Source organism: Pseudocitrobacter sp. 2023LY-00077, assembly GCF_055796175.1.
In genome coordinates, this window is the sequence record NZ_JBSPEI010000016.1 from 57,672 (window position 1) to 111,122 (window position 53,451).

Below are 53,451 nucleotides of genomic sequence, written 5' to 3' on the forward strand. Positions count from 1 at the left end.
GTCTTCATTCATTACCACGTCCAGGCGCCAGTGCAGCTTATTCTCCACGTGCCAGTGATTTCGTATCGCTGTCGCAAACCTCTCAGCGGTTAAATCAGCAGAACTGATATAATATCTGACTGCCATTTCGGGTTCTTTCTTTTTATCTGCTATTATTGAGCGAAAGGAGACTGCTATGCATAATTTTTTCAGTCCTTTCCATTCAAACGTGAAATCAACAAGTTCGTCAGGGACATCGCAAACAATATGAAGACGGGTTTCTTCTCTGCCGTGACTCTTTTCACTTATTTCGTAACTGTAATGTCTTTCTGGCAACCCATCGCATCAGTTGTGATAATTTTTCCTTTAATATCCATCATGTTAAGAAGTTCAGGGATAGCTGTAATCTCATTGGATTTCTCATCCGTCTTGATCTGCCCGAGGACCAGACTGTGCATAGTTGAGAACGCACTAATGACATGAATCGCTCCCCTGCGGCGACTCTTGTCATAAGAGTGCCGGAGCGTTTTTCCATCAATTGCAATAACGTCTTTATCATTTGAGGAATGGCAGTCACGCATCCAGTTAATAAAGCACTCGTGAAATTTTGTAGGACTGATACAGGATACAACTCTGGCAATGGTATCGTGAACAGGAATACCATTTTCAAAATCACCATATTGCTTCAAAAAAATCGAGATGTGTTTCACCAAAATCCTCTATATCTTCCCAGCCTTCTGCACCAGAAATGACGGCACAAATAGTCAACAATAGAATATCTGTCAATTTATGTTCTACTTTCCAGGCTTGTCTGTAATCGGGGATAATAGAAATATGTTCCATCAACTTTTTAAGTTCCATTTTGTTCTCCTTATTTATACAAGGAGTATTTGATCATATATAAGCTACGAAAAACAGTTTTAGATAATAAGGAATATCTCAATTATTGAACATTTAGTGCGAATTATTTAGTACAAAAAACCGACGTTACATGATCTTTCCCTGCGGGTCTTTGCTGTTCTGGAGTGTCTGTTTCGCCAGCTCAAACTCTGTCTTTTCAGACACGCTCAGATAGTTATTCTCAACAACACTATTTGCGTATATATTTTCGTATCTGGAGGTAGAATAACAACCAAATTCCAGCGCCTCCCCATAGGCCAACAACTGCACCAATTATTCCATATTTTACATATACCTCAGAAGGTATTGGCTCCCGAGCGATGAGCCAGATACTAACCACTATTCCAATAGAGCAGGTAGCTACAGATATAAGTAACAACTTAATAAGAAGTAGTAGATGGTTTTTCATTTTCTATCCCCATTAGCTTCTTTTTGAGTTGCGCTGCTTGCACCTTCTGATACGAATGAACCAATAAATCCACCAAATGTTCCTGGTATGGAGCTCATTTGGCCGCCTTGATATATACCGTATCCGATAGATTTTTCCGAATACTTCAACGAATTCTTACTGACATCCATACCCAGCTGATTCTTAATATACTGAGATTCAAGTTTATTAGTAATTGAAGCACCAACCTTATAACCAATTCCTGTACCGGCCATACTGCCCACTACTGATGCTGTACTGTCCTGGCCTTCAATCTGGCTGCTCATGTAAGCACTACCGGCCCCCAACAATTGGTTAGCGTAATATCCTTTCCCGGCTGTCCCTATCCCGGTTAAGCCTGACATCATGAAACTGAGATAATCGAACTTCTCACCAGTATTGCCGGTTGCAACCTGGACTGCCCCATTTGCCCCGTAACTCAGCCCGGCACTAACAAATTTTTCAGTCAGCGTGGCTGATGACGTTAACAACGAACCCGCTCCCGCTACCGTACCCCAGTAATTTTCTGGCTCCCCAAAGAAAGCCAGAGCCTTATCACCCTTCGACGTATTACTGTTCAGATAGTCCATGTCGTAGCTGTTACCTTCAATAACGTAATCTTTCACATCCTGGTTTTCCAGCGAACCATAGAGCCAGCCAGGTCGGCCCGCCGCACTGAGCCCGCCTTCAATATTCCATTTATCTTCCCCGGACAGAGCTGTCAGAGGGGCGGCAGCTACATCAATATGCAGTTTCAGTCGGTTATCAGCGCTAATTACAGCATATTTATTCTGGATACTGCCACAATCCCCCCCGGATTTTCGACAGGCGGTCATTTCTTTATCGAAAGCATGTGCCTCGTCATAGCTGAGGTAATTATTCTCAACAACAACTCTTCCGGCCTGTTTGGTAATTACTCATCCAGTAGCTTTTTCCGGGCTTCTGACAATGCATTTTGAAGCCAGTCATAATCAATCGCACCAATGTTCGGGGATAATTCAACCTTAATATTGTCTTCGCCATCCTCTTGTTGTAAAAGTGCAATAAACCTTTCATCACAATAGATTTCAGCTATTAAATTTTCATAATCAACATCGCTAGCTATCACAACTTTTAATTGATGTTTATCACTCATTTCTAAGGTTCCAAAAATCCACGGAAATTACCCTGAGGATCGAAGCGAGCACCTCGCCCATCAGGAGCTACAACATCAAAACCGCCAAAGCGGTTGCCATCTTTGACTGTTGCACCAGGAGCTTTAACGATCCCATCTAATATTTTTTGCCCTTGTTCATTCATTTGAGCAGGTGTGCCCTTAGCAATAGGGAACGCGCTTCCTTCACGACTTCCATGTTTTTGCAACGCTCTTCCAGCAATAGTTAGATTCCCTGCTTTAACTGCCGGGTCAATCTTAGCGCCTGTTTGCGAAAGTACCCCCAATTCAAGTTGGCCAAATTTGCCAGCATCAATTTTTGATCCTGATCTGGACGAAATATTCTTCGCCGCATTAGCCGCTATAGCTTCAGCTTTCGCCGCTGTCGCTTCCACTGCTGTTTTACCAACTCCAATAGCTCCGGCAGCACCAACTCCGCCAGGCGTCACTGCTTCAGCTACCTGTAACCCTGCGTTATTCAGACAGATTGCCGGTGCGGCCTTACATCCTTCCAGTGCGGCTTTAGCAAGGGCTGCTATTTCCGGTGTAGCTGCCACTATCATTGCGCCTCCAGCCACCGCACCTACACCAGCAGATACAACCAGGTTTCCTTCTGCGATACCTTTAGCCATACCAGTCTTACACGCCGTATCACAGTCAGGGGTGTTACCCAACCAGAATCCAATATCTCCGGCTCCCGGACTCAGCCCATTATTCTCAACAACAACTCTTTCCGGTGCACATTCCCGTAAAGACGACAGTTTTTCCCTGTCCTTTCCGTGACTTATAACCTATTTTTCCTGCCCGCCAACTTTTTGCCCCGACGTGCCTTTTTCACTTCTCAATTTTAAGTTGTCTTCAAAAACGAGCAAAATAATCTAAACTAGAGCTATCTTCAACAAGCAATCACAGGATAATCCCCCAAACTAGTTGTAATTACATAAGATTCAAAACCATTTTTTTCAGGAATAATACGTATATGATTTTCATTGCTAAAACATAGGATTAATATTTCACCATTAATCATGGAACATGACTCAACCTTTTGATTAAGCGTAGGGAATAGAAGAATACTTGTTGTTAGATCCTCTCCATGCCCGTTCTTAAGATAACTTTTTTTGCCGCACTGAAAAGGACATTGAATCATAATTCTGCTTCCTGATGAAAATAGCAAAACTAAAGAGCCAACTCCCACAATAATTCCAGTAAGTATCGACTGGTCAAACTCTTTAAGCTCATCGATTGTAATCATTTAAAACTTACCTTTTTGGTGGCATCGTATCTACTGGCAGCGGTATATGAGTTTCCCCACGAGTACCGGTACCGCCTGTAGAAGGATTTATTGGCTGTCCATTTTTGACAGATATCCAGTAACCATTTTCAAGCCCAGGGACTGGTGTTGAGCCAGCAGGCATGACCCTTATGTAAGTGCTCCCAGAACTACTAGGATCAGTATTTTGCGGATAGTAAATGGTACTTCCAGGTGTTCGCCCTGGTTTACTTACCCATCCCTTCGGGATAACAGGTCCCTGAGCAGGATTTGCGAATGGTTGCAAGTTTGATGGGACTTTAGGGGCGCCTTTAGCAACCCCACCGCCACCTTTGAGCGGCTCGCCATTCTCATCTACAATACCCGGATTAAACGGATTTACAGGGAAAACTTTTACCGGGCGGTCACCAGTTTCCTTATCGTGTTCATCTTCATCGATACTGAGCGCATTATTCTCAACAACAATCCCAGCCTAAATGGCTGGGATTCGCCTGCTTACTGATTTAGCTTTTTAGCGCTCTTACGTTCTTGTATCCTCGCTTTTATCCATAGCCCTAGACCAAGAGCTGAGCCGACAACTCCCCCTTTTTTCAGCGAGAGCAGGATAGTTTCTTTCCAGTTGAGTTCAAAATAACCGATTTTGAAATAAACCAGCAACGCGCCCAAAGCACTTGCCATAAAACAAATTACAAAAAACACAAAAATGCAGCGGTAAATTAGGGTAACAAGCTCATATACTTTATTTCTTTTCATCTTTATACTCCGCTTTATCAAGAGCATTTTTTGCAGCATCGCTGACCATTTCACTTGCAGTGGAACCACCAACAGCTCCAACCGCCTCAGCCGTCCCCTCTTTAACTGCTGTCGATAACCCTCCTGTAATATATTTTTCCGCTTTACTCCCAACAACGGAACCTAGTCCAGCCCCAATAACCGAATTAGTTGGATTTTCCCCTTTGATTCCACTGCCTATAGCAGCTCCTGCCATATTTATTGCAGCAGATGCCCCAATACTTTTTCCTGTTGTCGCTGCTGATGTTAGCCCAGCCATTATTGCATCGACATAACTGAAAGGTTCTTTTCCAGACAACTGAGAGACTGTATTAACGCCCACCCCGATTGCCGCATTAGCCGCCATACCTTTCACAGTAAGGCCCAGTACATTACCACCAAACATCAGTGGCGCATCGCCAATACTGGCATTCGACTTATGATAGCCCCAGGTATTCATGATGCTCTGGGCCTTGGACATAGCTTCGGAGTCAGGAGCTCGTTTCATGTAATCCTGGCCAGAGAGCAGACCTGTAACCAGTTGCTGTGCTACCGCTGGCCCGTAGGCATTTTCCATTTCAGAAGCATAAACACGCAGATACCCGGCCAGTTCAGCTCGTTCCGTACTGGTCATCTGTGAAGGGTCTTTGGTGAATTTGGATACCAGCGCATCGCCACGTTTATCGGCATTTTCCAGCTTAATAAGCTCATTGGCTGTCGCTAATGACTTATCGCCGTTCTTAATTTTCTCAACAGCTTTATCAAGCTTGTCTGAAGATGTCGCTCCGAGGAAATTATTCTCAACCGCATTCTTCCCTGCTTTCGCTGCCGTCGTGGTTCCCGCCTGATTGTCAGCCACCACTCCGCCCGCTATACCTGCCGCTATCGTTCCCAGCATGCTCAGCATCTGGCGGTCTGATTCAGTCAGCGCATCTACTTTTTCCTGTGTATCCGCACCGTAGTAGTTCTTCGCGATATAGCGGGCCGCCAGTTCACCACTTGCCGCGCCTGCTGCACCCGCCGCTGCATTACCACCTGCAACCTCTGCGGCAATCCCGCCCCACAGCGCGTGTGCCAGCGTATTAGCGGCTTCATTGACCTTGCCATTTGCATCCGTGGTGCCCGCTTTTATAAGCTGCGCCATCGCCGGAGACATGCCGTCCGCTATCGCCTGTTTCAGATTTCCAACCGCCAGCCCTGCAACCACGCCAGAGACCGACTGCGCCGCCATCTGTAAGGTGCTTCCGGTACCGTACAGCTTCATCGTTTCCTGATATTTGTCACTGGTACGCAAAGCTTTAAGCCAGTCCTGGCGTTGCTGCTCTGTCGCATTTTCAGGAAGTGGATTGTCTTTTTCTGCGGCTTTCAGCCCTTTGATATCCCCCTCAGTGCGAACTATCTCCGCAATCTGACCACTGAGTTCCCCGGCCAGTTGTGCGGCCTGCAGGCGTTTCTGCTCTTTCTCCTTATCGAATATCGGGCTGATGCTGTCGTTGGCATGCTCCGTATCACGGCTGAGCGCTGCGATGGCCTGCTGTTGTTTCTCTCCGTCACGGACAGTGATATTCCCTTCGCTGACCGCCGCCTGGGTGGTACCTGCGGCATGTCCTTTACCGTTCAACCCGGCAAGCAGGGTCGAAGTGGCATTACTGATACCATTCATCGCAGCCTGCTGGCTGAACGTCCCGGCCCCCACGCCATTCCCGCCGCTAACGCTTATTCCGCTGTGGCTGACCTTATAATCGGCTTCATTGTGAATATCACTAAAGCCCAGTGTGCCTGTATCCAGGCTGTTTTTATCCGCTGTCGCAGTGGACGCAATCACCGCCCCGTCAAGCTGGGTATGATTGCCCACCGTGACGTCATAGCCGCCTTTACCCGCATACAGCCCGGTCTGCTCCTGCACCGAGTCATAGGTGCTCTTTATCTTGTCCTGACTGGCGTTGATGTAGCCGGAGCCAGTCATCGAACCAAAGGTGAAGCTGCCCCCGGCCCCAAAACTTTCCTGTTTTGAATGGTAGTTGTTGCTGTCCTGCAAACTGCTGAGCCACAGGTTGCGCCCCACATCAGCAACGATGGTGTTGCCGCTGACTTGTGCCCCGGTAAGCGTCGTGTCACGTCCGCTACTCAGCGTCGTGGTGCCACCGCTGTCGACAGTAGTTTCCGTCCACTCAGTGCCATCGCCTTTTTCATTACCTTTCGCGCCATTGACACTGGCAAATACGCTCAGACCCGCGCTGCCATTACCGACACCAAAGCTGACGCCCACACCGCCGCCGCTGCTGCTGTTGCTGCCCGTGGTTTTCTGGGTATTCGCTGCACCGCTTAACAGAATATCGTTTTGCGCGCTGAGCTGGGTATTGCCACCCGCCTTGAGCTGACTGCCGCCGATAAGGATATCACCGCTGTTGATGCCACCTTTTTTACCCGTTGCGATAACAGAGAGGTCGTTTCCGGCATTCAGCGTACTGCCTGTAACAGCATCGCTTTCCTGGTGCTGCTGCGATTTCGATTTCTGAGAATTCAGAGAAATACTGATACCAACACCGTTATTCGGGTCAGCAGAAGCCTGAGCCTGTTCGTAACCCTGGCTGGCCTGATATCCTGACAACGCTGCTTTGGTGGTCTGCAACGCTGCCAGGCGGCTGTCACTCTCATTTTTCGCCTCTTTCGCCGCGCTGACCGCATTGTTAATCGCCCCGCCCACCGCGCCGGAGAGCGCCACCGTCAGGCCGCTTGATTTTTGCTCAAATTTCTCGTCGCGGGTGCGTTTGTCATGACCCGGGTCAATCACCACACTGTCGCCGCTGAGCGAGAGGTTTTTCCCGGCGATTAAATCCGCGCCGCTGATGTGCGCCTGATTTCCGGCAGAAATTTCCACGCTACCGCCCGTCGAGCCTACGGTACTGAAGCTCTGACTCTGGGTGGTACCCTGTTCACGCAGGTCGTGCGTGGTCTTGTTGCTGCCGATGGTAAAACCGATTCCGCCAGAGCCCATCAGGCCGCTCTTTTTGGTCTCTTTAAAGCGCCACGATGTATCGCTGTTGGTGGCTGCCAGAATATCAACATTGTTCCCGCCGTGCAGCGACACGTCGCTGTCGCCGACCACATTTGAGCCTTTCACCAGCAGGTTATTCCCGGCCTGCGCGGTGACGTTATTACCGCTCAGCAAGGTTCCTGCTTCACGGGTAGCGCTGTCTTCCTCGATAGTATGCGTGGTCTTTTTGCTGAGGAACCCTTTTTTGGTTTTGGTCTGCTCGTAGTAGTGATAATCGCTTTCTGTTGCGGTGGTCAGGTTAATATCCCGACCTGCGCCAATACCGATGTCACCCTGCGCGGTGACCTGCGCCGCCTGGGCGTTCACGTCCTGCCCGGCAACGATGGTGGTGTCGCCGCCGCTGGCAATTTCTGTACCCTGCTGGCGTACTGACTCATCGATGACGGTTTTTTTCTTCTCATGCGAACTGCTGCCGCTGACAGAGGCTTCGGCCTGCAGGTTCACATCACGACCCGCCTGCAGGGTGACGTCATTTTCTGCCGCCATGCCTGCCGCCTGGCTGGTGATATCCTGCCCTGCCGCCAGCGTCAGGTTATCGCCTGCGCTGAGCGTCGTGCTGTCAACACCTGAACGATGCGTTTCACTGCTACCGTTCTGCGTGTTGCCGCTGTTCGCCGCAGCATTCAGGTTCAGGTCGTGGCCCGCTGTTAACAGGGCGCTGCCGCCCGCATCAACGTTACTGGCGGTCACGTTCAGATCGTTACCGGCCTGAATGGCCAGGTTGCTGCCCACCGTAATCGTACTGCCCTGATTCGTCACCGCAGAATTGCTCGTCGCTGTTACCCGACGAAAACCTGACTGGCTGTATCCTTCACTCACCTGATTGGCGCTAACGGTAATATCATTACCCGCCGCCATGGTCAGCGTGCCACCGGACTGTACCGCCGCCCCGGTGACACTGATATCCTGTCCGGCCCTCAGTGCGAGAGAATCCGTGGCGGAGAGAGTTGCCGTCTGGCCGACATCCGTCCCGCTTATTGTTATATTCCCGTTGCGTGAAGTGGCGTTGATATCCCACTGTTGCGCCTGGGTAATATTATTAATGCTGCCGACGCTCTCCAGTTGCACGGTTTTCCCGCGGATGGTGGAGCCGACATTATTAATATCGCCGAGTGCGCTCAAATTCAGCCCACCGCCCGCACTGACCAGCCCCGCATTCAGGTTGCTGATGCTGTTGCTGCTGTCGAGCGTCAGGCCGTTTTGTGCCGTCAGCGTGCTGCCACTGTTGGTAATGGTATTGCTGGTTAGCTGGACGTTGTTACCACTGATTACACTGCCGTTGTGGATCGTGACATCCTTCGGTGATAGATACACTTTCGGCACCATCACCGTCTGGCCGTTAACGGTGGCGCTTTCCCACCAGATAAGACTTTTATCCAGTGACGCGACCTGTGCTTCGGTCAGGGCCACACCAAACTGTAATCCCAGTGATTTTTGCTGTTCCGCTGCACTGTCGATCAGATAGCGCATCTGATCGAGATCGGTGCCAGTGCCGTTGATATAGCGGCTACCGGTCTGGTTCAATACATAGTTGCTGGCATAGCGGGTATCAAAGGCCGCATCGCCAAGGAAGCGGTAATCGTTGTCGGCGTTGAGGTTCAGCCTGTCGAGGAAATACGACGAGCCCAGGAACTGATTCTGGTCGGTCCAGGTTGGGTTGGTTTCTCGTGGAGCCGTGCCGGGTTTGACGCCAAGCAGGCTGTACAAATCGTTAAAGTACGTCGTATTCAGTTGACCCAGTCCATCCAGTTTTGGGTTAACCGTAATCAGATAAGGGCTATCCGGATCGCTGGCAGGGACAAAGTAACCATTATTCCCTGAAGGGAGTGGATAGAGGCCGGAATCGAGACCGCTTTGGACCAGTGACGAAACGCTATCGCCAGTAATGGATGCCGTCGGTTTTTGGTTTTGTGAGAGACCCAGCGTCTGAGCATTCATCTCCTGAAGGGCATTATTGTCAATATCCTGCCAGTCCGGATGAGCAAGATCAGTGGAATGTGCATTCGCCAGCGCCTGCAAATTTGTACCACCACCAATTTGTTGCAAGGAGGGGGTATTAAGAGACGGTGCAGTCAGGGTGTTGGCAATTTTGCCTGCATTTGATGTCGTACTACTATTCCCAATCTCATGACTGAAGGTTGCGGTCGCTTTGCCCCCTGCCATGATAGAGGCCCTAAACATTTCCCCATCAGCCTCTTCCGTTTCATGCCCTTTCAGATTGAAACTTAGCAGCCGCTCATTATCAGGCAAGCGATTGGAAACACCTGAATCATCGGTAGAGCCTTTTACGGGTAACGCATCAAGGGTATCTGTTGCATACCCTATAAACTCCGGATTATAGGTATAAACAAGCCAGTCGGTTGTTGTACCGGATTGCCAGCTCTGGTTGGTTAATGACTCCCCTGTAAGATAAATGTCCTGATTAGCAAGAAGATTACTTGCATTATTAACAAGGGTGTTTGCATTTATTGTTAGATTCCTACCGGAAGATATAGTAGCAATCCCCCCAGTGCTGGTAACTTCGAGCTTTGTCTGTCCTGACAGAAATTTCTGTTCTGGCGTACTTTCAAACCCTGCGTAATAGTACTGGTTATAATGAATATGATTGCAGGCGCTATGAGTGCCGCAAGGACCAAGATCCTGATCGATACGTTTTTTTAAGATCCCGTAGCTACCCTCCGCCAGTTGGCCAACGTCGACATATATTGTTGCGTCACCCATCCCGGAAATTGTCGAATTTCCATCAATATGCGTCTCTTTCGTTTCCAGCCCTTCGCGTGTATTCAACAAACTCCCGGTATTAATCGTAATATCCCCACGCTGCGTCTCAATCGTGCCGGAGGTATTGACCACTTCCTGATTCGCCGCACCGCTGGCATCTTTCTGCATCCACAGGCTGTCGCCTGCCAGGATATCGCCCGCCTGATTATGAATACGATTTGCGAACAACTTCATATTCTGCCCGGCGTAGAGCAGCGCCGCGTTGAGCAACGTTCCGGCGGTGTTAAGCGTCAGCGAACCCGCTGTCCCGGTGAAGCCGTTAAGCGTGATATCGCCCGCGCTGTCGAGGGCGACATCACCGCCAGCCTGTAATGAGCCTCGTGTATCCAGCAGGATCTGGCGGCCACTGAGCGTTGATTTACCCGAACCCGCCGTCAATGATCCGTTGTTTACTAAACGCCCACCCGCGTTCAGTGTCAGGCCATTGCCCTGAAGAATATGGTTGTTGGTGATATCACCCTGACTTGTCAGCGTCAGTTGTTGCCCGGCAGCCACCCCCCCCTGCGAGCTAAAAGCATTAATCAGTGTGGCAGTAAGATTGCCCATCGCCACCAGGTCACCCACGCCCGTCAGTGCCGTGGCGTTTATCCGCAGATCGCCGCCGCTGTAGAGCTTGCCGCTCTCCTGCGTCACCGAGGTGGATTTCACCGCCAGCGTATTTTTACCCAGCAGCGTGCCGCTGTTGTCGAGTGTCGGAACATTAATGTTCAGCATCTCAGCCTGGAAAAGGCCGCTGTTGGTCAGGCGGGAACCTGTCAGCGTGGCAGTCCCACTGGCAACCGTTGTGCCCGCGTTGGCGAAGCTCGCGACATTCAGCAGCAGGTTTGTTGCCTGTAACGTTCCCTGCCCGCTGTAATCCGGCGTGGTGAGCGTAAGATCGCTGCCGGAAAGCAGCCTGCCGTTATTCACCGTTTTCTGATTAGCGGTCAGTGTCGTGATGCCGTTACCCTGCATGACGCCATCGTTTATCAACTGCGGTGCCGTCACATTGAGCGTTTTCTGGCTGAGGATTGTGCCGTTTGCCTGGTTTGTGAGCGCCTGGATTAGCGCAAGCGTCAGGGTATTCCCCTGAAGGCGCCCGCTGTTTTCCAGCGTTTTTGCTTTAACGGTACTTTGATTACCCTGAATCTGCCCACTGTTCGTCAGCGCCGTCGTTCCGATATTCAGCGAGCCGCCTGTCAGTAATTTACCCTGTTGCGTCAGTGTGCCTGTCAGGTCAATACCCAGCCCGTTCACACCGCTGATTTCACCGCTGTTTTTAAGCGAATCACCCGATAACGTGAAGGTGCTGGCGCTCCATAATCCCGCGTTATCCAGCGTAGCAGCATCCAGCGTCATCTCGCCCAGTGCGGTTATTTTGCTGTTCTGCGCACCGGTGAGCGATTGTTCGAGAGTCAGTTGCAGGCTGTCGGCGCTCTGCAGTACGCCGGTGTTATTCAGCGAGTTGCCGGTCAGCGTTACCGTATCGGCCTGCCAGCTACCGCTGTTGATGACATCCGTGGCCGTGGAGGTAAGCGCGCCCTGGCTGAGCAGTTTCCCGCTATTGTTAAGCACACCTTTATCGTGCAGCGTCAGCGATTTCAGGCCAATCATGGTGCCCGTGTTATCAATACTGTTCTGTTCCAGCGTCAGGGTATCGCCCTGTAATGCACCGCTGTTATTCAGCACGTTTCCTGAAAGCAGCATCTGACCCACAGCCAGCACGCTGCCGCTGTTTTTGAATGTATCGCTGGTGAGCGTCAGCATGCTCTGGCTTAACAGTTCCCCGCTGTTGCTGAGCAGGCCTGCGAGCGTTGCCCTGAGCTGCCCCTGCGCCAGTAATGAACCTTTATGCGTCCATTCCGTCGCAGTCAGCGCAATATTCTGTCCCTGAGTGGTGCCTTCGCTGAGGAGTTTCCCGGCAGAGATATCCACATTACCTGCACTTAACCAGCGCGCGCCCTGCCCCTGACTGAGCGTGTCACCCGCGACACTCAGCCCTGTTGCCCCCTGTAATAAGCCGTTGCCGGATAATGTCGTGCTTTTCACCGTCAGACTGTCAGCGGCAATCTGCCCGCCGTTATCCAGCGTGGTGGTGTTCAGCGCCAGCGTCTTATCGCTGGTGAGCACACCCTTATTGGTAATCTGTGGATTGTTGAGCGTTAAGTCACCAGCGCTGTAAACCGAGCCACTGGCCTGGTTCGTCAGTGCGGAAGTATTCAGCTTCAGCGTATCGGTACCCGCCAGCGCGCCGCTGTTGTCCAGCGTATTCGCCGTCAGTGAGAGCGCATCAGCGAGAAGTGTGCCGCTGTTGTTTAAGGTAGTGGCATCTATCGTGGCGTTCGCACCACGACTTTTACCGCTGTGATGCAGCGCGTTCGTGATGTTCGCATTAAGATTTTTCGCCGCAATCTGTGTGCCGGCAAGGCTGGCCTGCTCTGCGCTCAGCAGGAGAGAACCGTCGCTTTGCGTCAATGCTCCGTCGAGAGTGTTCAGCGTGTTGCCCGTAAACGCCAGATCTCCGCCAGCCCAGATTTCCCCGGCCAGGGTGATAGCATCGGCATTCACCCGGATTGCGCCCGCGCTTTGCGTCAGGCTGCCTGCTTCGGTTGTCACATCTGAAGCGTGAATGGAGAGGTTTTTTGCTCCGGTTAGCGTACCATTCTGATGAATGTTACCCGCCGTGACAGTCATGCCACTGTCACTGACCAGCTCTCCCGTGTTGGTAAACGTATTGCTGACAATCAGTTGCGTATCGCCTTTCGCTCCGATTTTACCCTTCTGGGTAACGTTATCGGCGGTGATAATCAGTGCGCCGTTGCTGCTCAGCGAGCCGTTACTGGTCAGATTGCCCGCGTAAAGAGCAACATCATCACCCTTCATCACCCCGCTGTTCAGCATTTCAGGGCCGCGCACTGTCAGTTGTGGCGCGGACAGCACACCGCTGTTATTCAACTGCTGCCCGGCACTGACATTCAGGGTTGTGCCCTGGATCATCCCCGCGCTGAGCAGGCGCTCGCCGTTGATCGTCGTCTTCGGTGCAACGATCGTCGCACCGGACTGGTTATCCAGTGTCTCTGTTTGCAGAGTGAATGCGTTACGTCCCTCGAGTGTTCCGGTGTTGACCATGCTTTGCGCATTCAGGTCGACATCAGACGCCAGCAGTGTGCCGCTGTTAGTCAGGCGGGTACCATCCGCCTTAAATGTAGTCGCCGATGTTTTACCGCTGTGGATAAGGCTGTCGCTGACCTTAAGCGTGAGTGCGCCGCGAGCCACCTGTGTGCCGTAAAGCTGTGCACTCAGTACGTCCACGTTGACGCTCTCACCCTGCGTCTGTGCAGTCGCAAGGGTTTTCAGGCGATTCCCGTTGACGGTAAGACTGCCGCTGGCGCTGGTTTCCCCGGCAAGCGTCGCCTCGCGCGCAGAAAGCGACAAAGCTCCCTCACTGTGGAGCACGGAGGCTGCGGTGGCGGTATAAATATCTGTCGAGACGCCAAGCCCCTGCCCCCCGGACAGCGTGCCGCTGTTCGCTATCTGCCCGGCACTGAGCATCAGCTCGCTGTCGCTGATTAAGCGCCCCCGGTTATCAAGCTGCCCGGACAGGGTGACCGTCGTTTTGCCTGTTGCACCGTTATCACCGGAAAGCGTGGCATTACGGGCGTGGATATCCAGCGTGGAGGCACTCTTCAGGCTGCCTGAACTGGTCATATCCGTCCCTGTAATGTCCAGACTGTTGCCCTGAACCGTGCCGCTGTTCACCAGTGTGCCTGTTTTGACGCTGGCCTTCGTACCGGCAGCAAGCGTTGCACCGTTATCCAGGCTGGCGCTGTTGACGGAGAGGGATTTCCCGGCAACGGCACTGCCTTTAAGCGTGGCAGCCCCCGTTGTGGTGATGGCAATATTCCCCGTGGCACTGGTCTGGCTGCCGTTCGCCTGGTTAAGTGCCTGACCACTGAGGGTGATATCCGCCGCGCTCAGGCTGCCGCTCTGCGTCAGCGCACCGACTTTCACCGTAAGCTGCTGGCCCGCCGCCACGGAACCGTTCAGTGTGGCCTTTTGTGACGCATTCAGGGAAAGATGGCGTGCAGCGGTCAGTTGTATACCGGTCGTCAGCGTTTTCGCGTTCACCGTGGCATCCTGTTTTGCCACGTTTTTACCGCTGAGCTCGGCGTTTTCGGTGCTGCTGATGGTCAAATTTCGCCCGGCACCCGCCTGCGCATCGGCACGCTGGGAGAGCCTGTTCGCCGTGAGCGAGGCGTCCACGCCCGCGGTCAGCGAACCGCCGTTTTGCGTCAGCTTACCGTCTGTCGTGAGCTGCAGATTTTTATCGGCAGCAAGTTGTGTGTTATCGAGGGTCAGCCCTGTCTGACCGTGGGCGGTCATATTACCGCCCGCTTTATGCTCGCCGCTTAACGTAATTTCCGTACCCGTTACCGTGGTGTTGCCGCTGGCGAGGCTGTTTTTGACCACCAGTTGCCCGGCACTATTAAGAGTGATATCCCCCTGGCGGGCATTCAGATTACCGACGTTGACCCCGACGCCTTTCTCGCCGGAGACCAGATGAATGCGATTTGCGTACATCCCGCCCAGCGCCCCGGTATCAATCGCCACCTTCGGCGTGGCCCCCTCCCCTTTCAGCCCCGTCACGCTGCCGTCAGCGCCGACGCGATTAGCCCCGGCCGTTACGTTCAAATCTTTTGCATGCAGCGCGGCATTAATCTCCGTGGCACGCGCAATAATTGACACCGCATCGCTCTGGCTGCCGTCCAGCCCCTGTCCTTCAATGGTGATGCTGCCTTTTGTAACATCGAGCGACTGGAGTTTACCGTTCGCATCCAGCACCGGTTTGCCGGTGGTCAGTGTGGCATTCGGCGTATTGATAAATCCGCAGCCGTTACAGGTGATGCCGTAGGGGTTGGCAACAATGACATTGGCGGCTTTCCCGGCAACTTCGGTGTAGCCCTGCAACTGTGAGCGGTTCGTCCCGGTCACTTCGTTGATAATGCCTTTCGCTTCCTGCCCGGCCTTCAGGTTCGGGTTATTCTGAATAAGGCCGCCAAGCTGTGTCTGATTCAGCTTTCCGGTGGCGTTATTCAGAATAAGCCCTTCTTTCCCGACGTTGTAATCCTGGTATTTGTTGTGCGAAATGCCGGACGTATTAGGCGTGGCGATGTTCACCACCGGCACACCATTCCCCGCTTTGTCCATCTGCGTACCGCCAGAAGGTGTGATGGTCGCCGCGATGGCAGGCAGTATCGGCTGGGTCGCCAGCAGACTGCTCATCAATACACTCAGAATACGTTGCGAAAAATGAACCCGGTCCTTTGCCATCATCCTGCCCCTTACAGTGCTACGGTCACACGGTAATAAATATTGATGTGGTCCGGCGCCAGCCAGCCCGGATAGGCCAGCGGCGTACCAACGGTGAACTGGCTGGAGAACCAGCGCCCGGCGCTGGACAGCCCCACCGCCGCGCCCCACAGCGTGCCCGCCGCATACGGGTGGTGCGCGTCTTTTTTCAGCCAGCCGCCGTCGAGCGCGGCCAGCGCGCTAATTTGTCCCAGCACCGGGAGGGTCAGAAGCGTGTAGTTCACTTCATTTCGCCAGTAGCCACCGTTATCGCCAGAGATATACTGCTCTTTAAAGCCGCGTACCGAACTTTCACCACCGATGCTCAGGCGCTCGCTACCGTAGAGCCGGTCCGGCGACCACTGGGCATAAACGCTGGAAAGCCACCACAGGTTATCGGTAAGGCCGCGCTGCCAGCTGGCATTCAGGCTCCACTTGCGAAACTGCGCTTTAGGCTGGTCGGGGTACTGATGGTCATCAGTGGCATCAAACCACGGCATACCGCGGCTGAAGGTCGGGTTGAAGGTCGCCACGCCGCCGAAGACTTTCTGCGTGTGATTAAGGCCGAACAGCAGGCTGGTCATCTCCTGGCTGCTGCTATCAAGCTTCACGCCGTCGAGGAAATTACGGTTAACGCGATGATTCAGGCCAAGCGAGACCCCGGTTTTCAGGTCGCCGTTGCGAAACAACACGTGGGAATAATTCACCCGGTGCGTTTCCGTGTCGCCCGTGGATCGCCAGTTGTAGCCTGCGTTATCAATGACGTTGAGGTAGTCGTTCCAGCTGTAGGTGTAATCAAACAGCCCATAGCCGTAGGGGATGCTGACACCTGCGGCAAGATTTTTCGCATCGCGCGAATGAGAAAACGCGCTGCTGCGCCCGCCGCTGACAAACCATTTATCTGCCAGCCCCAGAAGATTGTTACCTACCAACGAACCTGTGATCTGCCCGACGCCGGTGCTTTTCTGCCCGCTGTTATCGAAACCGACAGAAGCCTGAAGCGGAAATTCCGGCGTGGCGGTGAGATTAACGATGGATTCGCCCGGCTGGTCACCCGGCAATATCTCAATCTGAACCGGTGTAGTCCGCACGCGGTTGATTTGCTCCATCCCCTGCTCTATATCGCGCAGGTTCAGAGGCTTACCTTCCAGTCCGGGAAAGGTCATTTTCAGCGTCCGTTCCGGCACACCTTCCAGGCGGATTTGCTGTAATCGCCCTTCCAGTACAGCAATGTGCAGCTCGCCACCGGAGAGGTCCTGCTCGGTCAGGTATGCACGGCTGGTGATATAGCCACGCTGAATGTACCAGTCGGAAATCTGATTCGTCAGTTGAGTGATTTGCGCGATATTGAGGCAGCGCCCCTGCCAGGGACGAATGATTTTTTGCTGCTCGCGGGGGGAGAGAAGTGTCACTCCCTGAAGGGTTATCTGGTTGAGAGTAAAGCAAGGGCCGCCTGCCTGCTCCGGTTCTGCAGATGGCGTGACGCGCGGCAACGGCGTGGCGCGCTGAAGCTCATCACGTTGCTGCTGGCTCTGGTCCAGAAGCTGCTGTTGTTGTTGCTGAACTGCGTTCCTGTCAGCAGGCGATAAAGGCGCTGCCGCGCCGGAGAAGGCTACGCCCGTCAAAAGGAGCGCGGCAGCAAATTGCTGTGAAGAGAGTGCCATCCACCATTTCCCTGATTATCAAAGTTATTTTTATAAAAAGCACACAGTGTGAATGGACATTGCACTTTAAGTAAAATCATGTCAACAAATGTAAGCGCTTGTATTTGCTAAGCTAGCCGGAGAAAAACTCTGCTGGAATTGAGAAATATCAATATATCAATGAGATGAATGGCCGATTTTTTATCGGATAAATGTTTCTTTTTTATTCTTCAATGTTAAGAAATGTGAATCTAAACAATAGAATTAATCCGATTTTTCTGCCTCACCTCTGCCTGTCGCCTTTCTGTTTCACACAACTGCCTCTGAAAGAACGACATAGTGAGATCTGTTTCACAAAACCCTCCATCTGAAAATTCTGTCCATATTACAGGGACTCTTACCTATCACACATTCCTGCACATCACCTTAGAGTAAACCCATGTTTAAAAAATCATTACACACGTTTATTCAGCCAACAGGAGTAGTAGTCAATGATCGATTTTAAAGACCCACGTCAGGTAGCCAAAGCCATTCAGTTTACCAACGTTAACCCGGACCTGACTCGCGAAGGACTTATCCAGCATCTGAATATCTGCATGGAATACCAGTTTGATGCCGCGATGATTGCCCCTTGCTGGGTCTCTCTTGCGAAGGATGTTCTGAAAGGAACCAATATTCGCGTCGCCACGACCGTCAATTTCCCTCAGGCGAACGACACCACGGCAATGAAAGTTGCACTGGTAAGAGAACTGGCGAAAGAAGGCGCGGATGAGTTTGATTTTCCGCCGAACCCAGGTTTCCTGCTGGGCGGGCTCGATGACCTCTATTTCAATGAACTGAAAGAAGTCACGCATGTTGCTCACGACCTGGGCATGAAAGTCAAAGCAATGCTGGAGTTTGGCTTTATTACTGAAGAAGCCATGAAAATCAAAGCAACACGCTATGCCTACGAAGCCGGTATCGACTGGGTTAAACAATCGAGCGGTTGGGGTAAAGGCGGCTGTGCAGCAACAGTAGAAGATGTACAACTTCTCAAAGCAAATATTCAGGCACCGTGCCGCGTAAAAGTATCCGGTAAAGTGAATACCCTGGAAAAAATGCAAGAGATGTTCGCAGCCGGTGCAGAACTGGTGGGCACCAGCTCTGGCCCTGAACTGGTTAATGGTCTGGTTGGTGACATCAACGCCTATTAAACAAAAGGTGCCGCTGGCAACAGCGGCACTGCACCCCGCACAGTTTAAGGAGTATGTGATGAGTGTATTTATTCTCGGCAGCTACGCAAAGGCTCTGGTGATGACCGCCGACCGGATTCCATTAGCCGGTGAAACGCTGATTGGGCATGACTTTCGCCAGACATGGGGAGGAAAAGGTTCAGATATGGCCGTGCAAGCGGCGCGTCTCGGTGCGGATGTTATTTATAACGGCGTTGTCGGTAATGATACGTTCGGTAATGAGTTTATTGAACTCATGCAGGAAGAAGGCATCAATATCGACGCGCTCACCGTGACGGCAGCATTGCCGACCGGCGCAGGCTTAATTGTTAAAGACAGAGACGCCCGGAATATTATTGTTGTGGATATGGGCGCCAATAAATTATTCAGCCCGGCCCTGGTGGATAACGCGGAACATCAATTAAAAAAATGCAATGTTGCCCTCGCGCAGCTTGAAATACCGCTTAAAACGGCACTCTACGGGCTGAAGAAGGCCAAAGCACTAGGCAAAACCACTATTCTGAACCCGGCGCCAGCACGGGATTTAAGAGAGCTCGATCTAAGCGCCGTTGACTATCTGACGCCGAACGAAACCGAAGCACGCGTTGCCCTGGGGTTAGCGCCGGACGATGCGTTGAGCAATAGAGAAGTGGCCGATCGCCTGCTGGAGACCGGATGTCAGTATGTCGTGATGACATTGGGCGACGCGGGTTCAGCTGTTTTCTCTCGTGATACCACGCAAACTATTCCCCCCTGTCCCGTCGATGTTATCGACAGCAATGGCGCCGGAGACAGCTTTAATGCAGCCCTTGCCGTCGCGCTGGACGAAGGCCGACCGGTGAGCGAAGCCGCCTTATTCGCCAATGCCACAGCCGCCCTTTGCTGTTCAGACTGGGAAACCGTGCCTTCCTATAAATACCGCACTGATGTCGATACGTTTATTCGCGCCAGTACAACAATGAAGGAATAAAAATAATGCGCCCCGATAGAATATTACACCCTGAACTTGCCGCGGCATTAGCCACGTTAGGCCATACCGACATTGTACTGGTGACCGATGCGGGCTTCCCCATTCCTGCCGGAGCGAATCGTATCGATCTCGGTATCTGGCCGGGTACGGTCGATGTGCGTGAGATTCTGCGCGTGCTGCACAAGGAGATTTTTGTTGAAGATGTCCTGTTCGCCAGTGAAGTCCGTGATTGCCACCCACAGCTTTATCAGGATGTACAAACGATCTATACCGGCTCCGGTGCAGAATTTCATTGCGCCAGCCATGAAAAGCTGTGCGACGACATTGCCCATCGGGCCAAATTAATTATTCGCTCAGGTTCGTTTGAGCCGTGGGCAAATTTTGCTCTTGTCGCCAGCACCGATCCTTTCGCCTGGTTTACCGAAGCCTCCGGAGTCGCCCCGCTACCCACCTACGTCGCCCGACGTCAACGCATTATCGACAACGCCACACCGTGTATGAACTGACTGGAGGATATGATGAAAGCAGCTGTAGTGAGTGAAAGCCAACCCGGTAAAGTCGATGTTCTTGAGCGCACCCTGCGCCCTCTGGCCCCCGGCGAAGCGCGGGTGAATGTTGAGTGCTGTGGCGTTTGTCATACAGATTTACACGTTGTACAGGGTGATTTCGGCCCCGTACCAGGCCGTATTCCGGGCCATGAAGGCATCGGTATCGTTGCCGAAGTTGCCTATGATGTCACCTGCCTGAAACCCGGCGATCGCGTCAGCATCGCCTGGTTCTACGAAGGATGCGGGGTTTGTGAATACTGCATCAGCGGCCGGGAGACGTTTTGCCGGAGCGTGAAAAACGCCGGTTACAGCGTCGATGGCGCGATGGCAGAACAATGTATCGTTAAAGCAGAGTACGCCGTCAAAGTCCCCGATGGGCTTGATCCGCTGATTGCCAGCAGCATTACCTGTGCAGGCGTGACAACCTATAAAGCAATTCGCGTCTCTGGTGTGCGTCCCGGCCAATGGCTGGCTATCTGGGGCGCAGGTGGTCTTGGAAATATGGCGATTCAGTTTGCCCACAATGTCTTCAATGCCCGGGTTATCGCTATTGATATCCAGGATGACAAACTGGCTCTGGCCCGCGAGTGCGGTGCGGAAATCACGCTCAATCCTGCCCGGGATGATGTGCCCGCACGCATCCAGGCCATCACCGAAGGTGGCGCGCATACGGCGGTTGTCGTCGCCGTGGCAAAATCGGCCTTTAATCAGGCGGTGAACAGTGTCAGAGCTGGTGGGAAAGTCGTGTGCGTTGCGGTTCCCGCAGGCGATCTTGATCTCAATATTGTGAAAACCGTTCTTGATGGCATCCAGATCGTCGGCAGCCTGGTTGGCACTCGCCAGGATCTCGCAGAGGCATTTGAACATGCGCTGGCAGGGCGCGTTCGTCCCGTGGTGCAAACCCGGCGCCTGAATGAAATCAATGCCATTTTTAACGAAATGGAAAGCGGCACTATTCAGGGAAGAATGGTCATCGACCTGCGCACCTCGCAGCCTGAAGTGGAGCCAAATGCATGAAAATCACTGGCTGGCGTACGCTCAAAAGCTGGCATCACTGGGGACGCCCCATTGGTGATGTCAATGGCACGATAACGTCCGGCATCACGGAAGTACCGGTTCTGATTCTGGAGACAGATGAAGGTATTTGCGGTATCGGCGTCGGCGGGCACGCCGATATCGAACGGATTTTCCCGGCTATCGAAGGGGAAGATCCCCGCGCGGTAACGGCGCTTTATGACCGAATGCAAGCCTGGGTATTCAAAAGCGGGCATACCGGTAGCGTTTTTGGTGCCATTGGCGTGGTGGACATGGCGCTGTGGGATCTCAAAGCGAAGTGCGCCGGAGAACCTCTCTGGCGATTGCTGGGCGCAAGAGATGCCTTTGTTCCCGGCTATGCATCCGGGCTTGATTACCCTCTCCCGCTCGACGAACTCGTCGTACTGCATCAACGCTTTGCCGACCGCGGATTTACAGCCTTCAAGTTGAAGGGCGGTCTGGATGTTGAACAGGATCTGGAACGGTTGCTGGCCGTCCGGGACGTTTATCGCTGCAACACCCCCTCTCCGGCGGTGATGATTGATGTCAATGAATCCATGAGCGTTAAGCATGCTGTGCGCTACGTTGACAGGCTACAGGAAGCGCTGGACCTGAGCTGGATTGAAGAGCCGGTGCGCCGTTGGGACGCCGCGGGTCATGCCACGGTTCGCCAGCAGGTACGCTGCGCTGTCGCCACCGGTGAAAATCTGACGGGGCTTGAGCAGTTTCAGCCGCTGCTTCAGGCACAGGCCGTCGATGTTCTGCAGGCGGGAATGTGCTGGGGGATCACGCACTTCCTGCGCCTTGCCAATCTGGCTCAGGCATTCAGCTTACCCGTCAGCCCAGTGGGCTATAACGCGAACCCGGTTGCCCATGCTGCTGCTGCGGTGTCGAACCACCTGAGCTGTGAGATTCAGGATCTCAGTTTTCCATTGGGTCTACAGGTGGATCAGCGCATTGAGAATGGCGGCATCGCACTGGGTAATGAGCCAGGGCTTGGCATCACCGTGGATGAAGCCATGTTGAATACACATCAACGCGACGGAAGTTGGACAATCGCGCAGGGTCCGCACGTCAGACCTAAACGGGCGGGGCTTCGTTTATCCCTGCGTTCTGCGCAAGGTGAAGAATAATGGAGCACACAATGAAAACAGTCTCTCTGGGTAAAACGGGGATACGCGTTCCCGTACTGGCTATGGGTGCCGCATCGCTGGGCAGTATTTATCACCCTGTTTCACAGCAGCAGTCCAATGAAACCGTTGCGGCGGCCCTGGCACATGGCGTGAATTACTTCGATGTTGCCCCGTATTATGGGCTGACAAAAGCAGAAAAAGCGCTGGGTTGTGCCTTATCAGGCGTGCCGCGTGCAAGCTATACGCTGGCGACAAAAGTGGGGCGTTACGGAGACGCGTTGTGGGATTTTTCCCGCGAAGCCACCCTACGTAGCATTGAAGAGAGTCTTTCCCGCCTCGGAACCGACTACATCGATGTGATTCAATGCCACGACATTGAATACGGAGACATGCAGCAGTTGGTTGATGAAGCGTTACCCACGCTCAGGAAACTGCGGGATAGCGGTGTCGTTCGCCATATTGGGATCACTGGCTATGACCTGCCCCTGTTGGAGCGCGTAGCCTACGAGCAAAAAGTGGATACGGTGATGGCATACTGCACGTGGACATTGCAGGACCGCCGTCTGGGGCCGGTGGCACAGCGATTAAATGTTGAGGGGATTGGTGTACTGAATGCGTCCCCGCTCTCCATGGGTTTATTAACCCGCAACGGCGCACCGGACTGGCACCCAGCACATGAGGATGTCCAGCGCGTCTGTCGTGCGGTCTCTGCTTTATGTGATGACTATGGCGTCAATATTGCCCAGGTTGCGCTGCAATTTGCCTTAACCACCGCGGCAGAAAATGGCATCGCCTCCACCGTGATTGGCACCGCCAGTGCGGAGAATATGCTGGACAACGTGCGCTGGTGTGAACAACCGCTCGCCCCTGAACTGCTGGCCAGAATCGATAACCTGATGGCGCCAGTGCTCAATATCGGTTGGGATGTGCTGCCTGGAAACGGGGGCAAAGCGCAAAAATGAAGACGCTCGATAGCCACCTTCACCTCTGGGACCCGCAGTTGCTGCACTATGACTGGCTAAAAGATGTGCCCGCGATCAATCGTGCATGTTTACCCACAGAGCTGGCAGCACAGCCTCATGCTCCTGATGCCGTCATTGTGGTACAGGCCGATTGCGCCCCAGAAGACGCGCTTAAAGAGGTCGACTGGATCAACCACCTGGCCGAACGTTCTCCGCTGCGCATTATGGGGATCGTGGCATGGGCGCCGCTGGAAACGGGAGATGCGGTTCGTCCTTATCTGCGGCAGTTGCGGAAACTGCCGCGAGTGGTGGGTATTCGCCGCTCTCTTCAGAACGAGCCGCTGGCTCTGTTCTACGATGCGAATTATCGCGCCGGATTACTCGCCGCAGTCCGTGAGAATTTCACCGTTGATTTATGTGTGAGGGCATCGCAATTAGCCGCAGTTAATGATTTGCTGACCTGGCTTTATCAACAGGAACCTGAGGCGCGTATCGTTCTGGATCATATGGGAAAACCCGGCATCGTACAGCATGAATGGCAAGCATGGGTGGACGGGTTTGACGCCCTCAGTACCTTTCCCAACCTGTCGTGCAAAATTTCGGGATTACCGACCGAAGCAGACTGGCATCAGTGGCAACCGGAGCATCTTAAGCCCTGGATTACGCATGCCATCACGCGCTTTGGCCCGGAACGTTGCTTATTTGGCGGCGACTGGCCGGTCGTAGAACTGGCGGGGGGGTATACACGCTGGCGGCAATGTGTAGAGGCGTGCCTGACGACACTGCAGCCCAAACAACAACAAGCCATCATGGCAGAAAACGCCCGGCGTGTTTATCTGACGGCACCAGGAGGCAAATAATAAAATCAAAATGTGTCTGATGTCGTTTATTCCACTTTACCCTACTGAATAATAAATGAGGAAATAAGCATGTCTGATAATATCAACTCATTACAAGCTGGTCAGATTGATGATAAGCCAGAAATGTTACCCGCCGATAATTTGATGGTGACGGGAAAAAAGAAACGTCTATTACTGGCTTCACTGTTCACTAACTTTTTTGTTTTATTAGCACTCTATTGCGGTGTGATATCTGTTCTGCTTCCGAATCATATTGCGCAAATTGATCCTGCGAATAAGGCAAATAATCTCGCCATCGTCATGACCACCGCATTGTTGTTTACGATTTTTGCACAGCCCATTGCGGGGGCATTGTCCGATCGCTGTCGGTCCAAATGGGGGCGGCGTTCACCATTTATTATTGGTGGCGCTTTGCTGGGTGGATTAGCTATTTTCGGTATTTCCATGACCACCACCGTGGCGGGGATCGCAGTATTCTGGTTAATGGCGGCGGTTTCCCTGAACTGTATGAACGGGCCGCTGGCCACCGTCGTAGCCGATCGTTTTTTACCTGAAAACCGGGGAATCGCCTCGGGATTTGTAGGAGCCGGATCCACGGCAGGCGGGACCGTAGGCATTATTCTGGCCGGTTATCTGGCCTGGAATCTGCAGTTGGGTTATCTGGTCTTCGCGCTAGCGATTGCCGCCTGCTGCGTAGCATTTGTGATGATTAACCGCGAACCGTCTACGCAGAGCCTGCACGTTGAACCCTTCAGGTGGGGGACTTTCTTTAAAAGCTTTTGGGTCAGTCCACGCCATTATCCTGACTTTGGTTGGGCATTTTTCGGTCGCTTCGCGATGTACCTTGGCTATCAGGGCGTCGTCACCTATCAGTTATATATCCTTCAGGATTTCATTGGATTAAGCGTAAAAGACTCTAACTATGCGATCGGGACTATCTCGGTCATCACGCTGGTCACGCTGCTTTTCTCTGGCCTGGTTTCCGGCATCGTTTCTGATAAGCTGCAGAAACGCAAAATCTTTGTTTTTATCTCCAGCATCCTGATGGCGGCGGGCCTGTGCGTTCCGTTGTTTATGCCAACGCTGACCGGCATGTATATCTATGCAGCCATTCTGGGGCTGGGTTACGGCGCATATACCTCCATCGATATGGCATTGATGACCCAGGTTTTACCCGGCGGCGGTAAACAAGCCGGAAAAGACATGGGGATCCTGACCATTGCTACCGTATTACCTCAGTCTTTCAGCCCTATATTATCTGCATGGCTGCTGGCAACGTTTAACAATGATTATTCAGCGCTGTTTATTGCTGCCATTATTTTTGTTTTCGCATCATCATTTTTTGTATTACCGATAAAATCCGTTAAATAACGCCATTTTTGCAGGCGGGAACATACTCAGCGATGAGTGTGAAAGGACTCGCCTGCGCTAAAGACCGGAGTCTTATATATGTCGCAACGTATGATATTAAATGAAACATCCTGGTTTGGCCGCGGTTGCCGGAACCAGCTTATCAATGAAATATCCCGCCGGGGATTTAAAAAAGCACTGATTGTCACCGATAGAGGTCTGGTCACGTGTGGCATAGTGGAAAAAATCACCACGCTGTTAGATAACGCAAAATATGACTGGGCCTTGTTTGACAAGGTGGTTCCCAACCCCGGTATCACCGTTGTTAAAGCCGGGGTCAGCGCATTTCGCGAAAGCGGTGCCGATTTTCTTATCGCCATTGGCGGCGGCTCGCCACAGGATACCAGTAAGGCTATCGGGATTATTATCAATAACCCCGAATTTGGCGATGTTCGCAGTCTGGAAGGCTTTGCGGAGACGAAAAATCCTTGCGTGCCCATTATCGCATTGCCGACTACCGCAGGCACTGCCGCAGAAGTCACCATTAACTATGTCATTACAGATGAAGAGAACCAGCGAAAATTTGTCTGTATTGACCCTCATGATATTCCGCAAGTAGCGCTGGTCGACGCCGATCTGATGGATGCGATGCCCGCTTCACTGAAAGCAGCAACAGGCATTGATGCCCTCACTCACGCAATCGAAGGATATATCACCCTCGGGGCCTGGGAACTGACTGACGCACTTCATCTTAAGGCCATTGAGATGATCGCAACATCACTGCGTGCCGCCGTTACCGGTGACGCAGATGCCATGGCAAAAATGGCGCTGGCTCAGTACATCGCCGGGATGGGGTTCTCGAATGTGGGGCTGGGTCTTGTGCACGGCATGGCGCATCCATTGGGCGCGTTCTATAACACCCCGCACGGCGTCGCCAATGCCATTTTGCTTCCGAGAATCATGGCATGGAATGCGGATTATACGGGGGAAAAATACCGTGACATCGCCAGGGTGATGGGTGTTACCAATGTCGACGGGCTGTCACTTGCCCAGGCTCGCCAGGCCGCTATCGATGCGGTATGGCAGCTCAACAACGATGTGGGCATTCCTGCCGCATTGCAGGATGTTGGGATGATACTTAACGATGTTCCCGCGCTCGCGCTCGCCGCGTTCAATGATGTTTGCACCGGCGGGAATCCACGCACCGCGACCCCTGATGATATCGCCCTTCTTTATCAACAAGCCTTTTACGGACATAAACCGCAATGACGGTACAGGAGAACACTATGACTCAGCCTATTTTCAGCGGGATTATTCCCCCTGTTCCTACGCTCTTTACCGCGCAGGGAGAATTTGACGAAACCGCACAGGCAACACTTATTGAGCATTTGCTGGCTTCGCCGGTCGACGGATTATTCTTTCTCGGCAGCGCGGGTGAATTTGCCCATATGTCCTGCGCACAGCGTCAGCAGGTTGCCGAGTTTTGTCTTAAACAGGTCGCTGGCAGAAAACCAGTACTTATCGGCATTGCCTATTGCGGAACGCAGCAAACGATTGATGCAGGCCACCATGCTATGCAGGCGGGTGCACAGGGCGTGGTAGTGGTGAATCCCTGGTATAACCCGTTGAGTGATAGTAACCTGCTGCAACACTTCAAAATGATAGCCGGGGCACTTCCCCTTCCTATTATTCTCTATAACTTCCCGGCACTGACTGGGCAATCTATCCCAGTTTCTATTATTAAAGAGCTGGCTATCAGCTGCCCCAATATTGTGGGTCTGAAGGATACCGTCGATACGCTTTCGCACATTCGCGAAACGCTGCATGCAGTGAAACCGATGCGACCTGATTTTGCCGTGTTCGCGGGCTACGATGAATATTTGCTGGGGACGCTCATCCTCGGCGGTGATGGCTGCATTCCCGCCAGCGCAAACTTCGCGTCACAATTGACCTGCGGTATCCTTGATGCCTGGCGTCATCAGGATCTCACTCGCGCAGTGGCACTACAGCAATCTCTCTCCTGGATCCCACCACTCTATGCGCTGGATTTGCCTTTTTATAATGCCGTGAAATATGCGTTACAGCTGATTGGCCTGGATATTACGGTTTATTCACTGCCACCCGCCTCGCCGTTAACGGAAGATATGAAAGCGGAAATTAAACGTATTCTGCGCCGTGCTGGCGTCATTGATGGTAAGGATGAATGAAATGGGAAACGTTCGTCGCTTTGGTTGCGTAGTGAAAGTACATCCAGAAAAGCTGGATTATTATAAAGCGCTGCATGCCAATCCCTGGCCGGAAGTCAACGCCATGATTAAAGAATGCCACCTGCGTAATTTTTCCATTTATTACAGAAGTGGTTTTTTATTCAGTTATCTTGAGTACGACGGTGACAATTATGAAGCCGATCAGCAAAAAATGGCTGCACATTTAAAAACCCAGGAATGGTGGAAAGAAACCTCCCCTTGCCAAATTGCGCTCGAAGGCGAATCAGAGGGCACTCTTTGGGCTGAAATGGAAGAAATTTACCACCTGGATTAACACAATAATAAATATTCCTCGCCCTGCGTTTTATATCGTGCAGGGTTCTTCCCTTTTTATGATAGTGAGTGAAGAAAATAGAATGAAAATTACCTCTACAGCGCTAATTAGTTTTGGTTTGATAAACCTGCTCACCATTCCCTATGCTTTTTCCGCCAATAATTTAACTATCGACGAGCGTCTTAATCAGCTTGAAATACGGTTACAACAGGCAGAAAGCAGAGCCGACTTCGCGGAGAAGAAAAATAGTCAACTTGCGGCGCAGTTAAAAAAATCTGAAGGCACCTCGCAGGAAACACAAAAAAATATCCAGGGGCTGGAAGAACGCACCCAGCGTATTGAAAAAATTACCCCCGATGAAGACGATTACTTTGAGCTTCACGGCTACGCCCGAGCGGGTATGATGACCAATCATAACGCCCGCCACACGCAGGGGGGGCCTTTTATGACGCCTGCCGGACAAAGCGGTGGCGCAATTGGCCGCCTGGGGAACGAACCGGATACCTACGTTGAAGTTTATCTCGAGAAGAAAAAAAGGCTGGAGAACGGTGCAACGACTCGCTTTATGACCATGATTGCCGACCAACAAAAAAGTTATAACGACTGGACGGCGGAATCGAGCACGTTGAACGTCAGCCAGGCATTTGCTGAAATCGCCTCGCTACCGAGTTTTAGCGGTCCCTTTAAAGACACCACCTTATGGGCCGGAAAACGTGTCGATCGCGATAATTTTGAAATTCCCTGGCTGGATTCTAAATTTGTTGCCCTCAACGGAACCGGTGGCGGTATTTATGATATTCGCTGGAGCGAAAATAGCCGCAGTAATTTCTCTTTCATTGGCCGTAGTTTTGGCGATGTCGATATCTTTAATAATGACGTGCAAAACTATGTGCTGACGGCCAACAACTATTTTGGCCCGGTACAACTGTTTGTCAGTGGGATGCAGGCAAAAGACAATGAAGAGCGGGAAACACTTAGCGGCTATAAAGTATTTAATGCCGCCAATAAGGGGTATACCGTTCTGCTGGGCTATCAGGCTAATAGCTTTTATGGCCTGACTCAGGGTGAAGCCCGAAGTGCCCTTTCATGGGGTACGGGCCTTGGCGCTGAAGTGAAAAATATCGGTACGGACCCGGCTCTATTATCAGATGCAAATACACTGCGTCTGGCAAGCTATGGCATCGTTAACCTTTCCCGCAACTGGGATTTTGCCCCTTCACTGCTGGCACAACTCAGTACCGATCGTTACGTTAAGGGCGATGATTATCGCTGGATAACGCTGAATGGTCGATTCATGCAGAATATTACACAAAACTTCGCCTTGGGTTATGAAGCGACATGGCAATATATGGATCTCGATCCGAATGGTTATCAGGAATATCAGAAGGTGCATGGCAACTTTTATAAGCTGACCTTTGCCCCGACGTTTCGACCTGATGATATCTCTCCCTTCTTTACCCGCCCAGAGCTTCGTATCTTTGCGTCATGGATGAACTGGGATAACGCTCTGGACAATTACAGCCCTACGGACACCTTTGGCCAGAAAGGCTTTACGGCTGGCGGAGAGTGGACATTTGGTATCCAGATGGAGACCTTTTTCTAAGAGTTACAGAACGGCCTTTAGAGATCGGGGCCGTTCTTTTTTCTGCGTTATTCCGGTATTCCCGTTGAATTCTGTTTTTCCCTACGCCGGAATTCACGGGGTGAAAGCCCAACTCCACGGTGAAAGTCACGTGAAAAATGGAGTGGATCGTTATATCCCACCAACCCTGCAATTTTACCAATGGTATCCTCCGTTTCGACCAACATTCGCCTGGCCTGAGAGAGGCGATAATTCTTCAACCATTTTAACGGACTTTGATCAAATGTTTCCTGAAAGAGGCGAAATAGCTGCGATTTACTGACCTGGCAATACTGCATAAATTTTTCGATATCCCACTCATCATTATAGTGACTGTGGATGTGATAGATTAAATGCCCCAGTCCCCGGTGCGTAATAAGAAGAGAATCATCGGTTTGCTGGCTACGATTTCTGAGCAGCAGGTAAATAAGCTGAGAACATAAAGCATCGCAGTGGGCATCAGAAACCAGAGAGTGGCTTTTCATCAGCGCAAATAACTGATAATAAATATCGGTAACCTCTTCTGGCTCATTGAACTCAAAAACAGGTTCACTGAACACATTAAGAATGTGCATGATATTATTCATCTTGGAACTTTCTATTCTCAGCCAGAGAATCTCCCAAGGTTCTGTGCTGTCTGGATAATGCCCATGAGGTAATCTGACCGGTAACCAGGCAAGGTCACCTTTTTTTACGGGATAGGTCTTATTGTTAAACTGAATAACCCCCTTCCCCTTCAGGCAAAATATGAGTTCATGACCAACCACTGACTGACGTTGAATATGATAATTCGCATGCGTTCGAATATGGCCAGCCCGCATAATACGATAGTTAACTAATGTCGAAAACTCTTCTGATTCCCGATACCAGTTTTCTATCACTTGTGTTTTTTGCACGAGTGTATTCATACGCCCTCCAGGAAATTAATAATTCATTTTAAGCTGCTGACATATGAAACGCTATATGAAGTTCGCCAGGGACTGCATGTATATTTGACCCGGTTCACAACTCTATCAAAACATTAAACACATAAGACAAAATCATGATGAGTAAAACATGTATGATAAATAACAACCGCCACGATAAGATGCGAATCGCCCCCCCGGACGTAAAAAAATGCTAAAAACTCGCAACCTACAGACATGTCAACACATTTGTCATGCTAAAAACGCATAGCGATAAACATACTTGCATTTTTCCTGTACCCACACCGCTGATAAGGTCGTTACGTATCGGTCCTATTAGACCTGTTACAGCAAACACACATCACAAAAAATAACGGGGCTCGCAATGGCGATACATGGACAAGAAGCGGCTCTGCCGCAGGCGGTAGAGAAAGTGGGGATTAAGGGATATCTCGCATTCTTTCTCACCATCATTTTCTTTTCTGGTGTTTTTTCCGGAGGCGATGGCTGGTGGCGTGTTTTTGATTTTAGCGCACTAAATGGCTCATTCGGCCAACTCAGCACCAGTACCGCACAAAGTACCGCGACATTTCGCGGTGTGAATGGCGCTGGCGCAAAAGATGGTTTTCTCTTTGCGCTGGAACTCGCCCCTTCGGTGATCCTCTCACTGGGTATTATTGCCATTACCGATGGACTGGGGGGATTGCGGGCAGCACAACAATTGATGACACCAGTACTGAAACCACTATTGGGGATACCCGGTATCTGCTCACTGGCCCTGATTGCCAATTTGCAAAATACTGATGCCGCTGCCGGTATGACGAAAGAGCTGGCGCAGGAAGGTAAAATTACCGAGCGTGATAAAGTCATTTTTGCGACCTACCAGACCAGCGGTAGCGCCATCATCACCAACTACTTTTCTTCCGGTGCCGCTGTCTTCGCCTTTCTCGGAACTTCAGTTATCGTCCCGCTGGCCGTTATCCTGATATTCAAATTTATTGGCGCCAATCTGTTGCGAACCTGGATCAATCTCGAAGAACGTCGTCACCCGGAACAAGGAGCACAGTCATGACCACGCAGGTGAAGAAAAATGTCATGGATATGTTTATCGATGGTGCTCGCCGGGGTTTTACTATCGCGACGACCAACCTCTTACCCAATGTTGTCATGGCATTCGTCATTATTCAGGCACTCAAAATTACCGGGCTACTTGAATGGGTCGGCAATATTTGTCAACCCATTATGGCGCTGTGGGGACTTCCTGGTGAAGCAGCTACCGTTCTGCTGGCCTCGCTGATGAGCATGGGCGGCGCGGTGGGTGTATCAGCCAGTCTGCTCACTGCGGGGGCGTTAAACGGCCATGACGTCACGGTACTGTTGCCGGCTATTTATCTGATGGGCAATCCGGTACAAAACGTTGGCCGTTGCCTCGGGACTGCCGAAGTCAGTCCTAAATACTACCCGCATATCATCGCCGTTTGCGCCATCAACGCGCTACTGTCGATCTGGGTAATGCAGTTCATTGTGTAGGAAGGAATAATTATGGCTGATTTATCTGCAGCGAATTTCACGCTGTTACAGGGTGCGCACGTCTATGCACCGCAGGATCGGGGAATATGCGATGTGCTTCTGGCCAACGGCAAAATTATTGCCATTGAGACAACCATCCCGACGGACATTGTGCCTGACTGTACCGTGGTTAATCTGGATGGTCGTATCCTGAGCCCCGGTTTTATCGATCAACACGTTCATTTAATTGGCGGTGGCGGGGAAGCTGGCCCGACCACGCGTACACCCGAAGTCACATTAAGCCGCCTGACGGAAGCGGGGATCACCACGGTTGTTGGCCTGTTGGGGACCGACTCTGTTACGCGACACCCGGAATCTCTGCTGGCCAAAACCCAGGCGTTGAATGAAGAAGGCATCACCGCCTGGATGCTGACCGGGGCATACCATGTTCCTTCACCGACCATCACCGGTGCGGTGGAGAAAGACGTGGCGCTTATCGACCGGATCATCGGCGTAAAATGCGCGGTATCCGATCACCGCTCTGCTGCACCGACGGGCGATCTACTGGCGAAAATGGCGGCGGAGTCCCGCGTCGGCGGACTGCTTGGCGGGAAACCTGGCGTCAGCGTGTTCCATATGGGGAGCAGTAAGAAAGGGCTACAGCCGCTTTACCATATTCTGGAAAACAGCGATGTCCCGATTGGTAAATTATTGCCGACTCACGTCAACCGCAGTGAATATCTGTTTGAACAGGCCATTACCTTCGCACTTCAGGGCGGCACCATCGATATTACCAGCGGGATTGCCGGCCCGGTGACGCCCGCTGAGGGGATTGCCCGCGCAGTTAAAGCAGGTGTGCCATTGAGTCAGGTCACGCTAAGTTCTGATGGCAACGGTAGCCAACCACGTTTCGATGCTGCTGGTAATTTGACGGGTATCGGTGTTGCCGGTTTCGAGAGCCTACTTGAGACGCTGCATAATCTGGTTAAGGTACACGATTTTACACTTACCGATGCTCTGCGCCCGCTAACCAGCAATGTGGCGAAATTTCTCAGTTTTAGCGGGAAAGGCGAAATTGCCCTTGGTAACGATGCTGATATGGTGGTTATGACGCCGGAACTGGTTATTGAACAGGTATACGCGCATGGGAAACGCATGGTTGATAGCGGAAAAGCCTGTGTGAAAGGCACATTCGAATCGGCATAAGCCCTTGTCAGCCGTACCAATGAACGTAAAATGATCGCTTGTGCGGCTGACAGAGTAACCCTAATGGATGTAAGTGGTGCAATTTTGCATAATATCGAAACGAAATGGCTTTATGACTTTCTGACACTGGAACAGTGTCGAAACTTCTCCCAGGCAGCCATCATCCGCAATGTCTCACAACCCGCATTCAGTCGGCGGATCCGCGCCCTTGAAACTGCCGTCGGCGTAAAGCTTTTCAATCGCCAGATTTCACCTTTGCAGCTTTCCGAACAGGGGAAAATATTCCACTCTCAGGTGCGCCAGTTACTCCAGCAACTTGAAAGCAACCTCGCAGAACTTCGCGGTGGCAGTGATTATATGCAGCGAAAAATCAAAATCGCGGCCGCGCACTCCCTCTCACTGGGTTTACTACCACGCATCGTCAGAGACATGCCTGGACAGTTCACGTACTCGGTCGAAGCCATCGATATTGATCAGGCGGTCAATAAATTACGCGAAGGGCAAAGCGATTTTGTTTTCTCCTATTATGACGAAAACCTTCTTCAGGAGCCTTTTGCCAATATCCGTTTATTTGAATCGCACCTGTTTCCCGTTTGCGCCAGTGATGAACAAGGGCAAGCACGGTATTCTCTGACACAAGCGAATTTTCCCCTACTTAATTACAGCCAGCATTCCTATATGGGCAGGCAGGTTAACCGCATGCTCACTAGCCATGTAGAGTTAAATTTCAGCACGTTTTTTGTGTCTTCGATGAGTGAATTACTTAAAAAAGTGGCGCTGGACGGGTGTGGTATTGCCTGGTTGCCGGAATATTCTATCCGTCAGGAAATTCTCAGCGGCGAATTGATCGTGCTGGACAAAAGCTCTCTGGTCATACCCGTTCAGGCCTATGCATGGCGAATGGATACCCGCATGAGCCTGGTGGCGGAAAGCTTCTGGCGAGAACTGCGGTCGCTGAATACGGTTCCCTGAAAATAGCTCAGGCAACTATTCGTTGTTGATGCATGGGGGTAATCTGCGTATCCGGCCAGGATTCGTACCAACGAATGGCGGCACGTACCAGTGACTCGGTGGAATCAACAAAGGAACAGCTAAACGCTTTCTCATTCCCGACCATAACAAGCGGTATTTCTGTACAGCCCATAATTATTCGCTGCGCACCCTGCGAAATCAGACGTTCAATTTGCGGAAACAACCTTTTTTGCGCCTCTATTTTATCACCGCATTTCATGGCATAAATCGCCTTCATAACTTCAGCCTGGCTTACATCTTCCGGTTGCAGCAAGTCAATTCCTCGCACTCGGGTCTGTCTCTGATATAAACCAGTTGCCAACGTGGCGTTGGTTGCCAGCAGGCCAACACGCGTGGTTGATAACGGGATGTCACTTAACGTCGCGTTGAGAATGCTGATCATCTCGACTTTTGCAACCGCCTGGAGATCCTCAAACCAGTAATGCGCCGTATTACAGGGGATAATAATGCACTCCGCCCCAGCATCCTCCAGCATATGCAGATAACGTTCGAGATGGCGATAAGGCGAAGGGCCGCCGGATAACAAACAGGTGGTGCGATCGGGGATATCCGGAATGGAACTCACAATCAGTGGGATATGCTGTTGATCGCAACTGGCATGACGTAAATAAACAAACTTCTCTAGCATGTCTGCTGTCGCCGCTGGCCCCATCCCCCCCAAAATACCAATCGTATGTTTCATGACTTATCTCATATATTCGGTTAGGTTCAGGAACACACTATCAGTTTGAGATTAATGACAAAAATGCCGTTTTAGCTGCGGTTATGCATAAAATTCATAGCGCCGTTTGGTTTGGCTAGAGGAACTCATTGAAAACGCGTTGAATGGAGGATTCCTGCTCTTTAAGGAAACATTCGGTATTTCAATGAAAGATACATTTAAAACCTGAGGTCTTCTTGAGTTAATCAACTCATTTGTTGGGCTGATAATGGTATTAATTCTGAATCTGTTTGTTGCATAACAAATAAATTCTAATTCTGGATATCCGTCTATTCAGGGCTTTATAAGCCTATATTCCTATCCGATACGTATATGTACTCTACGTTATTAGCACAGTATTTTTTATTTTGGATACATTCACCTATAACGAAAACTTCGGGTAAGCCTTATTTAGAAAGGCTTACCCGGTTCCAGAAATGTTATTACCATGCAGTACGATACAATTCGCTAATCTCTGCAAGGGTAACTTCACGCGGATTCCCGCCAGTGCACACATCCTCTAATGCGGCCTGCGCCAGAGCAGGAATATCCTCCTTGCGCACACCGACATCACGCAAATGTGGTGGAATACCAACATCCCGATTCAGCGCAATGACCGCGTCAATGGCCGCATCACGTGCCGCGGCCAGGCTCAGCCCGTCCGTTTTCACGCCCATTGCCCGCGCAATATCACGGAACTTTTCACCGGTATACCCGGCGTTGTAGCGCATCACATGTGGCAGCAGAATCGCATTGGCCACACCGTGTGGTGTGTTATAAAATGCGCCAAGTGGATGCGCCATACCATGAACCAGCCCAAGCCCGACGTTGGAGAATCCCATCCCGGCAACATATTGCCCCAGCGCCATCGCTTCACCGGCATCACTATCCCCCGCCACCGAACCGCGTAATGCCCCGGCAATGATATCAATCGCCTTGATGTGTAACGCATCCGTCAATGCCCAGGCCGCACGCGTGGTATAGCCTTCAATTGCGTGAGTCAGCGCATCCACACCTGTTGCTGCCTTCAGTGCCGGTGGCATACCATCCATCATATCCGCGTCAATAAAGGCCACCTGAGGAATATCATGCGGATCGACGCAGACAAATTTACGTCGGTTTTCTTCATCAGTTATCACGTAATTGATGGTGACTTCCGCTGCGGTGCCTGCCGTCGTCGGAATCGCCATGATAGGCACGCTCGGTTTGCGTGTGGGTGATAGCCCTTCCAGGCTGCGAATATCGGCAAACTCAGGGTTATTACTAATGATACCAATCGCTTTACAGGTGTCCTGAGGTGAGCCACCGCCAATAGCGACCAGATAATCAGCGCCGCTTTGCGCGAACGCGTGCAACCCTTCTTTCACCACCGCGATCGTCGGGTTGGGGACCACACCGCTAAAAATCGCCCATTCCAGACCTTCACTCGCCATTTTGTCCGTGACCTTACTTACCACGCCGCACTGTACCAGCGTTTTGTCAGTCACAATCAAAGCCTTGCGATACCCACGGCGTTTGACTTCATCCGTCAATGCCCGTACCGCGCCCCGGCCAAACCAGGCCGTCTCATTTAAAATCATTCTGTTCGCCATTGACCCTCTCCTTCACAACCGGTGACATCACTCTTCAATGCGTAGCCCATAGGTTTTAAATTTCTCCAGCACGATGGCGATGGCGCTATCATCCAGCACCGGAACCGGGTCGCTGATGGCAAGCGTTGAGAGATAGAGATGGGCCAGCACTTCCACTTCATGCGCCAGCCAGAGCGCTTTCTCAAGGTTTGCTTCGCAGGCGATTAAGCCATGATGCTGAAGCAGCGTCGCCTTGCGATTTTTTAGCGCAACAGCGACATACTCCGAGAGCTCACGCGTCCCGAACGTCGCGTAAGGCGCACAGGGGATAGAGTTACCTCCGGCGGCGGCAATCATGTAGTGAATAGCCGGGATCGGGCGGTTAAGAATAGACACGGCGGTACAGTGAATCGCATGATTATGGACGACGGCCTGCGCATCGGGCCGCGTCTGGTAAGCGGCCATATGAAAACGCCACTCACTGGAAGGCAGCTTACCCTCTTCATGCTGACCGTCCGCATCAATATAGACAATCTGTTCTTCGGTCAGCTTTTCGTAAGGTATGCCCGTCGGGGTAATCAGCATTCCCCCATGATAACGCACGCTCACATTCCCCGCGGTCCCCTGGTTCAGGCCCAGGCGGGTCATTTCCAGACAGGTATCGATAATCTGCCGCGCCAGTCTGTTTCGTTCCATTTCTTACCTCTCTTAGTGATTCAAAAACGGCAACAGGCGCTTTTGTTGAGCGCTGTTGAAGACGTTGAATAATGGAACCATCATCGTATTGAACAGTAATAAAGGAATTTACATCACGTTATTTTGTGAGCCAGGTCAATTAATCCATGCCCGTAACTCGCCTTATGCGATGATTTAATAAAAACAAAATGACCGCTCTTAAAAATATTCATTAAAACGGTCATTCATATTTATTTTTCAGAGGGAAATGCCCGTTTTCACCACAATAAATTAATTCGGGCATCAGCTTTGTGGCTTTTAAGTTTTATTTTCTCAAACGGTCATGATTCTTATCACTTTAAAGTGATGAAAATCACATAAAACAACTATCTATACGCTAAGTGTGACCTCCATCATATTAACCAGCCTTTTTTATTTGAAAATGGATTCATGAGTTCACTTCCTGCCCCCTTGTTATTACCCGGCATATATCCGAACTCATCCAATTTGCGGTCTGGAGAGCAATACCGACCACAGGCTAAAGCCGTTAAAGATGCTTTTGAACCTACGAGGATGCTATGGCAAACACAACAATACAAACGCAGAGCTTTCGCGCCGCAGAGACAGGTCAGGCGAGGAGTTACGTTATTCCTTTCGCCCTCCTGTGCTCGCTTTTTTTCCTTTGGGCCGTGGCTAATAATCTGAATGACATTTTATTGCCACAATTTCAACAAGCCTTTACTCTGTCTAATTTTCAGGCCGGGTTGATTCAGTCCGCCTTTTATTTCGGTTATTTCGTCATTCCTATTCCAGCTGGGATTCTGATGAAAAAACTGAGCTATAAAGCAGGTATTATTTGCGGACTGTTCTTATATGCTTTCGGTGCCGCCTTATTCTGGCCTGCTGCCGAAGTGATGAACTACACTCTTTTCCTTATTGGCCTGTTTATTATCGCAGCTGGATTAGGGTGTCTTGAAACTGCGGCCAACCCGTTTGTGACGGTTTTAGGGCCAGAAAGTGGAGGCCATTTCAGACTGAACCTGGCGCAAACATTCAACTCTTTCGGCGCTATTATCGCCGTCGTGTTTGGGCAAAGTCTTATTTTGTCGCACGTCCCACATCAATCTCAGGAAGTGCTCGATAAAATGGCGCCAGAACAACTTAGCGCCTACAAGCACAGCCTGGTTTTATCGGTTCAAACACCTTATATGATCATCGTGGCAATCGTGTTACTGGTGGCCCTGCTGATCATGTTCACCCGCTTTCCTGCCCTGCAAAGCGACGATCACAGCGACACCTCACAAAGCTCCTTCTCAGCATCTCTGGGTCGCCTGATACGTATTCGTCACTGGCGCTGGGCGGTGCTCGCACAGTTCTGCTATGTCGGCGCGCAAACCGCATGCTGGAGTTATCTGATTCGCTACGCTGTTGAAGAAATTCCTGGCATGAGCGCAGGCTTTGCCGCCAACTATCTTACCGGCACGATGGTGTGTTTCTTTATTGGACGCTTTACCGGCACCTGGCTCATCAGCCGCTTTGCGCCACACAAAGTGCTCGCGACCTATGCCCTGCTGGCGATGCTTCTGTGTCTCTATTCAGCCTTTAGCGGCGGTCATTCAGGCCTGCTGGCGCTGACGTTATGCAGTGCGTTTATGTCCATTCAGTATCCAACCATCTTCTCGCTTGGGATCAAAAATCTGGGCCAGGACACCAAGTATGGCTCCTCATTTATCGTCATGACCATCATTGGCGGCGGCATTGTGACCCCGGTGATGGGCTTTGTCAGCGACGCGGCTGGCAATATCCCTACAGCAGAACTGGTTCCGGCAGTGTGTTTCGCTGTCATCTTCATCTTTGCCCGCTTCCGTTCACAAACGGCAGCTCACTAAATATTTTTTCCGAATAACGTGAGGGATTGGTAATGAAAAAAAGCAGCTTACCGAAAATTGGCATCCGCCCGGTAATTGATGGACGTCGTATGGGCGTTCGCGAGTCGCTGGAAGAGCAAACCATGAATATGGCGAAAGCCACGGCGGCCCTTATCAGTGCAAAACTGCGTCATGCCTGCGGCACACCGATCGAATGCGTGATTGCCGATACCTGCATCGCAGGAATGGCAGAATCTGCCGCCTGCGAAGAGAAATTCAGCAGCCAGAACGTTGGCGTCACCATTACCGTCACACCTTGCTGGTGCTACGGCAGTGAAACCATTGATATGGACCCACTGCGTCCAAAAGCTATCTGGGGCTTCAACGGCACCGAACGTCCAGGGGCCGTCTATCTTGCAGCCGCACTGGCGGCACATAGCCAAAAAGGTATCCCGGCGTTTTCTATCTACGGTCACGACGTTCAGGATGCCGATGACACCACCATTCCGGCGGACGTCGAAGAGAAACTGCTGCGTTTTGCACGCGCAGGCCTGGCTGTCGCCAGTATGAAGGGCAAAAGCTATCTCTCTGTGGGTGGCGTTTCAATGGGGATTGCAGGTTCCATCGTCGACCATAACTTCTTCGAATCCTGGCTCGGTATGAAAGTACAGGCCGTTGATATGACCGAACTGCGCCGCCGCATCGACCAGAAAATTTATGATGAAATCGAACTGGAAATGGCGCTGGCCTGGGCCGACAAAAACTTCCGCTACGGCGAAGATCAGAACGCGCAGCAGTACAAACGTAACGAAGTTCAGAGCCGGGCGGTGCTGAAAGAAAGCCTGCTGATGGCGATGTGTATTCGCGACATGATGCAGGGTAATAAAGTATTAGCCGACAAAGGGTTAGTCGAAGAATCTCTGGGATACAACGCTATTGCCGCTGGCTTCCAGGGGCAGCGTCACTGGACGGATCAATATCCAAACGGCGATACGGCAGAAGCGCTGCTCAACAGCTCTTTTGACTGGAATGGTGTACGCGAACCTTTTGTGGTCGCAACGGAAAACGACAGTCTCAACGGCGTAGCGATGCTGATGGGCCATCAGTTAACCGGCACCGCACAAATTTTTGCCGACGTTCGAACCTACTGGTCGCCGGATGCGGTCAAACGAGTGACGGGCCAACCACTGACCGGGCTGGCAGAACACGGCATTATCCACCTGATCAACTCTGGTTCCGCGGCACTGGATGGTTCTTGCCAGCAACGCGATAGCAAAGGTAAGCCGACCATGAAACCCCACTGGGAGATCACGCAACAGGAAGCCGATGCCTGCCTCGCGGCCACCGAATGGTGCCCGGCGATCCACGAATACTTCCGTGGGGGCGGCTTCTCCTCCCGCTTCCTGACCGAAGGCGGCGTACCATTCACCATGACCCGCGTCAATATCATCAAAGGCCTGGGTCCGGTACTGCAAATTGCAGAAGGCTGGAGCGTTGAATTGCCAAAAGAGATGCACGATCAACTCGACGCCCGCACCAACTCAACCTGGCCGACGACCTGGTTTGCACCACGCCTGACCGGCAAAGGTCCGTTCAGCGATGTGTATTCGGTAATGGCTAACTGGGGCGCGAACCACGGTGTATTGACTATCGGCCACGTTGGCGCGGACTTTATCACTCTGGCTGCTATGCTGCGCATTCCGGTCTGCATGCACAACGTTGAGGAGGAAAAAATCTACCGCCCTTCAACCTGGTCTGCACACGGAATGGATCTGGAAGGTCAGGATTATCGCGCCTGCCAGAACTACGGACCGCTGTACAAACGTTGATGCATTCTGCCCCCCGCTACCGGGGGGCAAATACGTTCCTGGAGTCATTATGAAACAAGAGGTCATACTGGTCCTTGACTGCGGCGCCACCAACATCCGGGCAATAGCCGTTGACCGACAAGGAAAGATTGTTGCCCGCGCCAGTGTCGCGAATTCCAGTGAGGTAGCGGCAGAGAATAACGCCTGGCATCAATGGTCGCTGGAGGACATCCTGCAACGTTTCTCCGGATGCTGTCATCGTCTGGCCAACGAACTGTCACGCTGTACCATTCGGGGCATTACGGTGACAACGTTTGGCGTTGACGGCGCACTGGTGGACGCACAGGGAGAACTTCTTTATCCGGTGATTAGCTGGAAATGTACGCGCACGGCAGCGGTCATGGAAAATATTTCCCGCTACATTGAACCCCGGCATTTGCAGACCATTTCAGGCGTTGGCGCATTCACGTTTAACACGTTATACAAACTGATTTGGCTGAAAGAGAACCATCCCCGGTTGCTTGAAAAAGCGCACGCCTGGTTGTTTATTTCCTCGCTGATTAACCACCGTTTAACTGGCGAGTTCACTACCGATATCACCATGGCGGGGACCAGCCAAATGCTGGACATCCACCACCAGGACTTCAGTTCAGCCATCCTTGAAACCACAGGTATACCGCGACGTCTGTTCCCGCGTCTTGTTAATGCCGGTGAACAAGTGGGCACGTTACAGGACAGCGCCGCCAGGATGCTCGGCCTTCCGTCGGGTATTCCGGTAATTTCTGCCGGGCATGATACCCAGTTTGCGCTTTTTGGCGCAGGTGCGGATAAAGATGAACCAGTGCTCTCTTCCGGCACCTAGGAGATTCTGATGGTCCGCAGCACACAGGTAAACACTCCCCTGCTCAGTCGCTATCCCGGCTCGACCTGTGAACTGGACAGCCAGCCTGGTTTATACAACCCAGGAATGCAATGGCTCGCCTCTGGCGTACTGGAATGGGTGCGCAAATTGCTGTGGACGCCCGATACCCCGTGGCAAGCGTTGATTGAAGAAGCGCGCCGCATCCCCGTAGGTGCTGAGGGGGTGACCATGCAATGCGATCTTCTCACCTCACCCGAGGCCGGGTGGCAGGGTGTCACACTTAATACCACGCGAGGCCATTTTTACCGGGCCGCACTGGAAGGGCTAACGATGCAACTTCAGCGCAATCTTCATACGCTGGAACAAATTGGCGAATTCAGAGCGACGGAACTGCTGCTGGTCGGCGGCGGAAGCCGCAACGCACTGTGGAATCAAATTAAAGCCGATATGCTCGATTTACCCATCAAAGTCCTGGAAGACGCGGAAACCACCGTCGCAGGCGCAGCCATGTACGGCTGGTATGGCATCGGTGAATTCACCACCCCCGAACAGGCGCGCGGACAGGTGCAATACCAGTACCGCTATTTTTATCCACAAACGGAATCAGTCTTAACAGAAGGAGTGTGAAATGCTCAAAACAATTTCGCCTTTAATTTCTCCGGAGCTACTGAAGATTCTGGCTGAAATGGGCCACGGCGACGAAATTATTTTTTCTGACGCCCATTTTCCGGCACACAGCATCGGCCCACAGGTTATCCGCGCCGATGGTCTGCAGGTCAGCGATTTACTGCGTGCGGTGATCCCGCTCTTTGAACTCGATAGCTACGCACCGCCGCTGGTGATGATGGCCGCCGTGGAAGGCGACAGCCTCGACCCGGAAGTGGAATCACGCTATCGCGATGCGCTCTCTTTACACGCGCCCTGCCCTCCCGTTACACGTATTGACCGCTTTGCCTTCTACGAGCGGGCGCAACACGCCTTTGCGATCGTTATCACAGGCGAGCAAGCGAAGTACGGGAATATTCTTTTAAAGAAAGGAGTTACGCCGTAATCTTTTGCCGTTTCGCCCGCAAACGACGGGCGATCATCGAAGGATGGAGTGAGAAAAGATGAAAACGGCACGTCAGCAGGCGATCCTTAAACTCTTGACCGACCATAAAAGCCTGACTACAGATGCGCTTGCACTGCAGCTTAACGTCAGCAAAGAGACCATACGCCGCGATCTCAGCGAGCTTCAGGCGCAGGGAAAAGTGCTGCGCAATCACGGACGTGCCAAATCCATTCATCGGGAAAATCAGGACAGCGGCGACCCGTTTCACATTCGCCTTAAAAGCCATTACGCCCACAAAGCCGACATTGCCCGCGAAGCGCTGGCCTGGATAGAAGAAGGTATGCTGATTGCGCTTGATGCCAGCTCCACCTGCTAGTATCTCGCACGTCAGTTACCGGACATCAATGTGTATGTGTTCACCAATAGTCAGCCCATTTGTCAGGAGCTGAGTAAACGTGAAAACATCCAGCTTATCTGCTCCGGCGGCACGCTGGAGCGTAAATATGGCTGCTACGTGAATCCTTCGCTGATTTCACAGCTCAAACCACTGGATATTGACCTGTTTATTTTCTCTTGTGAAGGCGTCGACCGTGGTGGTGCGCTCTGGGATTCCAATACCCTTAATGCCGATTTCAAATCAATTCTTCTCAAACGTGCCGCACAATCGCTGTTATTGATCGATAAAAGTAAATTCAACCGCTCAGGCGAAGCGTGTATCGGCCACCTTGAGGATGTAACACATATTATTTCTGATGTGCAAAATGGAAAGTGAAGGAGTGATGCCAGCCGGAACATGATAACAAAAGCACGTTTCACGCAATGAAGAGCGTAATTTATGCATTGTGCCAATATTTCTACGAGACGAATCCTTCATTATATAAATCTTCTGACACACTGATTATGTCTACGTTTGAGGCTGTAATTTAAATTGTGTATCTGCCTGTTTTTGATATGTTCACTCTAACAACGGAGACAGGCGAATTATGGACGAAAACAAACTCAAAGCGCTGGCTGCTGAACTGGCTAAAGGCCTCAAAACTGAAGCAGATCTTAACCAGTTTTCCCGTATGCTGACAAAGTTAACCGTCGAAACGGCACTCAATGCTGAACTGACAGACCATCTCGGGCACGAGAAAAATGCCCCAAAATCAGGCTCAAATACCCGTAATGGGTACTCATCTAAAACGCTACTTTGCGACGATGGCGAAATTGAAATCAGTACACCCCGCTACCGGGAGGGTACTTTTGAACCCCAGCTTATCAGGAAAAATCAGACTCGCATCACACAAATGGACAGCCAGATTTTATCTCTGTACGCCAAAGGTATGACTACACGGGAAATCGTCGCCACGTTTAAAGACATGTACGATGCCGATGTGTCTCCGACGCTAATATCGAAAGTTACCGATGCGGTCAAAGAACAGGTTGCAGAATGGCAAAACCGGTCTCTCGATGCGCTGTATCCCATTGTTTATCTTGACTGTATTGTGGTGAAAGTTCGTCACAGCGGCAGCGTGATCAACAAAGCTGTGTTTCTGGCACTGGGCATCAACACCGAAGGACAGAAAGAACTTCTGGGGATGTGGCTTGCCGAAAACGAAGGAGCAAAGTTCTGGCTGAATGTGCTGACAGAGCTGAAAAATCGGGGCATTCAGGACATCCTGATTGCCTGCGTGGACGGTCTGAAGGGCTTCCCGGATGCGATAAACAGCGTCTATCCTCAGACGCATATCCAGTTGTGCATCATCCATATGGTACGCAACAGCCTGAAATACGTGTCGTGGAAGGACTACAAAGCCGTCACTGGCGGGCTGAAAGCGGTTTATCAGGCACCGACAGATGAAGCCGCGCTGATGGCGCTGGATGCGTTCGCGGACGTCTGGGACGATAAATACCCGCAAATCAGTAAAAGCTGGCGTACACACTGGGAAAATCTCAATACCTTCTTCGGGTACCCGCCAGATATCCGCAGGGCTATCTACACGACGAATGCCATAGAATCGCTGAACAGTGTGATCCGGCAGGCGATAAAGAAACGTAAGGTGTTCCCGACAGATGACTCAGTACGGAAAGTGATTTATCTGGCGATTAAGGATGCTTCAAAAAAATGGAACATGCCGATCCAGAACTGGCGGCTGGCGATGAGTCGTTTTATCATCGAGTTCGGTGATCGCCTGAGCGATCACCTTTAATATGGTGGCAGTTACACAGAATTATTTACAGGGTCAGACCCAACGCCTCCTTTATTTTATATAATTTAAGGCTAGTTGTTTTTTCTAATCGTGATAGCGTCCTCAACAACATTTGCTAGATTTTCTTTAATCCAATTGTATTTTTCTTGGCTTGTAGAACCGGTAGGATTATAGCATTTCACAATAGCTGAAAGTTTTTTCCCTTTATCGCCATACCCTATGTAATCAAAAGGATTATCACCTTTAGTAGAGGTATTTCCACCACTGTCTTTTAGACCATGTATATAAATACCTACAACACCTTTTCCATTATTCCATCCTTCAATAATTTCGTGATTGATCCACTTGCGATTAGCTGTATCACTACCGACGAGCACCACAATGCATGATTTTCCATACATTTCGTCTGCGATCCATTTCTTTATCGCAGCATCTCCGCCTTTTTTAACTGTTTCCCAATTATTATCTGAAGTGGGAGTATTACCGTCAATAGCTCCGATACTACGCACTGTGGCGACCCGCCAATTATCAGGAATATAATGAAAGCTGTAGAAGCAATTACGTTTAGTCATGATTCAATCCTTATTTCAATGAGCCAAGTAAGTCGATTAATACACCCTTAATCGTTTCCAAATCTGAGTTATGGTCTGAAAGTTTTTCTATTTTCTCTTTCAGTTCTTTGGTGAAATTAGCACTATCAAAGTATCCATCTTGAGAAAGTTTATTATGAATTTCTCTTGTCGCATATTCCGTTGCGCCGACAGGAATTAACAAAAGCCCGTTATTCTTTGCTATTTCAAACTCTTTAATTAAACCATCAGCGTTGACAACAGCACCATCTTTTATCTTATTGCCAAAAACAAAAATCGCTATCCCAGCATGCGAAATCATATCCGTACGATATTCATTCCATATCTCTGAAATCGGTCGTTTACCAACTTCATATTGTGGGAAAGGTCTCAGTATTAATTGATCAGAGTCTAAACGCTTACCGCTCATATACACATTTTCTAATACTCCGGTAATAACTGAGCTACCAATACCTAATCCAAACCCAGAGACTATTCGGAATCCTAAAGCTGCTATATCTTTCGATAAAGAGTAAATGAAATGTTGAGCTTCATCTGGTTTCCACCGGGCATACTCATGTGCCGAGCCAGATAAAAAGATAGTTTTTCTTCTATACGCCCATTCTAACTGATGAAGAATATCTGTTATTTCAGAATAGTCAGATACAAGTATTGTTTTAATACCAAATCGAAGTAAATCTTGAATAAAAAGTTCTTGTTTGCGCTTTCTATATTCCGTATCGGCCTGAGTTTCTTCGGCGATTGGCTCTACAAGTTTCTGAATACAATAATGCTGTCTTTGATCCGTTGAGTAAGCAATTCGCACTCTGCTCAGGATATAATCAAGGTTCGGATCTGTAAAACTAAAACCTAAGAATAAAAATGTCTTAGATACTAGATCACCGCTTAACGCATTAATAAACGGCTGCATTTTGATATGATAACTCTCGTAATCATCTTTCGTGATTACAGCTTCATCAGGATTTTCTATATCTCCGTGCATTTTATAAACAACAGCATCTCGACCACGTTTTGTAAAACTCAGTTGTTTGACACGATATTTTGTATCAGGTATTTTCCCTGCTTCAGTTAAAGATTTCTCAATAAGTTTATCGTAGTTAGTTGTCCAATATGTAGATATTGGAAGCCTTGCAAGAATTTTATGGTTTGAAGTTATTTCAACATCATCAGATAGCTTATTTATCAGGAGCTGATTGAGTTTACCTCGGTTCGCTGCATTTGAATTGCAGTGATATTGAGCTAAAGCAACTAAATCTGTTTCTTTTTCAATCTCTAGCTCCAGCTCTTCAGCTATGGGACGGAGTAACTCAGTCCAACTTACAAATCCTGCGGGGGCTGAAAGGCCCGCTCCTGCAAAAATTGCTAAATTATCTTCTGCTAAATCATTTAGCAACGTAGCAATCAACCGTCTCCTTTGTGACTCCGTAGTCGCTTTCAATTTTCCACTCCATTATTTATAACTAACAGGTCGTGATTTGTATCCTATACACAATGTAAACGAAGCCGTAAACACCGACATAATTAACCATTATAAAAAGTAGGTCAATAATTTATATCACATCACAAACAACACTCTTCCCACAGTTAGGAAATGTGAAAATTAGTCATAATATTCAATGAGTTGATTGCTTTCGCTGTTCCTATCATCGACAAAATTGTAGGAGAAGTGAGGGAAGCACCATAACAGGATTACTGTCTCAGAGGCAGATCACGCAACGACTAACAGAAGAGCAGAAGGGCAGAAGGGCAGAAGAGCAGAAGAGCAGAAGAGCAGAAGAGCAGAAGAGCAGAAGAGCAGAAGAATTTGAGAAGCTATCACAACAACATAGTAGATTCAGATATCGCTAAAAACAATCTTCTCAGTGGGAAAGGTAGCAAAATGAAGAAGTTCAGTGACTAGTCCTGATATAGGTTGACAGTTTTCTGCCTGTAAAACGCCTAATGAACATCATCGGGCGTTTTGTATTTCAGGGCCAGATGTGGCCGTTCATGGTTATAAATTGCCACGGACTCTTTTACCATCATCCTGGCTTGTGTGAGATCCGCCGGGCGCGAGAGTAAAAATTCATTTTTCAGGATCCCGTTTATCCGCACAGCCAGCGCATTCTGGTAGCAGTCATAGCCATCGGTCATTGAACAGGTTATTCCGTTTCTTTCATGAACTGACTGATAAAGTACCGAACAGTATTGCAGTCCTCTGTCAGAGTGATGTACCAGCGGACCTGTCGTCTTTCTCTGCCTCAGAGCGTGTCTGAACGCTTTTACCACGTTTTCTGTCTGCAGGTTTTCCCCGACATGGTAACCCACGATTTTTCTGGAGCAGGCATCAGTGACCAGACTCAGATAAGCCGTGCCGCTGCGCAGCGGAAGATAAGTTATATCAGCGACCCAGACCTGCTCTGGCTCAAGGGCGGTAACCTGTTCAGGGCCGGGTTTGAGCTGATTAGGATGCCGGTAAAAGCGATGATGGCTGTTGGTGGTTTTGTGATATGCCCGTTTCACTGGCACCAGAAGCCGGTATTCATCCATCAGGTTAAACAGACGGTCTCGTCCAATATTCAGCCTTTTATCGGCCTGAGTGTTCAGCAGATAGTGCAGTTTACGCGTACCGATTCTCGGCTGACGACACCTGACACGGGCAATAAAATCAAGAACCTGAGCATGATGTTCCTGCCGTTTTCTGCGCCTTGTGTTGTCCTGATACCATGCCTGTCTGCTGTGCCCCAGAAACTGGCATACGCGTGTAACGGTTATTTTTGGGGCCGGACTTTGCGCGAGGACTTGCCGGGCCGCTTTTTTACGAGACTCACCCCGTAATCATTTTTCAGGACATTGACAACCGACTCAAAAAACGCAGCTTTCTGGTTTGCCAGCTCAAGCTGTTCTTCAAGTTCCCTGATTCTTTGCTCGGGTGTAAGTGGGGCAGTCGTCTGAGCCACAGGCAGTTTCCTCTTCACCAGGTCAGGAAGTCCGGGGCTCCAGTCAAGCCGGCCATATTTACGCAGCCAGACAAGAACGGTGGAGCGCCCCTGAATGCCATACCGCAGCTGGGCCTGTTTATAGGTCATCTCGCCTTTTTCGACCAGCTCAACGACGGCTATTTTAAAGGATAGAGGATAATCACGTTGGGTGCGTTTGAACTCAGTCATCATCACGTTCTCCGGATTTAAGTCAGGAACGTGTCAACGCTATTCAGGACGGGTCACAGATACAAAAAAAGCCCGTTTATACGGGCTTTTTTTGCACCATCTGATGCACCATAAAATCAAAACTACATTTCAAGTTATTGATTTTATTACAAATTTGGCGGAAGCGTAGAGATTCGAACTCTAGAACCCTTTCGGGTCGCCGGTTTTCAAGACCGGTGCCTTCAACCGCTCGGCCACGCTTCCAATGAGGCGCACTATAAACATCCCGCCCCGACCTGTAAAGCCCCATTTTGATCGTTTGCCTGAAAAACAGTCAAAAACGTGTTATTCGTCTGAAATTACAACAAAATGGCGAGTTTTTCGGCACTTACAGCGCGCTCATTTTGATTAATGCTTCTTGATGTACATATCTTTTGTGAAGTAATAACCCAGTCTGTCGGGCGTAAAACCACCCACCCACGGTTTCACCAGGTGCGAACGTACATAGTGGTATACCGGAATAGAGGGCACATCCTGCGCTAACAGATCTTCTGCCTGCTGATAATAACGTCCGCGCGCGGCGATATCAGGGGCTTTAGCCGCATTCAGCAACGCCGCATCGTAGGCCGGGTTGCTATAGCGGCTGGTATTACTGCTGTCGCCGGTGCGGAAGTTGTTGAGGAAGGTGGTGGCATCGTCATAATCGGCAATCCAGGCGTAGCGCACGGCGTCAAAATTTCCCGTGCGTTTCGCGTCGAGCATGGTTTTCCACTCCTGGTTTTGCAGTTTGGCCTCAACACCAAGATTTTTCTTCCACATCGATGCGGCGGCAATAGCAATACGTTGATGCGACTCAGAGGTGTTATAGAGCAGATTAAAGCTCAGCGGGTGGTCGTCGCCAAAACCGGCTTCCGCGAGCAACTTTTTAGCTTCGGCAATCCGCTTCTCGCGCGGCCAGCTGGCGTAGTCAGGATTTTTTAGCGTGATACCGCCTATCTCCGGCTGACTCACCAGCCAGGCCGGGCGTTGCCCCTGCCCCAATACTTTCCCGGCAATGATGTCTTTATCCAGCGCCATATTCAGCGCGCGGCGCACGCGGGCGTCGTTGAAAGGTGGGCGGGTGGTGTTGAGTTCGTAGTAATAGGTCGCCAGATGGGGAGAGACATCGAGCTGCTCCGGCATCGTTTTCTTCAGCAGCGCAAACTGGTTAATTGGCACCGTTGAGGTAATGTCGATTTCTCCCGCCCGATAGCGGTTCACATCCGCGGCTTCCGATGAGATGGGCAGATAAGTGACCTGATTGATCACCGTGTGGGCGTCATCCCAGTAGCGTGGATTGCGTTTGCCGACAATGCGCTCATTCACCACCCATTGAGACAACGTATAGGGCCCGCTGCTGACAAAGTGTTCAGGCTTAGTCCATTTCTCGGCAAAGCGGGTAACCAGCACCTTATCCAGCGCCACCAGCGACGGGTGCGCCAGCATCGGTAAAAAAGCTGCGGTAGGCTGAGTGAGCGTAATTTCCAGCGTTTTGTCATCAAGCGCTTTAACGCCCAACGTATCCGGCGCTTTTTTCCCTTCGGCGATATCAGCAGCATTGACGATATTCATATTTCCCAGATAGCTGGCGTAAGGTGACGCCGTTTTCGGGTCAACCAGCCGCTGCCAGCTCCAGACGACATCCTGCGCGGTAATCGGCGTACCGTCGGACCAGGTAATGCCCTCGCGCAAGTGGAATATCCAGTTACCTTTGTTTTCCCACGATGCCGCCAGCCGGGGTTCAATCGTGCCATCAGGCTTCACCGCCACCAGCCCGTCGAACATATCGCTGATGATATTAAATTCAACGTCGCTTTCCACTTTATGCGGGTCGAGCGAGGCGGGCTCGCTGCCGTTGTTTCTGACCAGTTCCTGTTTATCCGCAAGTACCGTGCCTTCCGGTACGTTCGCCGCACTGACAGCGGTAGTGAAGAACGCCAGCCCTGTTACCAGCATGATGGCGGTAATACGGTTGTGATGATGTGGTTTCATTTCCCTTGCCTTTATTTTAATTGTCGAGACACCCTCTTCACTCTTAGCGCTGGTATCAAAATAAGGCAATGGTTTTCAGTCACCTATAAGAGGTTGATCTCGCTCTTTGCGCTGAGTAAAGATGGGTAAAAGGATTAGGGGATATGCAGGACATTTCTTATGCTGTTTCACTATTAATATCCATCATAAAGAGAGTGAATCATGGATCGCATAATTACCTCATCGCGTGACCGCTCGTCCCTGCTGAGCACGCATAAAGTTCTGCGTAATACCTATTTCCTGCTGAGCCTGACGCTTGCGTTTTCGGCGATCACCGCAACCGCAAGCACCGTGCTGATGCTGCCGTCTCCGGGATTGATTCTGACGCTGGTCGGCATGTACGGCCTGATGTTCCTGACCTATAAAACCGCGAACAAACCGACCGGGATTATCTCCGCGTTCGCCTTCACCGGCTTCCTCGGTTATATCCTGGGGCCAATCCTCAACGCCTACCTTTCTGCCGGTATGGGCGACGTGATTGGTATGGCGCTGGGCGGTACCGCACTGGTGTTCTTCTGCTGCTCGGCCTACGTGCTGACCACCCGCAAAGACATGTCCTTCCTCGGCGGTATGCTGATGGCAGGCATTGTGGTAGTGCTGATCGGTATGGTGGCGAACATCTTCCTGCAACTGCCGGCTCTGCATCTGGCGATCAGCGCAGTGTTCATTCTGATCTCTTCAGGCGCGATTCTGTATGAAACCAGCAACATCATTCACGGCGGAGAAACCAACTACATCCGCGCAACCGTGAGCCTGTATGTGTCGCTGTACAACATCTTTATCAGCCTGCTGAGCATCCTGGGCTTTGCCAGCCGCGACTAACGCCGACTGAACCTCACAAGGCCTCGCTTATGCGGGGTCTTTTTTTTTGCTACACTGCCCACCGTTTGTATGACGTGTGAAAAATTATGTTGATCTACGAAGACAAAGAAATTGAGACCGATAACGACGGTTATCTGAAAGACTCCACCCTGTGGAGCGAAGGCATGGCGGTTGCCATTGCCGCGAATGAAGGCATTGAACTGAGCCCGGAACACTGGGAAGTGGTGCGTTTTGTCCGCGAGTTTTATGTGGAGTTTAACACCTCCCCCGCTATCCGCATGCTGGTGAAAGCGATGGCCAATAAGTTTGGCGAAGAGAAAGGCAACAGCCGCTACCTTTATCGTTTATTCCCGAAAGGCCCGGCTAAGCAGGCGACGAAAATTGCCGGCCTGCCTAAACCGGTAAAATGCATTTAATAGCGAATGCTGAAGCCATCCCACGCTTTCTGGGGTTGATGCGGTTCGGCCAGAACCCGGTCAACTCTGGCGCTGCGTGGGCCTCCGGCTTTTAGCCACGCCAGCAACGTTTCCACCTGCACCTGTTCGCCGCAGGCAACCACTTCCACGCTGCCGTCGTCCATATTACGGGCATAGCCCTTAAGCCCTAACCGTAGCGCTTCTCGCTGAGTGCTGTAGCGAAACCCTACGCCCTGAACCATGCCATAGACCCACGCAATGGTGCACACTGATGCCATTTTGCCTCCCGTCGCAATCCCTGAAGTTCCGTTAAGTATGACATTTTCCAGACGTTTTACCGAACGCGGGGCCGCAATATTGCCATGTTCATTGCAATTGGACGGCGAAGTCGGGAAAATGCAGCCCTTCCCATCGAATAGCCAGAATAATTATCTATATACGCCTCAATTTTTGAAGAACACTGAAGAACGCCCAAGAGCATGTGTTTTCTTTAGCTTATTCAATATGTTGTAAGTATAGCCCGTATGAAATTCGGTTAAGTTCATATGACCCCAAATGCCCCAAAACAGCCAAAAACCACCCTCAAATGTCCCACCCATGCCCCAAGGAATTTCATTGTTTTGTGTCTTTTTTAGCTGTTTTTTCCTGCAGTTACGGACCTTATACGGGAAGCCTATACGTTAATTTAGTCCGTCAGATTAGACCACTGGGTTGTCATCGAACTCACCAGAACGTGCATCATTGATGATGTACGTGATCACCCCGAAAACACCTCTTGATGGCGAACTACCATCGAGCACTTTTGCTGCTCACCACCTTATCCGTCACTCCTTTGGAGGCAATCTTCAATGCCTGGTTGAATGCAATAACTGTTACTGGCCTTTGCTGAAATTTGACCCGGTTGGAGTGACTCTGAAAAACGTAAACATCGTGGGGATATTTGTCCCTGCGCCTCTGTACAATGTGGCGAACAACGGCTGGTACAGATAGGATTTTCTCTTCAAATCTTCCGTTCGCCTCCACGACAAGGGAGTCACCTATAAGGTTACCGTAACGCAGACTGACCACCCTACCAATGCCGACCGGTAAGATATGCAGAAGAACCCATAAATCTGACCATGTGTCGCTGATATCTTTCAGTTTACAATTTATCGATGCGAATTCATGTAACGTTAACTGGCTCATGTTGTGTACTTTTTTTTCTGGCTGATTTGCACCAAGCTTATCAAAAAAAAATGGACAAAATCATGATTAGCTCTCATTCCCGCGCTCATGCAAGCTCCGGCTGTAAACAGAGTCAGCCGGCATTTCGACGCGCACCGAGATAAACACATCTTTAGTGATACCAAGTGGTCACCACTCAGCCGCGGTTATCAGCATATGTGGTGACCGCATTATTAACTTATATACTTTTTGCACGTGCCAGGGCATGAACAACCTGGCCGCTGCCGCAGCCCATTACGATAATCATCGCGACTGCGGCACTTTTAGTTAGTCCTGCTGAA

At 50.8% G+C, this 53,451-nt stretch carries 39 protein-coding genes, 1 tRNA gene and 5 pseudogenes (1 of these 45 cut by a window edge); 25 read left to right on the forward strand and 20 right to left on the reverse strand.

What is annotated here, in order from left to right:
• The 9 genes and pseudogenes from ACWWFX_RS19385 to ACWWFX_RS19425 all read right to left on the reverse strand — a co-directional run.
• Nucleotides 1-840 (reverse strand): annotated as a pseudogene (locus ACWWFX_RS19385) (ISAs1 family transposase) (it extends 177 nt beyond the left edge of the window).
• A gap of 126 nt (nucleotides 841-966) precedes the next feature.
• Nucleotides 967-1,149 (reverse strand): hypothetical protein, encoded by a 183-nt coding sequence (locus ACWWFX_RS19390; RefSeq protein ID WP_473224518.1) that lies wholly within the window; start codon nucleotides 1,147-1,149, stop codon nucleotides 967-969.
• Between the two features lie 135 nt (nucleotides 1,150-1,284).
• Nucleotides 1,285-2,142: a hypothetical protein gene (locus ACWWFX_RS19395; protein WP_473224519.1), complete on the reverse strand. Its 858-nt coding sequence runs from the start codon at nucleotides 2,140-2,142 to the stop codon at nucleotides 1,285-1,287.
• A 77-nt stretch (nucleotides 2,143-2,219) separates the two neighbouring features.
• Nucleotides 2,220-2,441 carry a hypothetical protein gene (locus tag ACWWFX_RS19400; RefSeq protein ID WP_473224520.1) on the reverse strand — a complete coding sequence of 74 codons (222 nt, stop codon included), beginning with the start codon at nucleotides 2,439-2,441 and terminating at the stop codon, nucleotides 2,220-2,222.
• 2 nt (nucleotides 2,442-2,443) lie between these two features.
• Entirely contained in the window at nucleotides 2,444-3,091 is a 648-nt protein-coding gene (locus ACWWFX_RS19405; protein ID WP_473224521.1) for a hypothetical protein, read from the reverse strand.
• A 263-nt stretch (nucleotides 3,092-3,354) separates the two neighbouring features.
• Nucleotides 3,355-3,711: a hypothetical protein gene (locus ACWWFX_RS19410; RefSeq protein WP_473224522.1), complete on the reverse strand. Its 357-nt coding sequence runs from the start codon at nucleotides 3,709-3,711 to the stop codon at nucleotides 3,355-3,357.
• Between the two features lie 513 nt (nucleotides 3,712-4,224).
• The gene (locus ACWWFX_RS19415; protein WP_473224523.1) at nucleotides 4,225-4,482 is read right to left on the reverse strand and encodes a hypothetical protein; all 258 of its coding nucleotides are present in this window, start codon (nucleotides 4,480-4,482) and stop codon (nucleotides 4,225-4,227) included.
• Complete coding sequence (locus ACWWFX_RS19420; protein ID WP_473224552.1) at nucleotides 4,469-15,649, reverse strand: hemagglutinin repeat-containing protein; 11,181 nt, start codon at nucleotides 15,647-15,649, stop codon at nucleotides 4,469-4,471. The genes ACWWFX_RS19415 and ACWWFX_RS19420 overlap by 14 nt, the downstream gene beginning before the upstream one ends.
• 11 nt (nucleotides 15,650-15,660) lie before the next feature.
• Nucleotides 15,661-17,331, reverse strand: a complete 1,671-nt coding sequence (locus ACWWFX_RS19425; RefSeq protein WP_473224524.1) for a ShlB/FhaC/HecB family hemolysin secretion/activation protein — start codon at nucleotides 17,329-17,331, stop codon at nucleotides 15,661-15,663.
• Between the two features lie 470 nt (nucleotides 17,332-17,801).
• Between ACWWFX_RS19425 and deoC the strand changes: the two genes are divergently transcribed.
• The 12 genes from deoC to ACWWFX_RS19485 all read left to right on the forward strand — a co-directional run bounded on the left by deoC (nucleotide 17,802) and on the right by ACWWFX_RS19485 (nucleotide 29,523).
• Nucleotides 17,802-18,503: a deoxyribose-phosphate aldolase gene (gene deoC / locus ACWWFX_RS19430; protein ID WP_473224525.1), complete on the forward strand. Its 702-nt coding sequence runs from the start codon at nucleotides 17,802-17,804 to the stop codon at nucleotides 18,501-18,503.
• Nucleotides 18,504-18,561: 58 nt separating this feature from the next.
• The gene (locus tag ACWWFX_RS19435; RefSeq protein ID WP_473224526.1) at nucleotides 18,562-19,491 is read left to right on the forward strand and encodes a ribokinase; all 930 of its coding nucleotides are present in this window, start codon (nucleotides 18,562-18,564) and stop codon (nucleotides 19,489-19,491) included.
• A gap of 5 nt (nucleotides 19,492-19,496) precedes the next feature.
• Complete coding sequence (rbsD, locus tag ACWWFX_RS19440) at nucleotides 19,497-19,997, forward strand: D-ribose pyranase (RefSeq protein ID WP_473224527.1); 501 nt, start codon at nucleotides 19,497-19,499, stop codon at nucleotides 19,995-19,997.
• 12 nt (nucleotides 19,998-20,009) lie between these two features.
• Nucleotides 20,010-21,056, forward strand: coding sequence for an alcohol dehydrogenase AdhP (gene adhP / locus ACWWFX_RS19445; RefSeq protein ID WP_473224553.1), 1,047 nt, complete (start codon nucleotides 20,010-20,012; stop codon nucleotides 21,054-21,056).
• Nucleotides 21,053-22,207 carry a mandelate racemase/muconate lactonizing enzyme family protein gene (locus ACWWFX_RS19450; RefSeq protein ID WP_473224528.1) on the forward strand — a complete coding sequence of 385 codons (1,155 nt, stop codon included), beginning with the start codon at nucleotides 21,053-21,055 and terminating at the stop codon, nucleotides 22,205-22,207. The genes adhP and ACWWFX_RS19450 overlap by 4 nt, the downstream gene beginning before the upstream one ends.
• 11 nt (nucleotides 22,208-22,218) lie before the next feature.
• Entirely contained in the window at nucleotides 22,219-23,169 is a 951-nt protein-coding gene (locus ACWWFX_RS19455; RefSeq protein WP_473224529.1) for an aldo/keto reductase, read from the forward strand.
• Nucleotides 23,166-24,029: an amidohydrolase family protein gene (locus ACWWFX_RS19460; protein ID WP_473224530.1), complete on the forward strand. Its 864-nt coding sequence runs from the start codon at nucleotides 23,166-23,168 to the stop codon at nucleotides 24,027-24,029. The genes ACWWFX_RS19455 and ACWWFX_RS19460 overlap by 4 nt, the downstream gene beginning before the upstream one ends.
• 69 nt (nucleotides 24,030-24,098) lie before the next feature.
• On the forward strand, nucleotides 24,099-25,400 hold the full coding sequence (locus tag ACWWFX_RS19465) for an MFS transporter (protein ID WP_473224531.1): 1,302 nt from the start codon (nucleotides 24,099-24,101) through the stop codon (nucleotides 25,398-25,400).
• 78 nt (nucleotides 25,401-25,478) lie between these two features.
• Entirely contained in the window at nucleotides 25,479-26,648 is a 1,170-nt protein-coding gene (gene fucO / locus ACWWFX_RS19470) for a lactaldehyde reductase (RefSeq protein ID WP_473224532.1), read from the forward strand.
• A 17-nt stretch (nucleotides 26,649-26,665) separates the two neighbouring features.
• Nucleotides 26,666-27,586 (forward strand): dihydrodipicolinate synthase family protein, encoded by a 921-nt coding sequence (locus tag ACWWFX_RS19475; protein WP_473224533.1) that lies wholly within the window; start codon nucleotides 26,666-26,668, stop codon nucleotides 27,584-27,586.
• A gap of 1 nt (nucleotide 27,587) precedes the next feature.
• Entirely contained in the window at nucleotides 27,588-27,920 is a 333-nt protein-coding gene (locus ACWWFX_RS19480) for an L-rhamnose mutarotase (protein ID WP_473224534.1), read from the forward strand.
• A gap of 82 nt (nucleotides 27,921-28,002) precedes the next feature.
• Nucleotides 28,003-29,523 carry a carbohydrate porin gene (locus tag ACWWFX_RS19485; protein ID WP_473224535.1) on the forward strand — a complete coding sequence of 507 codons (1,521 nt, stop codon included), beginning with the start codon at nucleotides 28,003-28,005 and terminating at the stop codon, nucleotides 29,521-29,523.
• 47 nt (nucleotides 29,524-29,570) lie between these two features.
• On the opposite strand, the gene ACWWFX_RS19490 is transcribed toward ACWWFX_RS19485, so the two are convergent.
• Nucleotides 29,571-30,437 (reverse strand): helix-turn-helix transcriptional regulator, encoded by an 867-nt coding sequence (locus ACWWFX_RS19490; RefSeq protein WP_473224554.1) that lies wholly within the window; start codon nucleotides 30,435-30,437, stop codon nucleotides 29,571-29,573.
• Nucleotides 30,438-30,831: 394 nt separating this feature from the next.
• Here ACWWFX_RS19490 and ACWWFX_RS19495 point away from each other — a divergent pair, with 394 nt between their 5' ends.
• The 4 genes from ACWWFX_RS19495 to hypT all read left to right on the forward strand — a co-directional run bounded on the left by ACWWFX_RS19495 (nucleotide 30,832) and on the right by hypT (nucleotide 34,133).
• Nucleotides 30,832-31,518, forward strand: a complete 687-nt coding sequence (locus tag ACWWFX_RS19495) for a nucleoside recognition domain-containing protein (RefSeq protein ID WP_473224536.1) — start codon at nucleotides 30,832-30,834, stop codon at nucleotides 31,516-31,518.
• Nucleotides 31,515-31,976 carry a YjiG family protein gene (locus tag ACWWFX_RS19500; protein ID WP_473224537.1) on the forward strand — a complete coding sequence of 154 codons (462 nt, stop codon included), beginning with the start codon at nucleotides 31,515-31,517 and terminating at the stop codon, nucleotides 31,974-31,976. The genes ACWWFX_RS19495 and ACWWFX_RS19500 overlap by 4 nt, the downstream gene beginning before the upstream one ends.
• Nucleotides 31,977-31,988: 12 nt before the next feature.
• A complete protein-coding gene (gene iadA / locus ACWWFX_RS19505; protein ID WP_473224538.1) occupies nucleotides 31,989-33,161 on the forward strand; it encodes a beta-aspartyl-peptidase in 1,173 nt (390 codons plus the stop codon).
• A 63-nt stretch (nucleotides 33,162-33,224) separates the two neighbouring features.
• Nucleotides 33,225-34,133 (forward strand): hypochlorite stress DNA-binding transcriptional regulator HypT, encoded by a 909-nt coding sequence (gene hypT / locus ACWWFX_RS19510; RefSeq protein WP_473224539.1) that lies wholly within the window; start codon nucleotides 33,225-33,227, stop codon nucleotides 34,131-34,133.
• A gap of 7 nt (nucleotides 34,134-34,140) precedes the next feature.
• On the opposite strand, the gene cuyB is transcribed toward hypT, so the two are convergent.
• Nucleotides 34,141-34,875 carry a cysteate racemase gene (gene cuyB, locus ACWWFX_RS19515; RefSeq protein WP_473224540.1) on the reverse strand — a complete coding sequence of 245 codons (735 nt, stop codon included), beginning with the start codon at nucleotides 34,873-34,875 and terminating at the stop codon, nucleotides 34,141-34,143.
• A gap of 142 nt (nucleotides 34,876-35,017) precedes the next feature.
• Here cuyB and ACWWFX_RS19520 point away from each other — a divergent pair.
• Nucleotides 35,018-35,155: pseudogene (locus ACWWFX_RS19520) on the forward strand (GntT/GntP/DsdX family permease); the annotation flags it as partial.
• Nucleotides 35,156-35,336: 181 nt separating this feature from the next.
• Here the strand turns inward: ACWWFX_RS19520 and fucO (ACWWFX_RS19525) are convergent.
• Both fucO (ACWWFX_RS19525) and fucA read right to left on the reverse strand, forming a co-directional pair.
• Complete coding sequence (fucO, locus tag ACWWFX_RS19525; protein ID WP_473224541.1) at nucleotides 35,337-36,485, reverse strand: lactaldehyde reductase; 1,149 nt, start codon at nucleotides 36,483-36,485, stop codon at nucleotides 35,337-35,339.
• 27 nt (nucleotides 36,486-36,512) lie between these two features.
• Nucleotides 36,513-37,160 carry an L-fuculose-phosphate aldolase gene (gene fucA, locus ACWWFX_RS19530; RefSeq protein ID WP_473224542.1) on the reverse strand — a complete coding sequence of 216 codons (648 nt, stop codon included), beginning with the start codon at nucleotides 37,158-37,160 and terminating at the stop codon, nucleotides 36,513-36,515.
• A gap of 557 nt (nucleotides 37,161-37,717) precedes the next feature.
• Between fucA and fucP the strand changes: the two genes are divergently transcribed.
• The 6 genes and pseudogenes from fucP (at nucleotide 37,718) to ACWWFX_RS19560 (ending at nucleotide 44,920) form a co-directional block, all read left to right on the forward strand.
• Entirely contained in the window at nucleotides 37,718-39,028 is a 1,311-nt protein-coding gene (gene fucP / locus ACWWFX_RS19535; RefSeq protein WP_473224543.1) for an L-fucose:H+ symporter permease, read from the forward strand.
• Between the two features lie 32 nt (nucleotides 39,029-39,060).
• Nucleotides 39,061-40,836 (forward strand): L-fucose isomerase, encoded by a 1,776-nt coding sequence (gene fucI, locus ACWWFX_RS19540; protein ID WP_473224544.1) that lies wholly within the window; start codon nucleotides 39,061-39,063, stop codon nucleotides 40,834-40,836.
• Nucleotides 40,837-40,885: 49 nt separating this feature from the next.
• Nucleotides 40,886-42,304 (forward strand): annotated as a pseudogene (gene fucK / locus ACWWFX_RS19545) (L-fuculokinase).
• A gap of 1 nt (nucleotide 42,305) precedes the next feature.
• On the forward strand, nucleotides 42,306-42,728 hold the full coding sequence (fucU, locus tag ACWWFX_RS19550) for an L-fucose mutarotase (RefSeq protein WP_473224545.1): 423 nt from the start codon (nucleotides 42,306-42,308) through the stop codon (nucleotides 42,726-42,728).
• A gap of 58 nt (nucleotides 42,729-42,786) precedes the next feature.
• Nucleotides 42,787-43,500: pseudogene (gene fucR, locus ACWWFX_RS19555) on the forward strand (L-fucose operon activator).
• 211 nt (nucleotides 43,501-43,711) lie between these two features.
• Nucleotides 43,712-44,920, forward strand: coding sequence for an IS256 family transposase (locus tag ACWWFX_RS19560; protein WP_473224546.1), 1,209 nt, complete (start codon nucleotides 43,712-43,714; stop codon nucleotides 44,918-44,920).
• 71 nt (nucleotides 44,921-44,991) lie between these two features.
• Here the strand turns inward: ACWWFX_RS19560 and ACWWFX_RS19565 are convergent, their stop codons facing one another.
• From ACWWFX_RS19565 to ACWWFX_RS19585, 5 genes are all read right to left on the reverse strand, one after another.
• Entirely contained in the window at nucleotides 44,992-45,492 is a 501-nt protein-coding gene (locus ACWWFX_RS19565; protein ID WP_346431795.1) for a TIR domain-containing protein, read from the reverse strand.
• A gap of 10 nt (nucleotides 45,493-45,502) precedes the next feature.
• Complete coding sequence (locus tag ACWWFX_RS19570; protein ID WP_473224547.1) at nucleotides 45,503-46,915, reverse strand: SIR2 family protein; 1,413 nt, start codon at nucleotides 46,913-46,915, stop codon at nucleotides 45,503-45,505.
• 533 nt (nucleotides 46,916-47,448) lie between these two features.
• Nucleotides 47,449-48,662, reverse strand: a protein-coding gene (locus ACWWFX_RS19575; RefSeq protein ID WP_473224548.1) for an IS3 family transposase whose coding sequence is annotated in 2 segments (ribosomal slippage) — nucleotides 47,449-48,311 and nucleotides 48,311-48,662 — 1,215 coding nt in all. Because the reading frame shifts where the segments join, the coding sequence is not laid out codon by codon here.
• Nucleotides 48,663-48,814: 152 nt separating this feature from the next.
• Nucleotides 48,815-48,902 (reverse strand) — tRNA-Ser (locus ACWWFX_RS19580).
• A gap of 144 nt (nucleotides 48,903-49,046) precedes the next feature.
• On the reverse strand, nucleotides 49,047-50,633 hold the full coding sequence (locus ACWWFX_RS19585; RefSeq protein ID WP_442961904.1) for an ABC transporter substrate-binding protein: 1,587 nt from the start codon (nucleotides 50,631-50,633) through the stop codon (nucleotides 49,047-49,049).
• A gap of 237 nt (nucleotides 50,634-50,870) precedes the next feature.
• Here ACWWFX_RS19585 and yccA point away from each other — a divergent pair, with 237 nt between their 5' ends.
• Complete coding sequence (gene yccA / locus ACWWFX_RS19590; protein WP_015965039.1) at nucleotides 50,871-51,530, forward strand: FtsH protease modulator YccA; 660 nt, start codon at nucleotides 50,871-50,873, stop codon at nucleotides 51,528-51,530.
• 86 nt (nucleotides 51,531-51,616) lie between these two features.
• Entirely contained in the window at nucleotides 51,617-51,946 is a 330-nt protein-coding gene (gene tusE / locus ACWWFX_RS19595) for a sulfurtransferase TusE (RefSeq protein WP_473224549.1), read from the forward strand.
• Here tusE and yccX read toward each other — a convergent pair.
• Both yccX and ACWWFX_RS19605 read right to left on the reverse strand, forming a co-directional pair.
• On the reverse strand, nucleotides 51,943-52,224 hold the full coding sequence (yccX, locus tag ACWWFX_RS19600) for an acylphosphatase (RefSeq protein ID WP_473224550.1): 282 nt from the start codon (nucleotides 52,222-52,224) through the stop codon (nucleotides 51,943-51,945). The two genes, tusE and yccX, sit on opposite strands and share 4 nt — an antisense overlap.
• A gap of 420 nt (nucleotides 52,225-52,644) precedes the next feature.
• Nucleotides 52,645-52,725: pseudogene (locus ACWWFX_RS19605) on the reverse strand (HumD family translesion DNA polymerase); the annotation flags it as partial.
• Between the last annotated feature and the right edge of the window lie 726 nt (nucleotides 52,726-53,451).

Bases quoted from the DNA above. Each gene is read 5' to 3' on its own strand.
- ACWWFX_RS19395 (WP_473224519.1), bottom strand. From the start codon at position 2,142: ATGACCGCCTGTCGAAAATCCGGGGGGGATTGTGGCAGTATCCAGAAT.
- ACWWFX_RS19400 (WP_473224520.1), bottom strand. From the start codon at position 2,441: ATGAGTGATAAACATCAATTAAAAGTTGTGATAGCTAGCGATGTTGAT.
- ACWWFX_RS19405 (WP_473224521.1), bottom strand. From the start codon at position 3,091: ATGGCTAAAGGTATCGCAGAAGGAAACCTGGTTGTATCTGCTGGTGTA.
- ACWWFX_RS19410 (WP_473224522.1), bottom strand. From the start codon at position 3,711: ATGATTACAATCGATGAGCTTAAAGAGTTTGACCAGTCGATACTTACT.
- ACWWFX_RS19415 (WP_473224523.1), bottom strand. From the start codon at position 4,482: ATGAAAAGAAATAAAGTATATGAGCTTGTTACCCTAATTTACCGCTGC.
- ACWWFX_RS19420 (WP_473224552.1), bottom strand. From the start codon at position 15,649: ATGGCAAAGGACCGGGTTCATTTTTCGCAACGTATTCTGAGTGTATTG.
- ACWWFX_RS19425 (WP_473224524.1), bottom strand. From the start codon at position 17,331: ATGGCACTCTCTTCACAGCAATTTGCTGCCGCGCTCCTTTTGACGGGC.
- deoC (WP_473224525.1), top strand. From the start codon at position 17,802: ATGATCGATTTTAAAGACCCACGTCAGGTAGCCAAAGCCATTCAGTTT.
- ACWWFX_RS19435 (WP_473224526.1), top strand. From the start codon at position 18,562: ATGAGTGTATTTATTCTCGGCAGCTACGCAAAGGCTCTGGTGATGACC.
- rbsD (WP_473224527.1), top strand. From the start codon at position 19,497: ATGCGCCCCGATAGAATATTACACCCTGAACTTGCCGCGGCATTAGCC.
- adhP (WP_473224553.1), top strand. From the start codon at position 20,010: ATGAAAGCAGCTGTAGTGAGTGAAAGCCAACCCGGTAAAGTCGATGTT.
- ACWWFX_RS19450 (WP_473224528.1), top strand. From the start codon at position 21,053: ATGAAAATCACTGGCTGGCGTACGCTCAAAAGCTGGCATCACTGGGGA.
- ACWWFX_RS19455 (WP_473224529.1), top strand. From the start codon at position 22,219: ATGAAAACAGTCTCTCTGGGTAAAACGGGGATACGCGTTCCCGTACTG.
- ACWWFX_RS19460 (WP_473224530.1), top strand. From the start codon at position 23,166: ATGAAGACGCTCGATAGCCACCTTCACCTCTGGGACCCGCAGTTGCTG.
- ACWWFX_RS19465 (WP_473224531.1), top strand. From the start codon at position 24,099: ATGTCTGATAATATCAACTCATTACAAGCTGGTCAGATTGATGATAAG.
- fucO (WP_473224532.1), top strand. From the start codon at position 25,479: ATGTCGCAACGTATGATATTAAATGAAACATCCTGGTTTGGCCGCGGT.
- ACWWFX_RS19475 (WP_473224533.1), top strand. From the start codon at position 26,666: ATGACTCAGCCTATTTTCAGCGGGATTATTCCCCCTGTTCCTACGCTC.
- ACWWFX_RS19480 (WP_473224534.1), top strand. From the start codon at position 27,588: ATGGGAAACGTTCGTCGCTTTGGTTGCGTAGTGAAAGTACATCCAGAA.
- ACWWFX_RS19485 (WP_473224535.1), top strand. From the start codon at position 28,003: ATGAAAATTACCTCTACAGCGCTAATTAGTTTTGGTTTGATAAACCTG.
- ACWWFX_RS19495 (WP_473224536.1), top strand. From the start codon at position 30,832: ATGGCGATACATGGACAAGAAGCGGCTCTGCCGCAGGCGGTAGAGAAA.
- ACWWFX_RS19500 (WP_473224537.1), top strand. From the start codon at position 31,515: ATGACCACGCAGGTGAAGAAAAATGTCATGGATATGTTTATCGATGGT.
- iadA (WP_473224538.1), top strand. From the start codon at position 31,989: ATGGCTGATTTATCTGCAGCGAATTTCACGCTGTTACAGGGTGCGCAC.
- hypT (WP_473224539.1), top strand. From the start codon at position 33,225: ATGGATGTAAGTGGTGCAATTTTGCATAATATCGAAACGAAATGGCTT.
- cuyB (WP_473224540.1), bottom strand. From the start codon at position 34,875: ATGAAACATACGATTGGTATTTTGGGGGGGATGGGGCCAGCGGCGACA.
- fucO (WP_473224541.1), bottom strand. From the start codon at position 36,485: ATGGCGAACAGAATGATTTTAAATGAGACGGCCTGGTTTGGCCGGGGC.
- fucA (WP_473224542.1), bottom strand. From the start codon at position 37,160: ATGGAACGAAACAGACTGGCGCGGCAGATTATCGATACCTGTCTGGAA.
- fucP (WP_473224543.1), top strand. From the start codon at position 37,718: ATGGCAAACACAACAATACAAACGCAGAGCTTTCGCGCCGCAGAGACA.
- fucI (WP_473224544.1), top strand. From the start codon at position 39,061: ATGAAAAAAAGCAGCTTACCGAAAATTGGCATCCGCCCGGTAATTGAT.
- fucU (WP_473224545.1), top strand. From the start codon at position 42,306: ATGCTCAAAACAATTTCGCCTTTAATTTCTCCGGAGCTACTGAAGATT.
- ACWWFX_RS19560 (WP_473224546.1), top strand. From the start codon at position 43,712: ATGGACGAAAACAAACTCAAAGCGCTGGCTGCTGAACTGGCTAAAGGC.
- ACWWFX_RS19565 (WP_346431795.1), bottom strand. From the start codon at position 45,492: ATGACTAAACGTAATTGCTTCTACAGCTTTCATTATATTCCTGATAAT.
- ACWWFX_RS19585 (WP_442961904.1), bottom strand. From the start codon at position 50,633: ATGCTGGTAACAGGGCTGGCGTTCTTCACTACCGCTGTCAGTGCGGCG.
- yccA (WP_015965039.1), top strand. From the start codon at position 50,871: ATGGATCGCATAATTACCTCATCGCGTGACCGCTCGTCCCTGCTGAGC.
- tusE (WP_473224549.1), top strand. From the start codon at position 51,617: ATGTTGATCTACGAAGACAAAGAAATTGAGACCGATAACGACGGTTAT.
- yccX (WP_473224550.1), bottom strand. From the start codon at position 52,224: ATGGCATCAGTGTGCACCATTGCGTGGGTCTATGGCATGGTTCAGGGC.